Raw genomic sequence first — 55,624 nt, 5'->3', positions numbered from 1 at the left:
AAATACGACGCGTTGAAATCGCCGCGCGCGACTTCCTCGGCTGCCATCCCGGCGACGACGGCGCTGGCCTCCTGCCCGCCGTGCCGCTCCGGGATGCGCAGGCCGGTCAGGCCCATCGACGCCAGGTCCGCGACCAGCTGGGGCCGCAGCTTCGCCGCTTTGTCGTCGGATTGGTAATGCGGCGCAAGGACTTTCGTCGCGAACCGGCGCAATTCGTGCCGGTAGGCGTCTTCGTCGTCGGTGAACGTGAAGTCCATGGTCAGTGCCAGTTCACGTGCGAGACGAAGTCCGGCTTGCGCTTCTCCGCAAACGCTTGCGCGCCTTCCAGGCCCTCCGGCGAAGCGGTGAACAGGTCGAGCGCGGACATGGCCAAATTGGACAGTCCGGCCTGGTGGTCGGTGTCCGCGTTGAAGGACTGCTTGAGAAACCGCAGTGCGGTCGGGCTTAGTGCGGCAGTGTCATCGGCCCACGCCTTGGCGGTCTTGAGCAGCTCGCCGGGCGGGACGACGGCGTTGACCAGGCCCATCCGCTCGGCCTCGGCCGCGTCGTACTGGCGGCAGAAGAACCAGATCTCGCGGGCCTTCTTCTCACCGACGACCCGCGCGAGATACGCCGAGCCGAACCCGGCGTCGAACGAGCCGACTCGCGGACCGGCCTGGCCGAAGCGCGCGGTTTCGCTGGCGATCGTGACGTCGCACAGGACGTGCAGCACGTGCCCGCCGCCGACCGCGACCCCGTTGACCGCGGCGATCACCGGTTTCGGGAGGTCGCGGATGAGCTTGTGCAGGTTGCCGATCTCGAACATCCCGCTCTCGGTCGGCCCGTAGTCGCCGGTCTCCGCGCGCTGCTTGACGTCGCCGCCGGTGCAGAACGCCTTCTCGCCCGCGCCGGTGAGGATCACCGCCTGCACGTGCTTGTCCGCCCACGCCGCGCGGAACGCCTTGATCAGCTCGTCGACCGTCTTCCCGCGGAAGGCGTTGTAGCGCTCCGGCCGGTCGATCGTGATCACCGCGGCCGGGCCGTCGATCTCGTACCGGATGTCCTCGAACTCCATCGTCCGCTCCCATCTGTCGTCTGACCACCGTGACAAAATTTGACTGTAGAGTCAAGAGTTGAACTCAAGGTCAACCGGTAGGCTTTCGGGACAGCGGAGAACCGGGAGGAGCAGGATGGGCGCGGTGAAACCGCCGTCCGAGCGCGTGCGGCGCAAACGGGGCAAGCGGATCCAGGAGATCCTGACGGCGGCGGCCGAGCTGTTCGGCGAGCGCGGCTACGACGCGGTGAGCCTGGAGCACGTCGCCGAACGCCTCGACGTCACGAAGGGCTCGCTGTACTACTACTTCTCCAGCAAGGACGAGCTAGGCACGGCAGCGATCGAAACGCTCGGCGACGAGTGGACGGCCCGGCTGGAGCACCTGCTCGACCGCACCGAAGGCACCCCCGAAGTCCGGCTGCGCGCGCTGATCCACGAGCACGTCACGATCGCGGTCAACGACTATCCGGCGGCGCTGCGGCTGTTCCTGATGCCGCGCGAATGGCCGAGCGCGCAACGTGAACGCATCAAGGAACTCCGCCTGCGCCACGACGCGCTTTTCCGCGCACTGATCGAAGAAGGCTTGGCGAGCGGCGAGTTCACCGTCACCAGCGTCGACACCGTGCTGCAGTGCATGCACGCCGCGATGAGCCAGGCGCCGACGTGGTGCGGTGAACTGCCGTCCGCCGCGCGGGGGAAAGCGGTGGACGAGGTCGCCGACACGTTGATGGCGCTCGTCCACATCGGACAGCTCGGACGGTGATTCAGAGGCGACGCGGGGCTTCGATGCCGAGCAGCGCCAGACCCTGGACCAGCGTGCGCGACGTGAGCGTGGCCAGCTGTACCCGCGAAGCGCGCAGCTCCGGTGTTTCGGCGGTCAGCACCGGGCACTGTTCGTAGAAGCGCGAGAACGTGACCGCGGTTTCGTACAGGTACGTACAGAGCTTGTGCGGCGCGTACGCGGACGTCGCCGCGCTGATCGCTTCGCTGAACCGAAGCAGCGTAAGCGCGAGCGCACGTTCTGCTGGTTCTTCAAGCAGGATTGGCGCGTCTTCGACGGTTTCGCCTGCCTTCGCGAGGATCGACTCGATCCGCGCGTGCGCGTACTGCAGGTAGACGGACGTGTTGCCGTCCTTGGCGAGCATGCGGTCCCAGTCGAACACGTAGTCGCGTTCGCGGTCGCTGGAGAGGTCGGCGTACTTCACCGCGCCGATCCCGACCGCGCGCGCGACTTCCTGCTGCTCTTCCTTGCCGAGTTCACTGCGCTCGGCAACGATTTCCGCGGCTTGCGCCACCGCTTCGTCGAGCAGGCTGGAGAGCTTGATCGTCTCGCCGGCGCGAGTGCGCATCACCTTGCCGTCCGCGCCGAGGATCGAGCCGAACCCGATGTGCTCGGCGTGCACGCCGTCGAGCCATCCGGCCGCGCGGGCCACCGCGAAGATCATCGCGAAATGCTGTGCCTGCGGGGCGCCGACGACGTACAGCAGGTCGGTCGCGCCGCGTTCGGCGGTCCAGTACCGGATCGTGGCGAGGTCGGTGGCCGCGTAGCCGTAGCCGCCGTCGCGCTTGCGGACGATCAGCGGGAGCCGGTCGCCTTCGCGGTTGGCGAAGCCTTCGGGGAACACGCAGACCGCGCCGTCGCTGATCTCGGTGAGCCCGTCGGCTTCGAGTTCGTCGACGACCTCGCCCAGGTACGGGTTGTAGAAGCTTTCGCCGTAGATGTCGTCGTCGGTGAGCGTGATGCCGAGCTGGCGGTAGGCCGCGTTGAAGTGCCGTGTCGACTCGTCGACGAGTTCCTGCCAGAAGGCGAGCGTGTCCGCGTCGCCGCTCTGGAGCTTCACGACGCGCTCGCGGGAGCGGGTCGCGAAGGCCTCGTCGGCGTCGAACTTCCGGCGCGCGGCCTGGTAGAACGCGTTGAGGTCGCTGCGGTCGCCCGACGGTTCGTCCAGGTGGTGCTCGATGAGCATGCCGAACGGAGTGCCCCAGTCGCCCAGGTGGTTGTGCGGCAGCACCTCGTGCCCGACGAAGCGCAGCAGCCTGCTGATCGCGTCGCCGATCACCGTGGAGCGCACGTGCCCGACGTGCATTTCCTTGGCGACGTTGGGACTGCTGTAGTCGAGCGCGACCCGGCGCGGCTGCTCAGTCTCGGCGACCCCGAGCCGGTCGTCTTTCGCTTGCTCGGCCACGCGCTGCTCGAGCCATTCGCGGCGCAGCACGAAGTTCAGGAATCCGGGCCCGGCGATCTCGGGCCGGTCGGCGACGCCGTCCAGCTCCAGGTTCTCGACGATCCCGGCCGCGACCTCGCGCGGCGGTTTGCCGAGCCGTTTGCCGAGGCTCATCGCCAGGTTGCACTGGTAGTCGACACCGTCGCGAGTGGACACCGCGATGAGCGCCGCGGACGGGTCGAGGTCGACGTCGAACGCGCGGCGGAGCGAGGCCACCACGCGTCGGGCCAGTTCCTCACTAACCTCGGGCTTGCGCACGGTGTCCCTCCTTCGCGTAGTCGATCGGTGAAGCCTACCGACCGCGCGCGAGCGGGTTTACCGCAGTTCGCTGCCCTTCGTTTCGGGCATCCGGAGGATCACGAAGAACGCGATCGCCGCCGCGACGGCGACGTACCAGAAGAAGGCAGTGGCAGCGCCCGCCGCGGACAGCGCGCTGAGCACGAGCGGCGCGGTCCCGCCGAACACGGCGACGGTCAGGTTGTACCAAGCGCCGATGCCGAGCCCGCGGAGTTCGGTGGGGAAGAGTTCGCTCATGATCGCCGGTGCCAGCGAGGTCATCGCGGTGTAGAGCGCGAGGCCGACGCAGAACACGATGAGCAGATTCCCGAACCCGGGCCGCACCAGGTAGGAAAGCGGCACGATCACCAGCGCGGTGGCCCCGGACCAGACCAGAAGCTGAGGCCGCCGCCCGCGCCGGTCGGCGAGCGCCCCCATCGGATACTGGAGGACGACGAAGAGGGCGGTCGCGATGGAAAGCGCGAGGAAGGTGTCGACGTCGTTCGCGCCGCGCCCCTTGACCGCGAAGGACGTGAGGGCGCTGAAGAAGGTGTAGTAGCAGAGCGTCGAGAGCATCGAGAACCCGATGAGCTGCCCGACCGCCCGCGGATGCTGGGTGACGGTGGTGAGCAGCGGCCGCTGGACGCGCCGCGCGGTGTCCTTTTTCTCGTGGTACAGCTCGGTTTCTTCGAGACTGCGCCGCAACCACAGCCCGACCAGCCCGAGCACCCCGCCGAGCAGGAACGGAATCCGCCAGCCGAACGAGGCGAGGTGCGCCTTGTCCATCGTGCGGGCGAGCACGAACCCGAGCACCGTCGCGATGAGCACCGCGGACCCGGTGGAGATGTAGAAGAACGAGGAATACCGACCGCGCCGCTCCTTGGGCGCGACCTCGCCGAGGTACGCGGAAGCGTTCGACACTTCCCCGCCGAGCGAAAGCCCCTGCGCGATCCGCGCGAGCAGCAGCAGAATCGGGGCCAGCCACCCGACCTGCGCGAACGTCGGAAGCACGCCGATCGCGACCGACCCGCCCGCCATCAGCGAAATGGTGAGCAGCATGGCGGGCTTGCGCCCGTGCACGTCGGCGAACCGCCCGAGCAGCACGCCGCCGAGCGGCCGGAAGAAGAACGCGAGCGCGTACGTGGCGAACGTGTTGATCAACGCGAGCGTTTCGTTGCCAGGCGGGAAGAACGCGCCGGCGAAGTAGATGCTGAAGGTCGCGTAGATCGTCCAGTCGAACCACTCGAGCGCGTTGCCCGCACTGGCAGCGAACAACTTCCGCACCGGCAACCGATGCCGGGCGACGCCTTCGGTCGTAGGACCGGCCATCGGGCAACCTCCACACGTCCACACGTCCGCACGAGTGGAACGGGACTTTGCCAGAAATGCCCGGAAATCGGTAGATCTCGGCTAAGGATGGCAGTTGGTGCATGTCCCACTGCGGTCTGTGACGCGGGAACGCTGTTGCCGAAGGGGGATCATGCAGCGGCGCAGGCGTCGGCTCGGACGGTTGCCGCGCGGGTCGGCGTGGGCGGACGGGAACGGTTGGCGTGCAGGGAGGTGCGGGTGGCGGCGTGGCCTGCCGCCGCGCGGCGAGGCGGGGCTGGCACGCCGACGATTGCCATGCGGGGAGGTGACGGCGCGAATGGTTGCTGGTGCGGGGCTACCGCAGGAGATGAGGCAGCACGGCGAGCACTCGCCGTGCGGAGACAGCGCGGCGGCGCAAACGCGCCCGCTGCTCCGGCTGAGCCTGGCCGTCGGGCTGCTAGGCGGATGCTTGTCCCTGCCCCGCCCGGGCCACCCAGGCCCTGCCGACCTCAAGCCGATCCCGCCCAGCCACCAAGATCCCACCGCACCTCAAGCAGTGCTCGCCAACGCGAACGGCAACACCCCCTCCGCCCCGGCCCGGCGCAGCAGTCGCGCTCCCAGCGTCATCGTCCAGCCGGTGTCGATCAGGTCGTCCACCAGCAGCACCGGTCCGCTCGTCTGCGCGACACTCGCCGCCACGTCGTCGGGCAGACTCAGCCTCCGCCACAGATCGGCCAGCCGCTGCGCGCTGTTCGCTTGCCGCGGCGGCGGTCCGGCCGACGACAACTCTCCCAGGTAGTCCAGCCGCCCGATCGCCGCCAGCCGCAGCGCGAGGCTGTCCACCAGTTGCGGCCGCGTCGCCGACGGGATCGCCACCACCGCCACCGGACGTTGCGCCCACTGCCACCCCGCGAGCACCTTCACGCACGCGTCGAAAACCGAGTCGGGGACCTCGGCGTCCGTCGCGCCCGGGCCGAGCAACTCGCGCAGCCGGCCGCCCCAGCCCACGTCCGTGAGCCGCCCCAGCACCTGTCCCGGCTCGGCCTGTTCACCGGCGGCGATCCGGCCCGACAGCGGCACGTCGAGCCCCTTCATCCCGCTCGGCCACTGTTTGCGCGGAGCCACCGAGACCCCGGGCCGGTCCAGCCGTTCCCGCGTCGCACCCGCGACTTCCTCGGACACCGCGGTGCTCCAGTGCTCCCCGGTGCAGTTGTCGCACCGGCCGCACGGCACTGCCTCCGGATCGTCGAGCTGCCGCCGCAGATACTCCATCCGGCACCCGGCAGTGCGGATGTACCCGAGCATCGCCTCCTGCTCGGCCACCCGCGCGACGCCGACGCGTTCGTACCGTTCCCGGTCGTACTCCCACGGCTGCCCGGTGCTTTCCCAGCCGCCGCGCACCCGGCGCACCGCACCGTCCACATCGAGCACTTTCAGCACCATCTCCAGCCGCGACCGGGAAAGCTCGACCGACGGTTCCAGCGCGGCTGTCGAAAGTGGACGGTCGGAGTAGGCGAGCGCGTTGAGCACCTGCGTGACGCGCAGCTCGTCCGGGAACGCCAGCGACCCGAAGTACGCCCAGATCGCCTTGTCCTCCCGTCCGGGCAGCAGCACCACCTCGGCCCGCTCGACGCCACGACCGGCGCGGCCGACCTGCTGGTAGTAGGCGATCGGCGACGACGGCGCGCCCAGGTGCACCACGAACCCGAGGTCCGGCTTGTCGAACCCCATCCCGAGCGCCGACGTCGCGACCAGCGCCTTGACCCGGTTCTCCAGCAGGTCGTCCTCCGCGGCCTGGCGGTCGGCCGGATCGGTCTTCCCGGTGTAGGCGGCCACCGGATAACCGCGGTCGGACAGCAGCGCGGCGACGTCGTGCGCGGCGGCGACGGTGAGCGTGTAGATGATGCCCGACCCCGGCAGCTCCGCCAGGTGCTCGGCCAGCCAGGCCAGCCGGGCCTCGTCGCTGGGCAGTTCGGCCACGGCCAGCCGCAGGCTTTCCCGGTCGAGCGGACCGCGCAGGACGAGCGTGTCCGTCTCGCCGCCGATGCCGAGCTGCTCCGCGACGTCCGTGGCCACCCGGTCGTTCGCGGTCGCGGTGGTGGCCAGCACCGGCACGCCGTCGGGCAGGTCGCCCAGCAGCGTGCGCAGCCGCCGGTAGTCCGGCCGGAAGTCGTGGCCCCAGTCGGAAATGCAGTGCGCCTCGTCCACCACCAGCAGGCCGGCGCTGGCGGTCAGCTTCGGCAGCACGCTGTCGCGGAAGTCCGGGTTGTTGAGCCGTTCCGGACTGACCAGCAGCACGTCCACCTCGCCCGCGGCCACCGACGCCTGGACCTGGTCCCACTCCTGCGCGTTCGCCGAGTTGATGGTGGCCGCGTGGATCCCCGCCCGGGCGGCGGCGGAGATCTGGTTGCGCATCAGGGCGAGCAGCGGCGACACGATGACCGTCGGCCCCGCTCCCCGTTCCCGCAGCAGCGCGGTCGCCAGGAAGTACACGGCCGACTTTCCCCAGCCGGTGCGTTGCACGACGAGCGCGCGCCGGTGGTGCGCGACCAGTGCCTCGATGGCGGTCCACTGGTCCTCTCGGAGGGCTGCGTTGTCTCCGGCGAGCGCGCGGAGCAGGGCTTCCGCGCGGGTCCGGAGGTCTGGGGTGGTATCGGTGGTGTCCACGTCCCCGGTCTACCCCATGCCCCCGACAATCCCGGAGCCGACCGACCCGGAACAGACAGTTTCCGGCCGGAAACGCAGGGTTATGTGACTCAAGTCACAACAGTAATCTAGGTCGCAGTCGAGACGGGAAGCCCTCGCGTGCCCGCGCGTATAGGCTCACCGGCTATGTCACCACGCCGGATCGGGGTCATGGGCGGCACCTTCGACCCCGTGCACCACGGCCACCTCGTCGCGGCCAGCGAGGTCCAGTCGCGGTTCGCGCTCGACGAGGTCATCTTCGTGCCGACCGGGCAGCCGTGGCAGAAGTCCGGCCGCCGCGTCACGCGCGCCGAGGACCGCTATCTGATGACGGTGATCGCCACCGCGTCCAACCCGGTCTTCTCGGTGAGCCGGGTCGACATCGACCGCGGCGGCCAGACCTACACCGTCGACACGCTGCGCGACCTGCACGAGGAATACCCGGACGACGAGCTGTTCTTCATCACCGGGGCCGACGCCCTCGAGCAGATCCTGACCTGGCACAAGGCCGACGAGCTGTTCACCTTCGCGCATTTCATCGGCGTCACCCGCCCGGGCTACCGGCTCAACTCGCACCATCTGCCGAGCGGCAAGGTGAGCCTCGTCGAGGTCACCGCGATGTCCATCTCGTCCACCGGATGCCGCGAACGCGTCGAGCGCGGCGAGCCGGTCTGGTACCTCGTGCCCGACGGCGTTGTGCGCTACATCGCCAAGAAGGACCTCTACCGCAAGGACGCCGAGGCCTGACCGGGTACCCTCGTCCGGGCATACCCCGAATCTGAAGGAGCACTGTGGCAGCGACGTCCGAGGCACGGGACCTGGCGGTGGCGGCCGCGCACGCGGCGGCCGACAAGCTGGCCAGCGACGTGGTCGTCCTGGACGTGTCCGAGCAGCTCGTGATCACCGACGCGTTCGTGATCGCGTCCGCGGCCAACGAGCGGCAGGTCGGCGCGATCGTCGACAACGTGGAAGAGAAGCTCCGCATCGAAGGGCACAAGCCGGTCCGGCGCGAAGGCGCGCGCGAGGGCCGCTGGGTCCTGCTCGACTACGTCGACGTCGTCGTCCACGTCCAGCACGCGGACGAGCGCTCGTTCTACGGCCTCGAGCGGCTGTGGAAGGACTGCCCGCGGATCGAGGTCGAAGGGCTGGCGACGGTCCCCGCCGACGACACCGGCGACGCGGACGGTCCGGAGGCGTGAGCCCGCGGCGGCTGCTGCTCTGGCGGCACGGCGAGACGGACTACAACGCCGCCGGCCGCATGCAGGGACACCTCGATTCGGCGCTGACCCCGGTCGGCTGGAACCAGGCGCGGTTCGCCGTGCCCGCGCTCGCGCGATTCGCGCCGGAGCTGGTGATCGCGTCCGATCTGCGCCGCGCCACCGACACCGCGACGGTGCTCACCGAGGCGATCGGCGTGCCGCTGCAGATCGACAAGCGGCTGCGCGAGACGCACCTCGGCGAATGGCAGGGCCTGACCGGGGCCGAGGTCGACGAGGGCTATCCCGGCGACCGCCAGCTCTGGCGCACCGACGCCGCGTGGGCCCCGCCGGGCGGCGAGTCCCGGGTCGAGGTCGCCGAACGCGCCGCCGAGGTGGTCAACGACCTGATGCAGCCGAACTCCGACGTCGGCGAATCGGTCCTGCTCGCCTCGCACGGCGGCCTCATCCTCGCGTTGACGGCGAAGCTGCTCGGCCTTCCGGTCGAGGTCTGGCCTTCGCTCGGCGGGATCATGAACTGCCACTGGGTCGATCTCGGCCACCGCGAGGGGAAGTGGCGGTTGCACGCGTACAACGCGGGCATCACCGGCTGACCCGATGAGCCCGCAGCTGCTCGTCTTCGGCGATTCACTCTGTTTCCACGGCCCCGAGGGCCCTTGCGCGGCCGACGATCCGCGCCTGTGGCCCAACGTCGCCGCGAACGCGCTGTCCGGACAAGCCGATCTCGTCGCCGGCATCGGCTGGACCGCGCGCGACCTGTGGTGGTCTCTCACCGGCGACCCGCGCGTGTGGGCGGACCTGCGTCGCGTCGACGCTGTCGTGCTCGCCGTCGGCCACATGGACACACTGCCGTCGCCTCTGCCGACGTACTTGCGTCAGGGGCTTCGCTACCTTCGCCCCGACGGCGTGCGTCGCGTTGTACGCGGTGCCTATCTCGCTGCGCAGCCACGGTTGTCTGTCGTGATGCGCGGACGCCCTCGCGTGCTTCCGGCGCGGCTGAGCGTGAGCTATCTGGACCAGTCCGTCGAAGCGTTGCGCGCGTTGCGTCCTGAGTTGCCTGTGTTCGGCATGCTGCCTTCGGTGCACCGCGCTGATGCGTACGGGCGTGTACACACGGGACGCGCCGAAGCAGCCGCAGCGCTCGCTTCGTGGGCCGCGCGACGCGAAGTGCCGTTGCTCGACACGCCCGGTGTGGTCGGCGAACATGTCTTGAGCGGCGCGGGAAATCCCGACGGCATGCACTGGGGATGGGCGGGGCACGAAGCCGTCGGCACCGCGATGGCGAAGCTCGTTGCTCCGCACCTCGGCTCTGGCAACGTAGGCTGACGGCGTGTCGGTCGCCGTGGTCACGGACTCCACCGCGCACCTGCCCGAAGGCTTCGCCGAGCGGCACTCGGTGCGGGTGGTGCCCCTGCACGTCCTGGTGGAAGGCGTGTGTTCCCTAGACGGCGTTGAAATGGGTCCCGCCGCGCTCGCGGAAGCTCTGGGGGAGCGCAAGATCGTCACGACTTCCCGGCCCACTCCGGCCGAGTTCGCCGCCGAATTCCGGGCCGCACTGGACGCGGGCGCGGACGCCGTCGTGTCAGTGCACCTGTCGAGCGAGCTGTCCGGCACCTGGGAGGCCGCCGTTCTGGCAGCGGAAGAAGTCGGTTCGGACCGGGTCCGCGTCGTCGATTCCCGCACCACAGCGATGGGTTTGGGCTTCGCCGCCCTGCACGCCGCGGACGCCGCCGCGTCCGGAGCCAGCCCGGCCGAAGTCGAAGCGGCCGCGACGGAAGCGGCCGAGCGCTCGTCGACGCTGTTCGTGGTCGAGACACTGGAACACTTGCGCCGCGGCGGCCGGATCGGCTCGGCCGCGGCGTTGCTCGGCACCGCGCTGGCGGTGAAACCGGTGCTGCACATGGACGACGGCCGGATCCTGCCGCTGGAGAAAGTGCGGACGATGAACCGCGCGATCGGCCGCTTGGTCGAGCTGTCCGTGCAGGCCGCGGGCACCGGGCCGGTCGAGCTGGCGGTGCACCATCTCGCGTCGCCGGAACGAGCTGTCGAACTGGCGAACCGGCTCGAGGAAGTGATTCCGGGCTGTGCCGGGGGATGCGTGGTGTCGGAGATCGGCGCGGTCATCGGCGCGCACACCGGTCCCGGCGTGCTCGGTGTCGTCGTGCAGCGCGCCTAGCCGAGTTCCTGGTTGCCGAATCGCGCGAGCAGGTGCCAGACGCGTTTGAGATCTTGCTCGTCCTGGCCGGTGGCGTTGCCGAGGATGCGCGGGTCGAGGTGTCCGCCCTCAGCGAGTTCATCGCTAAGCGCGGTGAATTTCGGCCCGCGGTAATCGGGTTGCCGGAGCAGTTCGGCGGTGGTGAGCCGAAACCCTTGGTGCCATTCGATCGGGCCTAGTTTTCGGGCTGCCGCCTCGACTTCGGTTCCTCGATAGGACGGATCGAGAACTAGCGCCTCAACATCTCGCGTTAGGTCCACTTCGCCGTGCACCTGCGCCTCGATGTAGTCGTCCAGCAAGTCCTGATCGTCAGCCTCGGCAAGCGCGACCAGAGCCGACAATCGTGTCTCGACGCCGAACGATGTCGGCTCGAAGACGCTGTCGGGATAGGCGAAAGTCGTGCGGGACATCGTGTGCTTTGAGAGCCGCAGATAGGCCGAGCCGAACCGCGGTGAGCCGCCGGTTCTGCGGCCGCGGAAATTCAGCGACCCGTATTTCGGCCGATGCTTTGCCGCGACGTCGTCGTAGACGCCAGCGAACAACCGGCTTTCCCAGCGCCAGCGGTCTCCTCCCGGATGCGCGGTGAGCCCGCCGTTGCTGACGCCGGTCTCGAACTGCGAGCGGTACCGGCCGTCTCGCGCCATGCTCTCGAGAATCGGCACCCCGTTGACCAGCCGGTCGGGGTGGAAATGCAGCGTGACCCGCCACGACGGATCCGCCGGGCTGCCTTCCGCCGACTGGGCTACGTGGGCAACCGCACGTTCCCAGGGTTCGTCGCGAATCATGGCCAGGCCATGGTGATCGTTCGCTCGAAGTCGACGTACCCGGCGCGCCGGAACGCGTTCGCCATCGGGACATTGCCGAGATCGGTCGCCGCCCGGATGCGAGGAACTTGTTGGGCGGCAAGGATTCGGGTGCCCTCGGCGAGAATGTCGTCGATGTAGCCGTTGCCGCGATGCTCCGGCAGGACGGCGAGATACCCGATGAGGGGGTTGTAGTTGTTGCGCGCGGGCGTGACGAACCCGACCGGCGTGCCGTCGGGTCGCGTCGCGACCCGCCACCAATCCCGCGGGCTGCGGTAGTGCGCCAGTTCGTCTTCGTAATGCCGGATCGCCGCCGCACGAGCGGACGTCCGGGTCAGGTCGTCGCGGCTGTGGGCGTCGAGCGTCCCGTCCAGGACGCGGGTCATCAGGTCGATGATCTCGTCCTCGTCGCGGATAGGACGGAAAACCAGCCGGTGGGGCGACGGGACAGGAGTCCCAGGACGCCACTCGAAACGCAGCCTCTCGGCAAGCAGTCGAGCACCGGTTTGTTCGAGCGCCCTCATCCGGCCTTCGGCAGCGCTTCGGGTCGCGGCTTTTCCGCGCCAATCTGAGGGGACCATCCGTTGGTAAGTCGGCGTCCTGGCGTCCGCGGGCAGGATCTCGGCCATCGCGGTTCGCAGCAGCTGCACGCCGACAGCCACGTCTTCGAGGTCGAACACGTCCAGCAGGAACGGGACCAGTTCCTCGGCGCGACCCCACCACGCAGCCCTGGCGACGAGTTCGCCGCCACGAAGCGCGACCCACATCCAGCCCGGCCGACGGCGACCGGCGGCGAGGTCGTCGGCCAGTTCGTGGTCGAGGGCGTAGGTGAGCTGGCAGAAGAGGTCGAGTTCTTCCGGCCCGGTGATCGGACGCAGGGTCAAGTCGGTGTGGTTCACAGCGATGGCGTGCTCCTGTTCGACGGCTGACTACCAGGTCTAGCGGAGGACAACGGCAGGAGCGAACGCTTTTCGATCGCCGGTGCCGCAGGCAAACCAGCCAGTATGACCGCGCACTCCGACACATTCCGGTGCGTCTTCGGCGGTGACGGCTGAGTTGTCCCCAAGGGGCGGGTTGTCCACAGATCGCGCGGAACCCTCTCGCCGTCGCACCCGCCGACACCTAGCGTCGATCGTGTGTTCGAGAATTCCGCCCGGGATCCGGGCACTCCCGTCAACGTCAGGCTCACCTGGCTGGCCGACCAGCTGGCCGCTCTCCCGCCTGTTGCCAGCCCCGTCCGGCCAGCACGTCGCTGGCTGCCCCTGGGACGATCAGCGCGCGGACGGTTGTCGGCAAGCGCAGACAGCCAGCTGTCCGTGGATGCTGAGCCGCCTGGCGTGCGCGCCCGGGACGGGGGACCGAAGCAACGACTGTCTGCCGGTGCCGACAGTTCTCCTTCTCCCGACGACCAGTCGCCGGACGTGCCGAACCGATCTTCGGCGAGCGCCGACGGCTCCCCGCTGGCAGGCGCGGCCGACGGGGCACCCGACTCGATGCCGCACTCGCGAACACCGGGCTGGAAAGCCCGCCTGTCCTCATTTGCTGACAGTTCGCCGCTTGTGGACGGTCAGTCCGCGACTGCTGCGGACGGTTTGCCGTCCGGCTCCATGCCACTCTCGCGGCCACCAGGTCGCAAAGCCCGCCTGTCTGCATTTGCTGACAGTTCGCCGCTTCTGGGCGGTCAGCCCGCGACTGCCGCGGACGGTTTGCCGTCCAGCTCCATGCCACTTTCGCGGCCACTGGGCCGGAAAGCCCGCCTGTCTTCTTTTGCCGACAGCTCAACGCTTCTGGGCGGTCAACCTGCGACTGTTGCGGACGGTCTGCCCTCCAACTCCACGCCACGCTCGCGCCCACTGGGCCGTAAAGCCCGCCTGTCCGCACTCGCCGACAACCCACCCCCTCCGGAAACCGAATTGCCCGGCGGCAAACTGGTCCGCAGCTGGCTGCCGGAACACACCGAACAGCGGTGGACACGCCGTTGGCTCCCCGGAGCAACCGGCCTGCCGGGCTTCCTGGGCCGCCGGGGAATGATCTTCGTCCTGGCCTTGCTGGCCGCCGCCGCAGTCATCGCCGGTGGCCTGGCGATTTTCGGCCGCTCACCCGCAGCCGAGATCGCCCCGCCACTCCCAACAGCCCGCGCGCAAGTGCCGCACGCGTCGAAAGCCAACGAGAACTTAGTAATCAGCGTCGTCGGCCACGTGCGTTCACCAGGACTCGTCACCGTGCCCTCGGGCTCTCGCGTCGCCGATGCCCTGCGCGCAGCTGGCGGTGCCGACCCGGGCGTCGATCTGACCGCATTGAACCTCGCCCGCAAACTCACCGACGGCGAGCAACTGGCAGTCGGCGTTCCCGCCGCCCAGGCGGCACCAGCCGGGTCAGCTGCCGCCGCCAGCAAGATCGACCTGAATTCCGCGACCCCCGAACAACTCGACAGCCTCCCGGGCGTCGGCGAGGTCACCGCCCGGCGCATCACCGACTGGCGCACGCAGCACGGCGGATTCTCGAGCGTCGAACAACTCCGTGACGTCGACGGCATCGGCGAGAGCAAGTTCCAGAAGCTCCGCGAGCAGGTGACCGTCGGATGAAGCTGGAAACCGAGGAGAAGTCGCGCCGAGACCACGATTTCCGCCTCGTTGCCGCCGCCGTCGCCGGATGGGCGGCCACCCTCGCCGGACTGCAACTCGGCTGGTGGGTCGCGACCGCGGTCGGAGTCGTAGCGGTCGTCGGCGCTGTGGTGCTTCTAGCGCGCGGCCGTGCCAAGTACGTAGGTGCCGGGGGAGCGTTACTGCTGGTCGGACTGATTGCCGCAGTGCCGACAGCTCTGCGCATTCGCGACGCGGCATCCGACCCGCTGGCAGTCGCTGCGGTACATGGCGTGACGGCGACGCTGCGAGTCGAGATCAGCGAGCGTCCACGGCCGATCCACCAGACTGGCTACGCCGACCAGCAGGCAGGCACCCGGTCAGTGGCGATTCCCGCGCGCGTCACAACGGCCACAGTGGACGGTCAGCCCGTCGAATCGACCGGCCGGATTCTATTGCTCGCACCGGTCGCAGGATGGAGCGGGCTGCTGCCCGGCCAGGCAGCGACGACGTCCGGACGGCTCATGCCCGCACGCAGCGGCGAGTTGACCGCTGCAGTGCTCTCCGTCCGTGCCGCGCCAGCCGCTGTCGGGCCTGCGCCGTGGTGGCAACGCGCCGCCGCGGTCTTGCGGAACAGCTTGCATTCGCTGTGCGGGATCCTGCCCGAGGAACCGGCGGGGCTGTTGCCTGGACTGGTGCTGGGCGATACGAGTGCGTTGCCGCAACAGGTCGAGGGTGAGTTCAAGGCCTCCGGGCTCACCCACTTGATGGCAGTGAGCGGCGGAAATCTCGTGATCATCGGCGGAGCCGTTCTGTTGCTGTGCCGATTGGTTCGAGCAGGTCCGAGGTTTTCCGCAGCAGCGGCTGGTGCTTGTCTGGCGGGATTCCTCGTCCTGGTGGGGCCTGAACCGAGTGTGGTGCGGGCTGGCGTCATGGGCGGCATCGGCTTGCTCGCGCTGGCCCTCGGACGGCGCGGTTCAGCGTTGCCCGCCTTGGCGTTCGCGGTGTGCGTGCTGGTGGCCTGGGACCCGGCAATGGCGGCGAATTTCGGTTTCGCGCTATCGGTTCTCGCTACGGCAGGGCTCGTGCTGCTCGCGCCGCGCTGGGCAGATTCGTTGGTACGCAGGGGAGTTCCACCTGGCTACGCCGAAGGACTTGCCGTACCGCTGGCCGCGTTCGTGGTCACCGCGCCAGTCATCGCTGGTATGGCGGGCACGGTCAGCCTCGTCTCGGTGGTCACCAATGTGCTCGCGGCACCAGTGGTCGCGCCGGTGACCGTGCTAGGCGTGCTGGCGACAGTGGTCGGGCCATGGTGGCCAGGCGCAGGGCACGTGCTGATTCGATTGGCAGATCCGGAAGCCCGGTGGCTCATCACCGTGGCCCGACACGGTGCGAGGGCACCCGGCGCGGCGCTGTCCTGGCCCGGCGGCTGGCTGGGCGGATTGTGCGCGGCGGTCCTGCTGGTCGTTGTCGTCGTGGCGGCGCGGTTTCGCCGATTCCGGCTGCTGGTGGCAATCGGGCTGGTCGTCGTGCTGCTGACGGTCGTGCCAGGCAAAGTCTTGGCTCCTGGCTGGCCCCCGGACGGCTGGGCGATGACGGAATGCGATGTCGGACAAGGAGATGCGGTAGTGCTCGCGACAGCCGAGCCCGGCCGCGCCGTAGTCGTCGACACCGGGCCGGAGCCGGGACCCGTCGACGAATGCCTGCGGCGGCTGGGCGTTGATCGAGTGCCGCTGCTGGTGCTGAGCCACCTGCACGCGGACCACATCGGCGGACTCGCCTCGGTCTTTGACGGGCGGGCGGTCGGTGCGATCGCGGTGGGACCGGGGCGTGCTCCGGCGTGGGCGTGGCAGTCGGTTTCCGGAGAGGCAAAGCATCGTGGCGTGCCGCTGGTGCAATTGAGCGAGGGACAACGGCTGGAGTGGCCGGGGCTGTCGCTGGATGTGCTCGGCCCGCGTTACGCCACCACTCGATCACCCGCGTTACAGGACGGGACGATGATCAACAACAGCTCAGTCGTCCTGCGCGCGGAAACCTCGGCTGGCCGGGTTTTGCTGACCGGAGACGTCGAACTGGCCGCGCAAGCGGATCTGCTCGCCGAGGGCGTCGACTTGCGGGCCGACGTGTTGAAGGTGCCGCATCACGGTTCGAGGTATTCGCTGCCGCAGTTCCTCGCGGCAGTGCGGCCGCGCACGGCGCTGATCAGTGTCGGCGCGGGCAACGGATACGGACATCCGAGCAAGTCCACAGTGGACGTTCTCGGCACGATGGGAGTGCTGGTCACCCGGACCGATGTCGACGGCGACACCGCCGTTCTGCCTGGAGGAAGCGGACCGGCGGTCGTCCGGCGAGGCGAGCCGCGGGGTCCGCCGCGGTAGGACGGCGGACCCCGGGCGGGTACGTCAGTAGCCGAGCGCCTTGGCGACGGCCGCGGCGGACGGCGGCACGGTGGCCTTCGGGCCGATGTGGTTCTCGACCGCGTCGAGGGTCTTGAGGCCGTCGCCGGTGATGAGGAGGACGGTTTCGGCGTCCGGATCGAGCTTGCCGCTTTCGACGAGCTTCTTCGCGGTCGCCACGGTGACGCCGCCCGCGGTCTCGGTGAAGATGCCTTCGGTGCGCGCGAGCAGCCGGATGCCTTCGACGACCTCTTCGTCGGTGACGTCCTCGATCGCGCCGCCGGTGCGGTTGACGACGTCGAGCACGTACGGGCCGTCGGCCGGGTTGCCGATCGCGAGCGAGCGGGCGATGGTGTCCGGCTTCACCGGCTGGACCACGTCGTGGCCGTTGCGGTACGCGGTGGAGACCGGCGAGCAGCCGGTGGCCTGTGCGCCGAACACCTTGTACGGGCTGGCGTCCACGAGACCGAGCTGGCCCAGCTCGCGGAAACCCTTGTCCACCTTGGTGAGCTGTGAACCGGAGGCGATCGGCACGACGATCTGCTCGGGAATCCGCCAGCCGAGCTGCTCGGCGACCTCGTAGGCGAGCGTCTTCGAGCCCTCGGAGTAGTACGGGCGGACGTTGACGTTCACGAACGCCCACTTCGGGTGCTCGCCGGCCAGTTCGGTGGCGAGCCGGTTCACGTCGTCGTAGTTGCCGTCGACGGCGATCAGGTCGCCGTCGTAGACCGCAGTGGTGAGGATCTTCGCGCGCTCGAGGTTCTTCGGGATCAGCACGACCGATCGCCAGCCGGCGCGGGCCGCCGCGGCGGCGGTCGCGTTGGCCAGGTTGCCGGTCGAGGGACACGCGAGCACCTCGAAGCCGAACTCGCGGGCGGCGGCGAGCGCGACGGCGACCACGCGGTCCTTGAACGAGTGCGTCGGGTTTCCGGTGTCGTCCTTGACCCACAGGCTCTTGAGGCCGAGTTCCTTCGCGAGCCGGTCGGCGCGCACGAGCCGGGTACAGCCGGGCTCGGTGTTCGGAGTCTCCTCGACGGTCGAGGGGACGGGAAGGAGTTTCTTGTAGCGCCAGATGTTGCGCGGGCCGGCCTCGATGTCCTCGCGGCGGACGCGGCCGAAGTCGTAGGCGACCTCGAGCGGCGAGAAGTCTTCGGCGGAAACGAATTCCGGAGCGAGCGGCTGCCGGTGCCCTTCTTCCTTCGACACCAGTTCGACGGCCGGACCGAGGTCGATCGTCTTGTTGGCGGAGGTGGCGCTGAGGGCTGCAGTCATCGCGAGGTTCCTTCCTCATCTGCCCCGCCGAAGCGGGCCGGAATTGGCACCGTGATCGTCAGCTACCCCGCGATCGCGGGATGACAGGCTGCACGCCGGTTGCCGGGGCTTCGTCGGGCCGTTCCCTCTGCCCCTCTGGATGAGCGGTATTCGATTGTCGGAGCGCCGGTGGGCGCGTCCTCGGCTACACCGTACGACATCCCGATCAGCTCGTGCCACGGAGGCGGCTCACATCACCGGGGCGGGCGGCCCGGCGGCCGGGTGAGAAGATGGCCGGGTGACCACCGCACCCGCGCCGCTGCACCTCGTCACGGGCGAGGAAGAACTGCTCATCGAACGGGCTGTGCGCGCGTCCCTCGACGCGGCCAAGGCCGCGGATCCGACGGCCGACCTCACGCGGATGCGGGTGTCCGATCTCACACCGCCGGTACTGGCTGAGCTGGTGAGTCCTTCGTTGTTCGCAGAGGGCCGCGTGATCGTGCTGGAGTCGGCGCAGGACATCTCGCAGGAGTTGTCCGACGCGGTCATGGCGTACGTGAAGGCCCCGGCGGACGGCATCGTCCTCGTGGTCGTGCACAGCGGCGGCGGGCGGAGCAAGGCCGCGAAGGCGCTGCCGGGCGCGTTGAAAAAAGCGGGCGCGGAGATCACCGAATGCCCGAAGCTCACCAAACCGGCCGAGCGCGAGGCGTTCGTCCGCAACGAGGTGCGCCGCACGGGCGGCAAGATCGACGGCGCGGGCCTGATGGCGCTGCTCGACTCGGTGGGCTCGGACCTGCGCGAACTGTCCTCGGCGGCGACGCAGCTGGTCGCCGACACCGGGGGAGTCATCGACGAGCAGGCGGTCCGGCGCTACCACACCGGACGCGCCGACGTGACCGGCTTCGCGGTGGCGGAAAAGGCCGTCGCGGGAGACCGGGCGGCCGCGATGGAGTCGCTGCAGTGGGCGATGCAGCTGGGCGTCCCGCACGTCCTGGTGGCCGACGCGCTCGCCGACGCGGTCCGCACGATCGCTCGCGTGTCCGCAGCCGGTCGAGGCAACCCGAACCAGATGGCGGGCGAACTCGGCATGCCGCCGTGGAAGATCCGCAAGGCTCAGGGGCAGTCCCGCGGCTGGGGCCAGGACGGCCTGGCGACCGCGATGCGGATCGTGGCGCGGCTGAACGCCGAGGTCAAGGGCGCGGCGGCGGACTCGAACTACGCCTTGCAGCGCGCGGTCCTCGAGGTGGTCGCGGCCAAGGGCGACCGCTGACGCAGAGACGGCATCGCCGCAGCGGACTGCTGCGTCGTCACCGTGGGAAAGGCGGCGTTCCGCTGGACGCCATGACGGTTACCCGTCTGCGGGCGCGGGCGGTTGTCGCCATGCCATCAGGGCCGAACCGATATGCGACCCCCGCAGACACGGAAAAGGCCCGGCAGCCGAAGCCGCCGGGCCCTCCGGAAAAGACTGCGCTCAGAGCTGGTTCGCGCGCTTCGCGAGAGCCGACTTCTTGTTCGCGGCCTGGTTGGCGTGGATGACGCCCTTGGTGACGGCCTTGTCGAGCTTGCGAGCGGCGTCGCGCTGCAGTTCGAGGGCCTTGTCCTTGTCACCGGCTTCGGCGGCCTCGCGGAACTTGCGGATCGCGGTCTTCACCGAGGACCGGATCGCCAGGTTGCGCTGGCGCGCCTTCTCGTTCGTGTCGATGCGCTTGACCTGCGACTTGATGTTGGCCATGGAGGCGTTCCTCTTTCACTCGGTGAAGGTCGCTGCCGCGTTCGCGTGGCTCCGGACCGGTCCCGAGGGACGGCCGGGTTTCCTCCTTGACGGAATGCCGCACGGCAACAGTCGAAAATCTTAACAGCCCTGCTCGCGGCTCCGGAGCGGGCCCCGGAGCCGGTAACCGTTCGGCATTCCGCCCGCGGCTCCGTTACGGTGGATTTCGGTAGTGCCTAGGGTTCCGTCGCCTGCCCGTGGTCCCGCAGAGCGGGTCGCGAAGACAACGAGGGCGGGCGGGCCTGGTCCGAGCGGCACCTTCGGCGGGGCACCGAGCCCTGCCGTTCATCTGACGGGACAAAAGCCTGGAGGACCCGGTCTTCGGCATGCGCTGAAAACCTGAAGGGGTCCGGATGAACACCACTGCCCTCGCCATGGTCCTCGTCGCCGCGGTCGTGCACGCCGCGTGGAATCTCGCCGCCAAACGGGTTTCCGGCGGCGGTCCGCGATTCGTCTGGCTGTACTACACGGTTTCCGCGGCGGCGATGCTCCCGGCGATCGCGGTGGCGCTGGCCGTCGAACCGGAACGTCCACAATGGACTTGGCTGCTCGCCGCGCTGGTCACCGCGGTCCTGCACGTCGTGTACGGGATCGTGCTGCAGCGCGGCTACGAGGTCGGCGACCTGTCGATCGTCTACCCGCTGGCCCGCGGCACCGGGCCGCTGGTGTCGGTGCTCGTCGCCGTCCTGGTCCTGGGCGAACGGCCCGGCGTGCTCGGGCTGGTCGGAGCCTTCCTCGTCGTCGCGGGCGTCCTGGTGATCAGCCTCGGCGGCAGCACCGGCGATGCCCACGCCCGTCGTGCCGGAGTGTTCTATGGCGTCGCCACCGGAACGGTCATCGCGGCTTACACGCTCTGGGACGCGCACTCGGTCACCTCGCTCGGCGTGCCTCCGCTCGTCTATTTCGGCGGCGGCGCGATCGGTCAGAGCATCCTGCTCGCGCCGGCCGCCGCCCGCGGCCGGTCCGAGGTCAAGCGGCTGTGGCGTGACCACCGGCGCGAGGTGCTGATCGTCGGATTCGCCTCGCCCGCCGGATACCTGCTGGTCCTGTACGCCCTGCGGATCGCGCCGGTCAGCCTCGTCGCTCCGGCGCGCGAGCTGTCGATCGTCTTCGGCGGGGTCGCCGCCTGGCTGGTGCTCCGCGAGCGCAACGCGGCGCGGCGGCTCGCCGGATCGCTGGTGGTGCTGGCCGGGATCGCTGCGATTGCGGTCGCCTGAGCGGCTCAGGTAGGCAGGAACCATGGACGTACTGAGCAGCCGGGTGCTGATCCACCCCCGCGACCACGAGGTGTCCACCGCGTTCTACCGCGACGCTCTCGGCCTCGCGATCGAGCGCGAGTTCCCTGGTGGCACGCGGTTTTTCGCCGGTGGCGGGTCGATCGAGGTGGTCGGGACGGGCGAAGCCGGGCCCGGGCCGGACGTCAACCTGTTCCTGCAGGTCCGCGATCTCCCGGCGACTCTGGCCGAATTGGCCGGACGCGGGGTCGAACCGGTGCGCGAGGCTCGTCGCGAACCGTGGGGCACCGACGAGGCGTGGATCGCCGACCCGGACGGGCTGCGGATCGTCCTCGTCGAGGTCCCGGAGGACCATCCGCTGCGGCGCGACAAGCGCTAGCTCGGCTTCACGGCCCGGAGCTGGGCGGCGAGCGCGGCGAACCCGGGCGGGTCCCAGGTCCAGGTCTGCAGGTCGGTGAATCCCGTGGCGGCGGCTTCGTCGGCGAGTTCGTGCCGGGTCACCGGAAGCCACTTCTCGTGCGCCGAGAGCAGCAGCCGTCCGCCTGGCCGCAACACCCGGAACAGCTCGGCGAAGCTCGCCGCGCGGTCTTCCCAGAGCTGGACGTTGTTCACGGTCAGCACGACGTCCGCGGTTTCGTCCACACAGCCGGTCTGAGCCGCGCTGCCCGCACGCACCTCGGCGCGGTCGCCACAGCGGTCCGTGCACAGATTGCGCATCTCGGGGGAGGGTTCGACGCCGATCACCTCGCCGGCGAGTCTGCTCGCCGCGTCGAGGCCGACCCCAGGCCCGGGGCCGATGACGAGAACAGTCTCGTCGGGTTCGAGCCGGGCCAGGTCGACGATGCGGTGCTCCGTCGTGGCGTTGCTGACCGCCATCAGCTTGCCGCCGAGCCTGCCCAGCAGGCCGCTGGGATGGCCGAAAGCCCGGTCGAGCGCGGCGTCGAGGACGCCGGGACCAGGCGAGGGGGAGGGTGAAGTGGTCATGCTTCGAGGTCATCACGAGACGCGCGGGACCGCATCGGGGATGACCCCCACCCGCACCCGGAGGTCCATGGGACGATGGGGTACGGACATCCCCCACCATCCCGAGGACAGCCCGAGTGACAGCGCCCAAGACGTTCGCCGACACCACCTTCACGCCGCCGGAGTTGATCCGCAACTTCTGCATCATCGCCCACATCGACCACGGCAAGTCGACGCTGGCGGACCGGATGCTGCAGCTCACCGGCGTCGTCGAGGAGCGGGCCATGCGCGCGCAGTACCTCGACCGCATGGACATCGAGCGGGAACGCGGCATCACGATCAAGGCCCAGAACGTCCGGCTGCCCTGGCAGGTCGACGGCCGGGATCATGTCCTGCACATGATCGACACCCCCGGCCACGTCGACTTCACCTACGAGGTGTCCCGCGCGCTCGAAGCGTGCGAAGGCGCGATCCTGCTGGTGGACGCCGCGCAGGGGATCGAGGCGCAGACCCTGGCCAACCTGTACCTGGCACTGGAGAACAACCTCCAGATCATCCCGGTGCTGAACAAGATCGACCTGCCCTCGGCCGACCCGGACAAGTACGCGGGCGAGATCGCGCACATCATCGGCTGCGAGCCGGACGACGTGCTGCGGGTCTCGGCGAAGACCGGCGTCGGCGTCGGCGCGCTGCTCGACGAGGTCGTGAAGCAGGTCCCGGCTCCGGTCGGCGACTCGGACGCGCCCGCGCGGGCGATGATCTTCGACTCGGTCTACGACACCTACCGCGGCGTGGTGACCTACATCCGGGTGGTCGACGGCAAGATCACGCCGCGCGAGAAGATCAAGATGATGTCCACCGGCGCCACGCACGAACTGCTGGAGGTCGGCATCATCTCGCCGGAGCCGAAGGCCAGCAAGGGCCTCGGCGTCGGCGAGGTCGGCTACCTGATCACCGGCGTGAAGGACGTGCGCCAGTCGAAGGTCGGCGACACCGTGACGGCCGAGCGGAACGGTGCGAAGGAGCCGCTGGCGGGCTACCGCGAGCCGAAGCCGATGGTCTACTCCGGGCTGTATCCGGTGGACGGCTCGGACTACCCGGAGTTGCGCGAGGCGCTGGAGAAGCTGCAGCTCAACGACGCCGCGCTGACCTACGAGCCGGAAACGTCGGTGGCGCTGGGCTTCGGCTTCCGCTGTGGGTTCCTCGGACTGCTCCACCTGGAAATCACCCGGGACCGGCTGGAGCGCGAGTTCGGGCTCGACCTGATTTCGACCGCGCCGAACGTGGTGTACCGCGTGGTGCTGGAGGACCGCAGCGAGGTGATCGTCACGAACCCGTCGGACTGGCCGGGCGGGCTGAAGATCTCCGAGGTGCACGAGCCGGTGTCGAAGGTCAGCATCCTGGCGCCGTCGGAGTTCGTGGGCACGATCATGGAGCTGTGCCAGTCGAAGCGCGGCACCCTGCTGGGGATGGACTACCTGTCCGAGGACCGCGTCGAACTGCGCTACACGATTCCGCTCGCGGAGATCATCTTCGACTTCTTCGACACGCTGAAGTCGCGTACGCGCGGTTACGCGTCGCTCGACTACGAAGAGTCCGGCGAGCAGGTGGCCGACCTGGTGAAGGTCGACATCCTGCTGCAGGGCGAGACGGTGGACGCGTTCTCCGCAATTGTGCACAAGGACGCCGCCTACACGTACGGAAACCGCATGGCGACGCGATTGCGCGAGCTGATTCCGCGGCAGCAGTTCGAGGTGCCGATCCAGGCGGCGATCGGTTCGCGGATCATCGCGCGGGAAACGATTCGTGCCATCCGCAAGGACGTGCTCGCCAAGTGTTACGGCGGCGACATTTCGCGGAAGCGGAAACTGCTGGAGAAGCAGAAGGAAGGCAAGAAGCGGATGAAAACCGTCGGCCGGGTGGAGGTGCCGCAGGAAGCGTTCGTCGCGGCACTGTCCACTGAGGACAACGGGAAGAACAAGAAGTAGGTCCACCTTCGGGTGAACGGCGGCTCCGGGTTCCCCGGAGCCGCCGTTTTTGTCGGTGGCGGCTGGTGTCCTCAATTGCGGACAGGGAGTCTCTGGCGCGAACAGGGAAAGGAGAGCACCATGACGGTCATGACGGACATCGAGTATCCGCCCGGGTCGGGCCCCATGACGGTGCACGACCTCGAGGGGATGCCGCAGGATGGCCGCCGTTACGAACTCATCGACGGAGTGCTGCTCGTGACTCCGGCGCCCGGATACCGCCATCAGAAGATCGGATACCGGCTCTACCACGTGCTGGAGGCGGCTTGCCCGCCGGAGTTCGACGTCCTCGGCGCACCATTCGCCGTGCACGTCGGCGATCGGATGGAGCTGCAACCGGATGTTCTGGTCGGCCGCAGCGAAGACTTCACCGCCAAGGATCTGCCAGTGCCGCCCGTGCTCGCCGTCGAGGTGCTGTCACCGAGTACGTCGATCCACGACTTGAACACCAAAAAGGCGGTCTATGAACGGCTGAGCGTGCCGAGTTACTGGGTGATCGACCCGGCCGCACCCGAACTGACTGTGTTCGAACTCGACGAGGACGGCTGTTACCAGCGGATCGCCAAGGTCGCCGGGGCCGAGGTTTTCGACGCGCGGCGGCCGTTCCCGGTCCGGGTGGTGCCCGAGGTGCTTGTCAGGAGGGGCTGATCGGCTCGGACCGAGCGTCTTGCGCGGGGTTCGGTCAGCCGTTCCCGATGATCTTGCCCACCTCCACGAACACCGCGGCTCGGCGTTCGGCGGCCATCACCCGGTCGTACTCCGCCCAGTCGTCGTGGGTGCCCGTGGCGGCGCGGAAAACGTCGCGCAGCAGGGACGGGAGGTCGTCGGCAGGGAAGGACGGGTCGGGGTCGTCCGGGCCGATCAGGCGGACCGGGCCGGTTGCCGAGAGCCAGCGCCAGCCGCGGCGGAACGTCACGGTCGCGTGGCCGTTGCGGCGCAGGAGCGCGAGCTTGTGCGCGCCGCCGACGGCGACGAAGCCCACGCTCGGCTTTCCGGTCACCGGGTCGTTCAGGATGCCCGCGTTCACCACGGACGCGTGCACGGTGCCGTCGGCGCGGGTCGTGGCCACGGTCGCCAGGCCGTTCTCCTCCACCGACAGCGCGCGGAGCTGTTCCAGGGTTGCCGTCATGCTCTTCTGCAACGCGGCGGCGACCCGGCGCATTTCCGGTCCGGCACTAGGCTCGGGGCATGTTCGATGATCTCGAGTTCCCGGTGATCGTGGCGCCGATGGCGGGCGGGCCGACGACTCCGCAGCTGGTCGGCGCCGTCACGAACGCGGGCGGGTTCGGTTTCCTCGCCGCCGGCTACCTCAGCCCGGAGACGCTGGACGCCCGGATCGCGCACACCGCCGACCTCACCGGCGGCCGGTTCGGCGTCAACCTGTTCGTGCCCGGCGGCCGGTCGGTGGCCGACCTCACCGCGCACCGCGAACGGCTGCTCGCCGAAGCCGTGCGCTACGGCGTCGAACTCGGCGAACCGGTCTGGGACGACGACGAGTACCCGGCGAAACTCGACCTCGTCGTGCGGCACCGGGTTCCGGTGGTGTCGTTCACCTTCGGTGCGCCGACGTCCGCCGAGGTGCAGCGGATCCACGAGGCCGGCGGCAAAGTCGCGGTCACCGTCACGAATCCGGAGGAAGCCGACCTCGCAGCCGCGCGCGGGGCCGACGCGCTGGTCGTGCAGGGCTTCGAGGCCGGGGGACACCGCGGTCTCTTCACCGACGATCCGGGCAGTCCGGCTGGCGGCGAGGAGTACGGCCTGCTCGCGCTGCTCCGTTTGCTCGGCGCGCGCACGAGCCTGCCGTTGGTCGCGGCAGGGGGACTGGTCAACGGAGCCGACGTCGTGGCGGTGCTGGCTGCCGGTGCGTCGGCCGCGCAGCTGGGCACGGCCTTCCTGCTCGCGACGGAAGCTGGCACCGGCGAAACCCAGCGGCGAGCGCTCGCCGAGGCTGGCCGGGCGACGGCGTTCACGCGCGCGTTCAGCGGACGCCCGGCGCGGGGCATGGTGAACCGCGTCCTGAGCGACCTTTCCGCCGACGCGCCCGCCGCGTACCCGCAGCTGCACCACCTGAGCAAACCGGTTCGCGGGGCGGCCGCGAAGGCTGGCGACCCGGAGGCGATGTCGCTGTGGGCTGGGCAGACGTATCCGCTCGCCGGTGACGGTTCCGCGGCCTCGATCGTGGCCCGGCTTCGCACGGAGGCGAAGGCCGCGACGGAACGGCTCGGCCGGTTGCGCTGAGACCTCCGCTGCGGTGAGGTCCAGTCCTGACAAGGCTTTCCGACGGAACCACGACGGCTGGACAGCTCGGCTGGGTGCGGTGCCTCGAGCCGCTGTGCGGTGCGGAGAGAACGGTGTTCCCTGCTGGAAACGCGGCGACCTGACCGGTCGCGGTGAGTCGAGTCGCTGGCGGCGAGCGAGCGGGATCTCTGCTGGCACCAGGACAAGCAGTACGTCCGGCCGGTTGCGCTGAGTTCCCCTGGCACCGCTGCGGATGCGTTCGCGTGCAGCCTTGGCGGAGCAAATCGAAACAACCCTGCGTGAATCCGGTCGCGGGCAGTGTTCGCGAGAGCAGGCCGCACGATCGCGAGGTGAAGACGGTGTGCGTTCGTGGGCTGAGAACGGTGCCCGATCGTGCGCCTGCGCGGAGGCCTCAGAGCCAGCTCACCGTCGGGCGATGACGACACCGCAGCTGCGGTGAGCTGTCCGGGCACCCGAGTGGCGAGACGGGCTCAAGCTAGCCCGTAGAACCCAGCGCAGCGCACAAAAAATGCGGGGGACACCGCAAAAGGCGTCCCCCGCATCAAAAAACCGCAGCATCAGTCCGAAGTGGACTTCACCCCGGGCTCCCCGTCGCCGGAGTCGGAGCCGGAGTCCGGGCCAGAGCCAGCGGACTCGCCCCGTTCCATGGCCGAATGCCGTTTGCTGTAGGAGAAGTAGATCGCCATCCCGATCAAGAACCAGATCGCGAAGCGCAGCCACGTTTCCGGCTTCAGGAACGTGATCAGCCAGATCGAGAAGATCACCCCGATGATCGGCACCACCGGCATGCCCGGCGTCTTGAACGTGCGCGGCAGCTCAGGACGCTTGTAGCGCAGCACGATCACCGCGATGCACACGACCACGAATGCCAGCAGGATGCCGATGTTCGTCAGCTCCGCGGCCTCGCCGATCGGGAGCAGGCCCGCGATCAGCGCCGACGCGCCGCCCAGGATCCACGTGATGCGCGAAGGGACCTTGCGCACCGGGTGGGTCTTCGCGAACCACTTCGGCAGCAGGCCGTCGCGGCTCATCGAGTAGCCCACGCGCGTCGCGCCCATCAAGAAAGTGAACAGCACCGTCAGGATGCCGATGATCGCGCCTACCGCGATGATCGCGCCCAGCCAGCCGAGACCGACCTTCGCGAACGCGCTCGAGAACGCGGCTTCCGGGTTGATGTCGGTGTACTTCACCATGCCGGTCAGGACCAGGCAGGCCAGCACGTACAGCACCATCGAGATCGCCAGCGAGTAGATGATCGCCTTCGGCATGTGCTTCTGCGAGTCCTGCGACTCCTCGGCCGCGGTCGACATCGCGTCGTAGCCGAAGACCGCGAAGAACACCGTTGCCGCGCCGGTGAAAGCGCCGCTGAGGCCGAACGGGAAGAAGTTGCTGTAGTTGCCGCTCTGGATGTGGAAGGCGCCGACCACGATCACCAGCAGCACCAGGCCGACCTTCAGATACACCAGCAGCGTTTCGAAGCGCGCCGCGTTCTTCATGCCCTGGTTGAGAATGAAGGCGATCAGCAGGCAGAGCAGCACTGCGAATAGATTGATCTTGTACGACCCTGATTCGACGCCCGCCGGTTCCGTCCCGGGCGCGCCGGACATCCAGTGCGGCAGCGAGACGTGCAGGAAACCGAGCAGATCGTTGAAGTAGCCCGAGATCCCGATCGCCACCACGGACACGATCGCGGTGTACTCCAGCAGCAGGTCCCAGCCGATGAACCAGCCGACGATCTCGCCGAGCACCGCGTACCCGTAGGTGTAGGCGGAGCCCGCGCGCGGGATGAGGCCGGCGAACTCGGCGTAGGAGAACGCCGCCGCGGCGCTCGCGATGCCCGCGATCAGGAACGAGATCAGCACGGCCGGGCCCGCGGTCTTGTTCGCGACCGCCCCGGCGAGCGAGAAGATGCCCGCGCCGATGATGCCGCCGACGCCGATCGCGGTCAGCTGCCGCAGGCCGAGCGTGCGCTGCAGGCCGGTTTCGCCGGCGTGCTCGATGGTTTCGATCGGCTTCCGCCGGAAGATCCCGGTCCCGGAGCCCAGGTTCGGGCCGCGCGGAGCTGACATCGATGTCTCCTCAGACTGGTGGTTCGCCGGACCCGGGTTCCGGGCCCTGGCAGGGCACCGTACCCGGAGGCGCCGCGCCTGTCACCGACTCCATAGTGTGACGATCTCGGCAGCCTGAGTCACCCGGTCGCGGAGTCGTCCTCGACGTCGTTGACCGTGGGCGCCGGGCGGGCGAGCGAGCGGACCGCGCCCGCGGCGAAGAAGGTTAGCAGTTCCGCGACCTCGGCCGGGTCGTCCAGCTGCGGGCAGTGGCCCCAGTCCTCGCGGACGACGAGCCTGCTGTGCGGCACCAGGGTGTGCAGCTTCCGCCCGGACGCGGCCGTCACCAGCTTGTCCTTGCCGCACGCGACCGCGAGCAGCGGGATCTTGATCTGGTCGAGCCGGTAGGCGTCGGCCAGCTCCGCGACGAGCTGTCGGGCCTCTTCGAGCCGGGACGTGGTGGCCCGGTAGTCGGGGAAGAGCGTGGTGAACCGCCGGACCTGGCCCGCGTCCGCGTGGCGCGAGTCGGCGTAGAGGATCCGCGGCACCAGCTGTTCGGCGACCGCGCGGACCAGAAAACCCGGAACCGGCAACGGAAGCGAGGAGTACAGCCGCAGCGGCAACGGGTTGCGTCCGACCGTGCGCACCAGCCACGAGTCGACGAAACCGGGCGCGGCGATCGACACCGCGCCCGCGGTCGGCAGCCGGTGGTTCTGTGCCGCGCGCAGGCTCATCGTGCCGCCGAGCGAGTTTCCCGCGAGCACCACCGGGCCAAGCACGGCCTGTTCGCGGACCACCGCGGCGGTGAACGCGTCGAGCTGCGGCAGCATCGGACCGGGGCGCAGCGGCTGCGCTTCGCCGAAGCCCGGAAGATCGACCGCGATCGCGGCGATGCCCGCCTCGGCTAGTTCTCCGAGTACCGGACGCCACGTGTCGGCACTGTCGCAATACCCGTGGAGCAACACGAGCCGGGGAGCGCGAGGTTTGTCGGTGCCCTTGCGGCGCGTGCGCTTGGGTGCGGGTGCCTCGGCGACGGGCGGCCCGACCTCGAGCACGCGCGTGCGCATGCCGGCGAACCGCCGGAAGGATTCCCGGATCGGTGCCGGTTCGCTGGGGTGCCGGCCGCCCCGGCCGGCGGGGACTGGCCGCTGCGTCGCGGTCATGTTCTCCAGGTTAACCGCCCAAGGTCGACTTCTGGTGGAACTTTGGGGGTCACTATCTGATTGCGAAGCTGGGGTGTTGACGATTCACTGGAGAACAGGTAAAAGCGCTGACCCGGACTTGTCCGGCGAGGAAAAGTCCAGGTCAGCGCCGTGCAGTCAAGCTCAGCGAGTGAAGACGATCTTGCCCGCGGTCTCCCCGGCGGCCATCGCGGCGAATCCCGCGGGGGCCTCCGCAAGGGGGAGCTGCGTGCCGATCTGCGGCTTGATGCCCTTCAGGTCGAGGTAGGCGAGCAGGTCGGCCAGCTCGTCGCGGGTGCCCATGGTCGAGCCGAGAACGCGCAGCTGCAGGAAGAAAACGCGCTGCAAATCGGCTGACGGGTCGGGACCGCTGGTCGAACCGGACACCACGACCACGCCGCCCGGCTTCAGCGACTTGAGCGTGTGCCCCCACGTGGCCTTGCCGACGGTCTCGAACACCGCGTCCACCCGCTCGGGCAGCCGCGCGCCGGACTCGAACGTCTGGTGTGCGCCGACGCTCTCGGCCAGCGCTCGCTTCTCTTCGGTGCGCCCGGTGACCCACACGCGGAACCCGGCCGCGCGGCCGAGCGCGATCAGCGCGGTCGACACCCCGCCGGACGCGCCCTGGACCAGCATCGTCTGACCGGGCCGCAGCTCCGACTTCACGAACAGCATCCGGTACGCGGTGAGCCACGCGGTGCCCATCGTCGCGCCCTCGGCGAAGCTCAGGCCGGCCGGCTTCGGCACCGCGTTGCGGGCCGGGACCACGACCTGATCGGCGAACGTGCCCTGGTGCTTCTCGGTGAGCAGGGTGCGCTTCGGGTCGAGCGTGTCGTCGCCCTGCCAGCCCGGCGCGTTGATCACCGAGTGCAGCACGACCTCGGTGCCGTCGTCGAGCGTGCCCGCTCCGTCGCAGCCGAGGATCATCGGGAACTGGTCGGGCTTGATGCCGACGCCGCGCAACGTCCACAGGTCGTGCATGTTCAGGCTGGCGGCTTTGACGTGCACCCGGACCCAGCCTTCGGGCACCTCGGGTTCCGGCCGCTCGCCGACGACCAGCGAATCGAGCGGGGACTCGGCGTTGGGTTCCTGCGCGTATACGGCGAACATGGCAGCAACCTACCTCCCCTGCCCGACCCGGCGCAGGCGAGCGCGCGTAGGCTCACATTCGTGTTCGAGGGCCTGGCCAACTGGTGGGACGGGGTGGAACTGTGGCTTGCCCAAGCCTGGTTCCCCGTCCAGTTCGTGCTGGTGATGGCGGTGCTCGTGCCGCTGTGCCTGCTCGCCGCGTGGGCCATCGACAAGCTGGTCGAACGCTTCGGCCGCTGGTTCGGCACGGCCCGTGACGACGACGGTCCCGGCCGCTCCTAAGCTGGCACACCATGGTCAACCGTAGGCGGATCACCGCTGCGCTCGTCGGTCTCCTCGTGCTGGTGCTCGGCGGGTGGCTCGTCAAGGAAACCGCCGGCTCCTCGGATTCGCCGGCGCCCTCGTCCTCGTCGGGTGCTCCCGCCGCCGCTTCCGGGAAGGTGCCGGGAGCCGATTCCAAGCTGCCGGTCAAACCCCTGTCGTCGCTGCCTTCGCAGGCGAAAGACACGTGGAGCCTGATCCAGAAGGGCGGGCCCTACCCGTATCCGCGCAATGACGACGTCGTCTTCCAGAACCGGGAGAAAAAGCTGCCCGCGGAGAAGAACGGCTATTACCACGAGTACACCGTGAAAACGCCCGGGAGCCCGGACCGAGGGGCCCGCCGGCTGATCACGGGGGCGGGGAAAGAGTTGTATTACACAGGGGATCACTACGCGTCGTTCGTCGTTGTGGATCCGGCACGGTGAGCGGCGACGGGACGGCGCGGGCCGCGGCGGACACGGCTTTCGCGCGCGGGGCTTATCCGCATCGGGTAGACGGAGCGCGGACGCTGGACAAACTGTCCACGTTGGACGCGATCGGCGAGGCGCTGTCTTTTCCGGCCTATTTCGGGCGGAATCTGGACGCGCTGTACGACATGCTCACGGATCTGTCGTGGTTGCCGACCGGCGAGCACGTGCTGATCTGGTCCGGTTCGGACGGATTGAAGGCCGCCGAGCCCAAGGCTTATCTGGCGGTGCGCAGCGTGTTGTCGGACGCGCAGCGGGCCATGGGCTCCGGCGACCGGCGGCTGACCTTGGTGCTGGTGGATTCCTGACCGGCAAAGGTCCGTGAGGGGAACCCTGAGGGACTCAGAGTCCGTGAAGGTTCCCCTCACGGACGGCGTCAGTCCTGCGGGACCCAGTTCGGCTTGCGCTTCTGGGCGAAGGCCTGGATGCCCTCCTGGCCTTCTTCGCTGGCGAAGAAGCCCGCGGAGAGGGCGTTCATGTCCGCGAAGCCTTCGGCCGGCGTGGCCGGACGCGGGCGGGCCAGCAGTTCCTTCGTGGCGGCCAGGGCTTTCGGGCCGCCCAGGGTCAGCGACTTGAGGTAGCCCTCGACCTTCTTGTCGAGGTCTTCCGCGGGCACGCAGGCGTTCAGAAGACCGATCTCCACCGCGCGCTTCGCATCGAAGACGTCGCCGGTCAGGAAGAGTTCGTGCGCGGCCCGCGCGTTCAGCCGCGGGAGCACCGTCAGGCTGATGACCGCCGGGATGACGCCGATGCGGACTTCCGAGAAGGCGAACGTCGCTTCCGGGACCGCGACCGCGATGTCGCACGCGGCGACCATGCCGATGCCGCCCGCGCGAGCCGGCCCGGCCAGCCGGGCGACGACCGGCTTCGGGCTCGTCCACAGCTGGTCCAGGATCTGCGGGAACTCGTTCACGCCCTGGTCGGACGAACCGGCGCCGCGGGCTTCCTTCAAGTCCATGCCCGCGCAGAAGACGGGGCCGGTGTGGGTCAGCTGCACCACGCGCACCGCGTCGTCCTCGCGAGCCTTGGTCAGCGACTCGCTCAGTTCCCGCCGCAGCTGCGCCGACAGCGCGTTGCGGTTGTGCGGGGAGTCCAGGGTGATCGTGGCGATGCCGGCCGCCACCTCGTAGTGCACCAGTTCGTCAGCCATGCCTGACACTTTCGCACACCGCCTGCCCGGGAGCGGGCGTGAAGTTCATGCACGAAAACACGTGCATGAAAACTCGTGCACCGCTACCTTGGTGGCATGGCAGAACCTCGTCCCGCTGATCTGAAGGCACTCAAGGCGCTCGCGAACCCGTTGCGGCAGCGGATTCTCGAGGTGCTCGCCGCGTCCGGACCCGCGACGTCGACGACGCTCGCCGAGCGGTTGGGCGTGACCAGCGGCGGGACCAGTTACAACCTGCGGGTGCTGGCGGAGAACGGGTTCGTCGAGGAGCTTCCCGAACGCGCACGCGGGCGGGAACGCTGGTGGCGGGTGACGGATTACGACCTGCGGCTGCCGCCCGCGCAAGAGCGGGAAGATCCGGCCAAGGTGGCGATCGGCGAGCTGCACCGGTTGTGGCTCGCGGGCGACACCGAGCTGTACGACCGGTTCGAGCGCGAGCGGCCGCGGTTGGGGGAGTGGGCGGACGCGATTCCGTACTCGCGCGGCGCGATCAACGTGACGTTGGACGAGCTGGGCGACTTCTTCGAGGCGTACCTCGCCTTGCTGCGCCGGTATCAGCGGCCGGACGATGAAACGCCGGAGGGGGCGCGCCGGGTCGAGACGCGGATGCTCGCGTTCCCGGCTCCGGGCGGGGAGGAGGCCGTCCAGGACTGATCTGGCGGAGGCCCTGGGTGCCGAGCGGCCACTCGGCACCCAGGAATGAGGGAAAACGTCGCACGATCTCCCGAAGCAAGGAGAACACTTCATGCTGCCCTGGGGCAAATCGCGGCTCGCCGCCGCGATCCTCGCGCTGGGCTCGGTCTTGCCGACCGCCCAGCCAGTACAAGCACCACCGTCCGCCGACGTCAGTTTCGCTGGCGCGGGCGGGATCACGTTGCACGGCACGGTATTCCGGCCGGACGGACCAGCGAAGTCCGCGATCGTCCTGCAAGGCGGATCGGACTGGCGGACGCGGGACAACCTCCGCGTGCAAGCCGAGATGTTCACGCGGCTCGGCGTGACAACGCTCGTGTATGACCGGCGTACCAGCGGCTATTCCAAAACCCAGCGCGATTACGGCGTGCTGGCGGACGATCTGGTCTCGGCGGCGCACGCGCTGCGGGCTCAGTCGGGAGTCTCGGAGGTCGGCGTCTGGGGCGTCAGCGAGGGCGCGTGGGTCGCGCCGCTCGCGGCGACGCGGACGGCTGACATCTCGTACGTGATCACGGTCGGCGGTTCCGGACTGGGCGGTGCCCGGCAGACCTCGTGGTATTGGGGGAATGTCCTTCGCCATCAAGGGATTTCCGGTTCGCTGCTGACGACGTTGCCGGTGCAGGGCACGCGGTTCGCGGTCGGAGCGGGACTGTTTCCCGAGGCGGATTACGACCCGGTGCCGGTGTTGCGGCGGCTGAAGCAGCCGATCCTGGCGTTGTGGGGAGACCTCGACATCAACCACGCGCCGGTCGAGAGTTCCCGGATTTTCGCGGAGGCGCTGGCCGGACACCCGAACCACACGATTCGGTTCGTCGCCGGCGGAGGGCCGGATCTGTACGCGACCAACGATGCCGGGTTCGACCGGCTGCCTCGGGCCGTGCCCGGTTATCCGGCGGTCGTCGGGGAATGGCTGGCGGATCGGCAGGGCTTGCACGTCGAGACCGCGGCGTTCACGCAGCGGCCGACAGAAGCGCTCCGGCCGCTCGGCTGGTGGGAATCTGTTGGGGCACAAGGGATTGTTCTCGCCTTGCTGCTCGGCGGGTTCGCGGTCGGCGGCGTGGTGTCGTTAGCGCGTCGCCGGGGGACTAGGTCATCGCGGTGGCTGGCCGGGCTGGGGACGGCGACTGTCGCTGCCTTCGTGGGATTGCTCGGCTGGGCGCAGCTGTCCGGGATGAAGGATCTCGGACCGGTGCTCGCCGGGCGGCCGTTGCCGTGGCTGGCGGTGCAGGCGCTGGCGGTCGCGACGGTGGTGGCGTTGGCGACGACCCTGGCGGGGCTGCGGAAACCGGACCGGCGGCGCGGGGCGATCGCGCCGCTCGTGGCCGGGCTGGTGTTCGTGCCGTGGGCGGTCTACTGGGGGTTGCTGCTGCCGTGAACCGGGCGCGGCCACCCGGGCGCAGCGGGTGGCCGCGGTCCGGATCAGCCGATGGTTGTCGTCGTGAAGACCGGGCTCGGGTTCGGGAAGCACGCCGTCGGCGCGGTCACGTCGCCGATGATGCTGCTGGCCACGGCCTTGAACGTCAGGCCGGGGTCGCTGTAGCTGGTGCCGGACAGTTTGGTCTCGATCGTGCCGGAGTCGCCTGCCTTGAGATGCGCGGTGACGGTCGGCAGTTCGAAGGTCGAGCCGCCGGCGATCGGGCCGGGGAAGCTCAGGGTCGCGACGCCGTCGGCGACGCTGATCGTCGGCGCGGTGTCGCCGAGGCCGGAACCGCCGGCGAGGTCGGCGCTGACGTAGGTCGAGTTCGCCGGGATCGGGAACTTCAGCGCGAAGGTGTTGATGTTCTTGACCTTGTTGCCGCCCACGTCGCTCGGGACGGTGTTGGGCGCCGGGTCGATGACGACGTCGAACGCGCCGCCGGGGGCGACCGTCGCGGGTGCGGTGACGTCGGCGTTCTGGGTCAGCGACACCTGCTGCGGGCCGACCACCGGTGCGTCGGCCTGGCAGTCGAAGTTGATCGCGGTCGCGGCGGACGCCGGGGCCGCGAGGGCGAGCGGAAGAGCGGCGACCGCCGTCAGCGCGGCCAGCCGGTAAAGGTGAGGTGCTTTCATCTGTGTGCTCCTACCTGCGGGTTTCACGGGGGAGAGAGAAAGCTGCGCAGCGATTAGAGAGTTACCGGCAAGTTAAGCAACGCGTCAAGGATTGACCGTTCACAGGCGCGCACCGTGACGGAAAATGTGAATACCGCTCACCTTGTGGCGGTAGGAGTGGTCTGATCGGCCGTCCGGGTCTACCGACGGTGGTCCGACAGGGCGAGCCAGGCCAGTTCGGCCCAGCGTCGCCGGGCGGGTTCCGGAACGTCGGCGCCGGGTGAGGTGGCCAGGAGCAATCCGACGTCGTCGGCGGAGATCCCCGGACGCAGGGCGCGGTCGTGCTGCGCGGTGGCGATGAGGGATTCGATCGCCTTGGCGGCGTGTTCGCGCATCGCTCGCAGCGGCTCGGGCGAGAGGTTCGAGAGTGCGGCGCGGAGGAGGCGCGCTTCGCCGAGATCGACGACGACTCGGCGGATCAGGTCGAGAAGTTCGTCGACTGCAGTGGTTTCGCCAGCGACGACCCGGGCTGTGGCGCTGTCGAGCATCTCGGCGATCACGGTGCCGAGGTCTTCGGCGATCTCGCGCACCAGGTCCTGTTTGGTCGGGAAATGCCGGTAGAGGGTGCCGACGGCGACCCCGGCTTCGGCGGCGATCTCGTCCATTCCGGCCTCGGGTCCGCGGGCGATCAGCAGGGTTCGCGCGGACGTCAGGATCGCCGCCCGGTTTCGTGCCGCGTCTGCCCGCACTGCCCGCTCCTTGCCGATAAAGGTGAACTAGTGGTTCACTATACAACATGAACGAGTGGTTCAGGTTAGAGAGCGATCAGCACGGCCGCGTCGCGGTGGTCACCGGCGCGAATACCGGGATCGGCTTCGAGACAGCCCGTGCGTTGGCTGAGCGCGGGGCGCGAGTCGTACTGGCCTGCCGGGACCTGCGGAAAGCGCACGCCGCGGCGAGCCGGATCGGTCTCGACGTGGAGGCAGTCCGGCTGGATTTGGCGTCCCTGGATTCCGTGCGGGAGGCGGCCGACGAGCTGCGCGACCGGCACGACCGGATCGACCTGCTGATCAACAACGCTGGCGTGACTAATGCGCCCGGCCGGACCGCGGACGGGTTCGAGATGCAGTTCGGCGTGAACCACCTCGGACATTTCGCGTGGACGGCGTTGCTGATCGACCGGCTGCTGGACGTGCCGGGATCGAGGGTCGTGACGGTCAGCAGCATCGCGCACCGGTTCGGCCGGATCGACCCCGACGACCTGCGCGCGGCCAGCGGATATCCGGCGTCGAAACTGGCCAATCTGCTGTTCGCCTACGAACTCGCGAAACGCTTGCGCGGCACCGAAACCGCCTCGCTTGCCGCTCATCCCGGAGGGGCGACCACAGAGATCTTCCGGCACTCGTCGTCAGCGTTCCGGAACGCGAACCTGGCGATCGCCCGGCTGTTCGGGCGGACGCCCGCGATGGGCGCGCTGCCGACTCTGCGCGCGGCGACCGATCCCAGCGCGGGCAATGGCGAGTATTACGGCCCGGGCGGGGTTTTCGAGATCCGCGGCTATCCGGAGCCGGTCAAGTCCAGCGCCCGCTCGCACGACGAAAGCCTGCGAAACCGGTTGTGGGAGGCATCTTTGCAGGCGACCGGGGTGGGCTGCCCGGTGTGAAGGTCAGGCGGCGGTCCGCAGCAGTCCGGAGATCGCGGCGGCGTATCGGCCGATCACGACGTCCGCCACCCGCGGATCGTCCGCCAGCGGCTCGGCGAGGAACGCGCTGGGGTCGGCCTCGCGGGCCAGCAAGGCGATCCGGTCCGGCAGCAGCCCGGGGGCCAGGAACCACGACGCCACCACGAGATGCCGCACGCCACGATCGCGCAGGTGAGCGGCAGCGGCCGGGATGTCCGGCTGGGTGGCGCTGGCGAACGCCTCGCTCACCGGAAGCCCGAGCTGCTTTTCCCAGCGTGCGGCCAGTCCGGCGACGACCGCGTTCGCCTCGGGATTGGAGGAGCCGACCGCGCTCAGCAGCACGCCGGTCCCGCTGCGGCGGCGGGCTCCGGCGAGCCGGTCGAGGGCGACGGCTTCGAGCGCCGGGTCGGCGCCGAGCACGTCCGACACCTGGATCCGGAACCCGGGGCACTCCGCGGTCACCTCGTCGACCAGCGCGGGCAGGTCGATCCGCGCGTGAAAAGCACTGCCCAGCAACAACGGCACCACGACCGCGGAGCGATGCCCCTGTGCGTAAAGCCCGCGCAGCACATCCGTGACGCGCGGCTCCGACAGGTCGAGGAACGACTCGTGCACGTCCAGCCCCGGCGCCTGCGCACGGACGACGTCGACCAGCGCCCGCACCGTCGCGGCGGAGCGGGGATCGCGACTGCCGTGCGCGACGGCGACCAGGGGCGGCGTCACGAGAACCGCTCGCCGACGAGACCGGCGGCGAGGGTGTCGCCGTCCTTCGGGTCGATCACCAGGAACGCGCCGGTGCGCGGGCTCACGCCGTAATCGTCCACCGGCAGCGGCTCGGCCAGCTGCAGGCTGACGCTGCCGATGTCGTTGAGCTCCAAGCTTTCCGGAGAGTCCACACTGGACAGGGTCTGCTCGTCGAACCGGGCGTGCAGCTCGGTGGTGAGCCCCTGCACGGTCCGGGCGCCGTGCTTGATCAGCACCCGCGCGCCGGTTTTGAGAGGCTTCGAGGAAAGCCAGCACAGCGTGCCGGTGATCTCGTCGGTGACCTCCGGTGACGCGTCGGCGGCCGCGATGAGGTCGCCGCGGCTGATGTCGATGTCGTCGGCGAGCAGCAGGGTCACCGAGGTTCCGGCACCTGCTTCTTCGAGCGGCCCGTCCGCGGTGTCGATCCGCTCGATTCGGCTGCGGATCCCTTGCGGCAGAACGACAATCTCGTCACCCTGACGCACTGTTCCGGCGGCGATCTGACCGGCGTAGCCGCGATAATCCGGATACTCCGGGGTGCGCGGGCGGATCACGTACTGCACCGGGAATCGCAGCGCGGAATCGTGCGGATCCGGTGCCACCGGGACGTTTTCGAGGTGCTCCAGCAGCGACGGGCCGTCGTACCACGGGGTTTTCTCGGACCGAGTCGCGACGTTGTCGCCGACCAGCGCGGAAACCGGGATCGAGACGACGGACGCCGCGTCGTAGCCAAGGGATTCCGCATGCGCGGTGAACTCCTTGGCGATGACGCCGAAGGTGTTCTCGTCGTAGTCGACGAGGTCGATCTTGTTCACCGCCAGCACCAGTTGCGGCACTCCGAGCAGCGCGAGCACGGCCGCGTGCCGCCGGGTCTGCTCGACCACGCCGTTGCGCGCGTCGACCAGCAGCACGGCGAGCTGCGCGGTGGACGCGCCGGTGACCGTGTTTCGGGTGTACTGCACGTGCCCCGGGGTGTCGGCGAGCACGAACGACCGCTTCGGCGTGGCGAAGTACCGGTACGCGACGTCGATCGTGATGCCCTGCTCGCGCTCCGAGCGCAGGCCGTCGACGAGCAGCGACAGGTCCGGAGTGGACAGTCCTTTGTCGACGGACGCGCGGGTGACCGCGTCGAGCTGGTCGGCGAGGACGGACTTGGTGTCGTACAGCAGCCGCCCGACCAGCGTGGACTTCCCGTCGTCCACGCTGCCCGCGGTGGCCAGCCTCAGCAGGCTCGACATCAGAAGTAGCCCTCCCGTTTGCGGTCTTCCATGGCCGCCTCGGACATCCGGTCGTCGGCGCGGGTGGCACCGCGTTCGGTGAGCCGCGAAGCCTGAACCTCGGCGATCACTTCGTCCACAGTGGACGCCGTGGACTCGATCGCTCCGGTGCACGAACCGTCGCCGACGGTCCGGTAGCGCACGCTCAGCTCGCGCACGTCCTCGCCGGGACGCGGCCCGCCCCACGGGCCTTCGCTGAGCCACATGCCGTCGCGCTGGTAGACCGCGCGCTGGTGGGCGTAGTAAATCGAGGGCAGCTCGACCTTTTCGCGGGCGATGTAGTTCCACACGTCGGCTTCGGTCCAGTTGGACAGCGGGAACACGCGGACCTGCTCGCCCGGACGGTGCCGTCCGTTGTAGAGGTTCCACAGCTCCGGCCGCTGCCGGCGCGGCTCCCACTGGCCGAAAGCGTTGCGCAGGCTGAAGATCCGCTCCTTCGCGCGCGCCCGCTCCTCGTCGCGGCGACCGCCGCCGAAGACCGCGTCGAACTTGTTCTCCGAGATCGTCTCCAGCAGCGGCGTCGTCTGCAGCGGGTTGCGCAGGCCGTCGGCGCGTTCCTCGAGCCTGCCGTCGTCGATCCAGTCCTGGACCTTCGCGACGACCAGCCGCAGCCCGTGCTTCTCGACGACGCGGTCGCGGAATTCGAGGACCTCGTCGAAGTTGTGCCCGGTGTCCACGTGCAGCAGCGGGAACGGCACCGGCGCGGGCCAGAAGGCCTTGATCGCCAGGTGCAGCATCAGCGTCGAGTCCTTGCCGCCGGAGAACAGGATCACCGGCCGGTCGAACTCGCCCGCTACCTCGCGGAAGATGTGGATGGCCTCGGACTCCAAGGCGGCGAGGTTGTCGACAGCCGCGTCGGCAGCCGGTTCCGCCGTCGTCATCAGTCCTCCTGTGTTAGCCATCAGCCATGCAATCCGCACTCGGTCTTGGACTGGCCCGCCCACCGGCCGCTGCGCGGATCCTGCCCCGCCTCGACCTTCGCGGTGCACGGCGCGCAGCCGATCGAGAGATAGCCGATCGACACCAGCGGGTTCTCCAGGATCCCGTTCTCGTGCAGGTAGCCGTTGAACTCGTCGTCGGTCCACGCCGCGATCGGGTTGATCTTCACCAGGCCGTTGCGGTCGTCCCAGGTGACGATCGGCGTGTTCGCGCGGGTCGGCGCGTCCACCCGGCGCACGCCGGTGACCCACGCCGAGTACTTGCCGAGCGTCTGCCGCAGCGGCACCACCTTGCGCAGGAAGCAGCACTGGCCGGGGTCGCGTTCGTGCAGCTTCGGCCCGTACTCCGCGTCCTGTTCGGCGACGCTCTGCTCGGCCTGGGCGTTGACGATCCGCACGTCCGGGTACACCGTCTGCACCGCGTCGCGCACCCCGAGGGTTTCGGCGAAGTGGTAGCCGGTCTCCAGGAACAGCACGTCCACCGCGGGCTTGACCTTCGTGGCGAGGTCGATCAGCACGGCGTCCTGCATGTTCGACGCCACGATGAAGTCGTCGCCGAAGGTCTCGGCCGTCCAGCGCAGCGCCTCCTCGGCGGTCGCCTCGGCCAGCTCCTTCTCGGCGCGTTCGGCCAGCGCCCGGTAGTCCGCCACCGCGGTCACTGCAGCACTCCTTCGTCCGCCCGCAACGCCCACTGCGGGAACCGTTCGCCAGGTTCGCGGCCCGCGACGTACGCGCGCACCACGCGTTCCACGTAATCGACCAGTTCGCCGGCGGTGACCTTGTGGCCGCGCAGCTTCCGGCCGAACCCGGCGTCGAGGCCGAGCCCGCCGCCGAGGTGCACCTGGAAGCCCTCGACCTGATTGCCGTCGGCGTCGGTGACGATCTGGCCCTTGAGCCCGATGTCCGCGGTCTGCACGCGGGCGCAGGAGTTGGGGCAGCCGTTGAGGTGCACCGTGACCGGCGTTTCCAGCTGTGCGTTGAGGTCGGCGAGCGACTTCTCCAGGTCCGCGACCAATTGCTGCGCGCGCACCTTCGTCTCGACGATCGCGAGCTTGCAGAACTCCAGCCCGGTGCACGCCATCACGCTGCGCCGCCACGGCGACGGCTTGGTCTGCAGGCCCAGTTCGGCCAGTTCCGTCTCCAGCGCGGAGACCTTGTCCCCGGGCACGTCGAGCACGACCAGCTTCTGGTGCGGGGTCAGCCGCACCCGCCGCGAGCCGGCGCGCTCGGCCGCGTCGGCGACCGCGACCAGCGTGCTGCCGGACACCCGCCCGGCGATCGGCGCGGCCCCGACGTAGTAGTTGCCGTCCTTCTGCGGGTGCACGCCGACGTGGTCGACGGGGGTCGCGGGATTCTCCGGCGGCGGGCCGTCGAGCAGCTTCCGCTTGAGGTACTCGGTTTCGAGGACCTCGCGGAACTTTTCCGCGCCCCAGTCCTTGACCAGGAACTTCAGCCGGGCCCGCGAGCGCAGCCGCCGGTAGCCGTAGTCGCGGAAGATCGAGACGACGCCCGCCCAGACCTCGGGCACCTCGTCCAGCGGGACCCACGCGCCGAGCCGCTGCGCGAGCATCGGGTTCGTGGAGAGCCCGCCGCCGACCCACAGGTCGAGGCCGGGTCCGTGCTCGGGGTGGTCCACGCCGACGAAGGCGATGTCGTTGATCTCGTGCACGATGTCCGGCAGCCCGGAGATCGCGGTCTTGAACTTGCGCGGCAGGTTCGCGAACCGCGGGTCGCCGATGTAGCGGTCGAGGATCTCGTCGACGGCGGGACTGGCGTCGAGCACCTCGTTCTCGGCGATGCCGGCGACCGGGGAGCCGAGCACGACGCGCGGGCAGTCGCCGCAGGCCTCGGTGGTGCTCAGGCCGACGTTCTCCAGCCGGGACCAGATCGAGGGCACGTCCTCGATCTGGATCCAGTGGTACTGGACGTTCTGCCGGTCGCTGATGTCGGCGGTGTCGCGTGCGTGCTCCCGCGAGATCTCGCCGACCACCCGCAGCTGCTCGGTGGTGAGCGCGCCGCCGTCGATGCGGACGCGCATCATGAAGTAGCGGTCGTCCAGCTCTTCGGGCTCCAGCAGCGCGGTGCGGCCGCCGTCGATGCCGGGCTTGCGCTGGGTGTAGAGGCCGAACCAGCGGAACCGGCCGCGCAGGTCGCCGGGGTCGATGGAGTCGAAACCGCGGTGCGCGTAGATGTTCTCGATCCGGGAGCGGACGTTGAGCGGGCTGTCGTCCTTCTTCGAGCGCTCGTTCGGGTTCAGCGGCTCCCGGTAGCCGAGCGCCCACTGACCCTCGCCGCGCTTCTGGCGAGTCCGAGGCGCGGCGCCCTTCGCGGGCGTTTCACGCGGGGGTGCGGACATGGAGATCCTCCGGGCGGGGTTGTCGAGGCGGCTCCGGCGGCCCGCCGCGGCGTCGGCGCGGGGCGGGAGCGGGGCCGGTCGTCCAGGTGGTGGGCTGGGCAGGCTTCGGCGGGAGTCAGCGAACAGGCCGGCAGAGCGCGCTCGCGACCCGGAGAAGGTCGACGTGGCGGCGCGCCACGAGAAGGACACCGGCTGGACTCACCGGCTCAGATTGCCACGCGGGCCGAACGTCGTCCAAGGGCGTCCGGATCGTGGGAGAAGGCTCACGCGGGGGGTGCGAAACCGTCGCGGATGTGCATTGGCCGGTCGATCTGCCAGGACTTTCCCGGCTTTCGGACGCATCGTGGGACGGTGCCGGGCGCTTGTCAACCGGGCGCGCGACGGACGGCGCATCGTTCGGCGGCCGAACTTTCCCCCGGGTGGCGCAGGCCAATCTCCGGAACTTGAGCTGTCGCTTTTACGTCCGTGAAGGACCCCTTGAGGGAATCTAGGTCCGTGAAGGGGCCCCTCACGGACAGCCGAGGGCAATGCCAGGGGCGCCATCGACGCGCGTCTCCGCAGTCGTGACAGGGCCGAGGCAGCTGCCGATGGACCGAAACGCCGGTTTGCGGTCCGTGAGGGGAACCCTAGGGAATCAGAGTCCCTCAGGGTTCCCCTCACGGACGACCAGCTCGCTTCCGCCAGCTCTTCGACCTGGATAGCCGCGCCTGCGGCAGGCATTGGGCGCGGGGGCGCGCGGGAGTCCGCGCGCGGCGGGGGAGAATGGACGTCGTGCCTGTTCCCGACACTCACCGCCCTCCCGCCGGACTGCCCGAAACCGCCCTCGCCGGTCTCGGCACCCGTCCGTTCGGCGTGTACGTCCACGTGCCGTTTTGCGCGACCCGCTGCGGCTACTGCGACTTCAACACCTACACCGCGGGCGAACTCGGTTCCGCCGCCTCGCCGCGGTCGTGGCTGGACGCGCTGCGGCGCGAGCTGGAGCTGGGCGCGGAGATCCTCGGCAACGCGCCCCAGGCGGAGACGGTGTTCGTCGGCGGCGGAACGCCGTCCATGCTGGGTGCGGACGGGCTGGCCGAGGTGCTCGACGGCGTCCGGTCCGTGTTCGGGCTCGCGCCGGGCGCGGAGGTGACGACCGAATCGAACCCGGAGTCCACTTCGCCCGAGTTCTTCGCGGGCATCCGTGACGCGGGTTACACCCGGGTGTCGCTGGGCATGCAGTCCGCGGCCCGGCACGTGCTGAAGGTGCTGGACCGCGTCCACACTCCTGGCCGTCCGGTCGACGCCGCGCGGGAAGCCCGGGCCGCCGGGTTCGAGCACGTCAACCTCGACCTTATTTACGGCACGCCGGGGGAGCGCGTCGAAGACCTGCGCGCCTCGCTCGACGCTGTTCTCTCTGCGGGCGTCGACCACGTGTCCGCGTACGCGCTCATCGTGGAGGACGGCACCGCGCTGGCCCGCCGGGTCCGGCGCGGCGAACTGCCCGCGCCGGACGACGACACGCTGGCCAGCTACTACGAAATGATCGACTCTGTCCTCGCTGGCGCGGGTTTGACCTGGTACGAGGTATCGAACTGGGCGACGGACGAGGCCGCGCGGTGCCGCCACAACCTCGGCTACTGGCAGGGCGGCGACTGGTGGGGCGCCGGGCCGGGCGCGCACAGCCACGTCGGCGGCGTGCGGTGGTGGAACGTCAAGCATCCGGCCAAGTACTCCAGCTTGCTCGCGGAGGGGCAGAGCCCGGAGGCGGACCGCGAGGTGCTGACCGAACAGGACCAGCACCTGGAGCGGATCATGCTGGAGCTGCGGATCTCCGACGGCATGGCGTTGTCGGCGCTCGACGAGTCCGGGATCAAGGAAGCGCGGGCGGCCGCCGAGGAGGGGCTGCTCGAAGTGTCCGATTTGGACAGTCGAGGCCGCGCGGTGCTGACTGACCGCGGCCGGTTGCTCGCGGATGCCGTGGTCCGGCGGCTGGCCGGCTGAATTTTCGCCCGCCGGGCATAAATCCGTTCGATCGTTTGTTGGGCTAAGCATACGAGCGAGGGAGACGCGTATGCCGCAGGCGGTCAGATACGGCGAACACGGCGGGATCGAAGTGCTGCAGCTGGCCGAAGTGCCTCGGCCGGCGCCCGAATCCGGGCAGGTGCTCGTGCAGGTCCGGGCCGCGGGCATCAATCCGGGGGAAACGAAGATCCGCGTCGGTGCGCTGGCGGAACGCTGGCCGTCCACCTTCCCGTCCGGGCAGGGCAGCGACCTGGCCGGCGTCGTGGTCGAGCTGGGCGCGGACGTCGAAGAAATCCATGTGGGCGACGAGGTCGTCGGCTTCGTGCACACCCGCTCCAGCCATGCCGAGTACGTGCTCGTCCCGGCGGAGCATCTCGTTCCGAAGCCGAGCGGGCTGTCGTGGGAGGTCGCGGGCAGTCTGTTCGTCGCTGGAACCACCGCGTACGCCGCGGTCGGTGCGGTGTGCCCGCGCGAGGGCGAGACCGTCGTCGTGTCCGGGGCTGCTGGCGGAGTCGGCTCGCTGGCCGTGCAGCTGGCGAAGCTCACCGGCGCGACCGTGATCGGCATCGCGAGCGAAGCGAACCACGAGTGGTTGCGGGAGCACGACGTCGTCCCGATCGCGTACGGCGAGGGGCTCGAAGAGCGGCTCCGCGAGCTGACCGGCGGCGAGGTGCACGCGTTCATCGACACTTACGGCGACGGTTACGTCGAACTCGCCTTGCGGCTTGGCGTCTACCCCGGCCGGATCGACACGGTGGTCGACTTCGACGCCGCGGAAAAGTACCGGGTGAAGACCGAGGGCAACATCGCCGGGGCGAGCGCCGAGGTGATGCGTGACCTCGTTGCCTTGGCGGACAAGGGATTGCTCGACGTCGAGGTCGCCGCGACGTACCCGCTGGCCGAGGTTCAGGCCGCCTACCGCGAGCTGGAACAGGGCCACACGCGCGGCAAGATCGTGCTCACTTTCTGACCATCGCCGCCAGCCCGGCCACGAACGCCTCCAGGGCGAATTCGAGCCGGGCCTGGCTGGTGTCCGCGTTGAAGAATTCCCCGGCCTGCAACAGGTTCGGGAAGGCGCTCGCGGGCAGCGACTGCATGTAGTCCGCCATCTGCCGCTCGCGGTCGCTCATTTTCTCCGGGTCGTAATCGCCGAACGTCCAGCCGCTGGCTTCGTAGGCGAAAGCCTTGGTGTACGTGCTCAACGCGTCGCCGGCGAACATCGCCTGCCGCAGATCCAGACCGCCCGCGCGCAGCAGCTGAAGCATGACTTCGCCCTGCCGCAACGAGTTCGGCGTCACCGGGATCGGCGTCTGCCACGCGACTTTCGCGATGCCCGGATACGCCACCATTGCCCGGATCTGTTGCCGCACTTGCTCTTTGACCTGTTCGGTCCACCGCTGCGGATCCGGTTCGGGACACGGTACTTCGCTCAGCGCCGCGTCGAGCAACAGCTCGTCCAGTTCCTCTTTGTTGGCCACGTACGCGTAAAGCGACGCGGGCCCGGTCTCCAGCTGCTGCGCGACCCGGCGCATCGAGACGGCGTCGATGCCCTCGGCGGCGAGGATTTCGAGCGCGGTTTTCACGATCAGTTCCTGCGACAGCATCTGCTTCGCGGCGCGCCGGCGCGGGCTCGGCGTCCGGCGCCAGGGCGGGGGCGGGGCGGTCATTCCCGAAGCCTAGACGAACCCGGCGCTTGACGCGAACGGTGTTCGTGAGTACAACTTGACTCGTACGCGAACGACGTTCGTTAAGGAGAAAAGCATGTCGCAGCGCGAAGAAGTCCTGGGTGTTCTCACCCGTCTCGCCGACGCCTGGAACAGCGGCGACGCCGACGCCTACGGGAATCTGTTCACCGAAGACGCCGATTACGTGACTTTCTTCGGACTCCGGTCCGTCGGCCGCCAGGCGATCGTGGACTCGCACCGGGAGCTGTTCCAGGGACCGCTGAAAGGCTCCAAACTCACCGGCTTCGGCGAGCCGCGGGTGCGGTTCCTGCGGGACGATGTCGCGGTGGTCGTGACCGGCGGCGGCTCGTCGCTGACCGGAGGTGACGACCCGGCGGCGGAAGGGCGCGAAAGTTCGCTGACCTATGTGATGGTGCGGGGCGACGAGGGCTGGCAGATCACCGCGTTCCAGAACACGCGGGTCTCGAAGCCGTGGGAAGCATGAGGACGATCGTCGAGGTCTCCGGAGTCGTTCCGGCCGCGCCGGCGGAGGTGTTCGCGCGGCTGGAAAGGCAGTTGACGGCTTCGGATTACTCGATGAAGCTGGAAGTCGACCGCGAGCACCGGTTTCTCGCCGCGCAGGGCGGTTGGTGGTATCGCGGAGAATATGAGGTCGCCGACGATCCGGCCGGCTCTCGCGTCACGCACCGCGTCCGGAACGCCGCGACCGGGCAATGGTGGGGAGTATTGCTGGCGAATCGGTTTTTCGTCGGGTTCCGGGACCGGGTCGGGTCGGGTTTTCGGGCAATGCTCGCGGAACTGGGGGACGGCGGCACTGGGCGGAACGGGGGAAGGCGCGTACCGTGGGAGCCGCGAGTTAGGTAAACCTTACTGAAACAGGGGTGTTCGATGGCCGAAGGTCCGGCGCGCAAGGGGAGGCCCGCGGTGCGGCTGGAGGTGCTGCGCAAGGAGCACCTCACCCCGCACATGATCCGGATCGTGGCCGGCGGCGAAGGGCTTCGCGATTTCCGCCCGAACGAGTTCACCGACGCGTACGTGAAGGTGATCTTCAAAGTGGACGGGGTGGAGTATCCGGAGCCGTTCGACCTGAACCGGATCCGCGAGGAACTGCCGCGGGAGCACGCGCCGCGGTTGCGCACGTACACCGTCCGCTCGTACGACGAGGCGGCGGGAGAACTGGTGCTCGACTTCGTCGTGCACGGCGACGAGGGGCTTGCCGGGCCGTGGGCGCAGCGTGCCCAGCCTGGTGACGAGCTGCTGCTGGCCGGTCCGGGCGGGGCGTACGCGCCGCGCGCCGACGCTGGCTGGCACCTGCTGGTGGGCGACGAATCGGCGTTGCCCGCCATCGCCGCCGCGCTGGAGGCGCTGCCGTCGGGGGCGTTGGCGCACGTGTTCCTCCTCGTGGCGGACAAGTCCGAGCACCAGCCGCTCGTGACCAAGGCCGACGCACAGGTCACGTGGCTGCACCGCTCGGCGTCCGACGATCTGGTCGCGGCGGTGAAGGCGCTGCCTTGGCCGGACGAGGACGTGCACGCGTTCGTCCACGGCGAGGCCGGCTTCGTACGGGAGTTGCGGCGGTACCTGTTCGACGAGCGCGGCGTCGCGCGGGACGCGGTGTCGCTGTCCGGATACTGGCGCGAGGGCAAGACCGACGAGGCCTGGCGCGAGGAAAAGGCAGCGGAGCGGAAAGCGGCTGCTTCGGCGTAAGGTCGCCGCCATGGCGACCGAGGTGAAGGTGGAGGCCGATCCGGCCGACGCGGGTTTCGACGGGGCACGGCTGCGGCGGATCGACCGGCATTTCGCCCGGTATGTCGAGGACGGCTTGCTGCCGGGATTCCTCGCGGTGGTGAGCAGGCACGGCCGGATCGTGCACGTCGCGTCGCACGGCGCACGCGACGTCGAGGCCGGCGCCCCGGTCGAGACCGACACGATCTGGCGGATCTTCTCGATGACGAAGCCGATCACCTCGGTGGCGGCGATGACGTTCGTCGAGGAAGGCATGATCGACCTCACCGACCCGATCTCGCGGTGGCTGCCGGAATTCGCCGAGCCGCGGGTGTACGCGAAAGGTTCGGCGCTGGCTCCGGTCACCGAGCCGGCGACCGAACCGATTCGCTTGTGGCACCTGCTTTCCCACACCGCGGGCCTGACGTACGGCTTCCACCACACGCACCCGGTCGACGCGATCTACCGGGCCGGCGGGTACGAATGGGGGACGCCGCCGGGGCTGGACCTGGCGGAGTGCACCAAGGCGTGGGCGCGGTTCCCGCTCGTGTTCCAGCCGGGTGCGGAGTGGAACTACTCGGTGGCCAGCGACGTCCTCGGCCGGTTGGTCGAGGTACTGGCGGGGAAACCGCTCGACGAGGTGTTCGCGGAGCGGATCTTCGGCCCGTTGGGCATGACTGATACTGGCTTCTGGACTTCGGACACCGACCGGTTGGCGGCGTTGTACCTGCCTGCGCCGCGGACGAAACAGCTGGTGCGCAACGACACCTTCGGCGCGGCAGGCATGTCACGCCCGGCTTGCCTTTCAGGCGGCGGCGGTTTGGTGTCGACGGCGGCTGATTATCACCGGTTTACGCAGATGTTGTTGCGCCGCGGGGAACTTGACGGTGTGCGGGTGCTGAGTCCGCGGACAGTGGACCTGATGACGGCCAATCATTTGCCGGGTCATGTGGATCTGGAGGCGTACGGCCGTCCGCTGTTCGCGGAGATGCCTTTTGACGGGTATGGGTTCGGGCTGGGGTTCTCGGTTCTGATCGACTCGGTTAAGGCGAAAACCCTTGCTACGCCTGGTGAGTACGCGTGGGGCGGGGCTGCTTCGACGGCGTTTTGGGTGGATCCGGACGAGGATTTGACGGTGGCGTTTTATACGCAGCTGCTGCCGTCGTCGACCCATCCAATCCGGCAGCAGCTGCGACAGTTGGTGTATCAGGCGATGCTGGACTGATCACGCGGTCAGCTTGGGAATCACCTGCGACCCATACGCCGCCATCGTCTCCTCCCTCTCGTCGTGCATCAGGTACAGCGCGAACTGGTCCACCCCCAGCTCCGCCAATTCCTCCAGTCTCGCGATGTGTGCCGACGCCGGGCCGAGCAGGCAGAACCGGTCGACGATCTCGTCTGGGACGAACGCGGTCGACGGGTTTCCGGCGCGGCCGTGGTGGGAGTAGTCGTAGCCTTCGCGCTCGCGGATGTAATCGGTCAGCTCGTGCGGCACCGGGCCGGACGAGCCGTATCGCGACACTAGGTCCGCGACGTGGTTGCCCACCATTCCGCCGAACCAGCGGAGCTGTTCCCGTTGGTGCGCCAGGTCTTCGCCGATGTACGCGGGAGCCGCGACGCAGATCGTGATTCCTCCTGGATCGCGGCCGGCGGCGCGGGCGGCGTTCCGGACCGCGCCGATGGTCCAGCGGGCGATCGCCGGGTCGGCGCATTGCAGGATGAAACCGTCCGCGTGTTCGCCGACGGTTTGCAGCGCCTTCGGGCCGTATCCGGCCATCCACATTTCCAGCCGACCGCCGCGGATCCACGGGATGCGGACCGCGGTGTCGTTCATCGTGACCTCGCGGCCTTCGGCGAGATCCTTGACCACGTGCATGCATTCGCGCACGGTGGCCAAAGTGGACGGTGGGCGGCCGACGACCCGGTGCGCGGAGTCGCCGCGGCCGATGCCGCAGACCGTGCGGTTGCCGAACATGTCGTTGAGCGTCGCGAAGGTCGACGCCATCACCGACCAGTCCCGCGTGCCCGGACTGGTCACCATCGGCCCCACGACCAGCGCCGACGTCGCTTCCAGGATCCGCGCGTAGATCACGAACGGTTCCTGCCACAGCACGCACGAGTCGAACGTCCAGCCGTACCGGAACCCGGCGTCCTCGGCGGCCTTCATCATCCGCACGACCTCCGCCGCGGGCGGATCGGTCTGCAGCACGATCCCGAAATCCATCCGGCCTTCTTCCCTCCGCCGCCCTCAACGGAGCGGCTTCGCCACGCTGTGTTTCCTCGAACTCAATTCAAGTACTGATTGAGTTCACGAGACAAAAACTTCCCATGTCCGGCGCTGCCTTGGAATCCGTCCGGCGAAACCACGACCCGGCCGCGCGACAGTACAGTGTGGACCTTCCCGGTGAGCGAAAAGCCTTCGTACGCCGAGTAGTCCACGTTCATGTGGTGCGTCGCCGCGGACAGGGTCTGCGTTGCCGAAGGGTCGTACACCACGATGTCCGCGTCCGAACCAGCCGCGATCACGCCCTTGCGCGGGTACAGGCCGAACATTCGCGCGGGCGTCGCCGAGCACGTCTCGACCCAGCGGCCCAGCGAGATCTCGCCCGCCACGACGCCTTGGTGCAGCAGGTCCATCCGGTGCTCGACGCCCGGAATCCCGTTCGGGATCGCCCGGAAATCGCCGCGTCCCAGCTCTTTTTGGTCTTTAAAGCAGAACGGGCAATGGTCGGTCGAAACCACGGACAGGTCGTTCGTACGCAGCCCGCGCCACAGGTCCGCCTGGTGCGATTTCTCGCGCAACGGCGGAGAGGCCACGAACTTGGCACCCTCGAAATCGGGTTTAGCCAGGTCCTCAATGGACAGATAGAGGTACTGCGGGCAGGTCTCGGCGAAGACGTTCTGTCCGTTGTCCCGTGCTTCGGCGACCGCAGCGAGCGCCTGTGCGGCCGACAAATGCACGATGTACAGCGGTGATCCGGTCACTTGCGCGAGCCGGATCGCCCGTGAGGTCGCTTCGCCCTCCAGCTCCGGCGGCCGGGTGAGGCCGTGCTGCACCGGGTCGGTGTGTCCGGCGGCGACCGCCTCCGCGGCCAATTCGTCGATCGCGATGCCGTTTTCCGCGTGCATCATGATCGTCGCGCCGATTTCGCGCGCCTGCTGCATGGCGCGCAGGATTTCCCCGTCGGTGGAGTAGAAAACGCCGGGATAGGCCATGAACATCTTGAAGCTGCCGACTCCGGCGTCGACGCACGCCCGCATTTCCTTCAAACTGGAGTCGTTGACGTCCGACACGATCATGTGGAAGCCGTAGTCGATCGCGCAGTTGCCGTCCGCTTTGGAATGCCATTTGTCCAGAGTGGACAGCAGCGACGTTCCCTTGGCCTGGACGGCGAAGTCGATGATCGTCGTCGTCCCGCCCCACGCGGCGGCGATGGTGCCGGTCTCGAAGGAATCGACTGAGTGCGTGCCGCCGAACGGCATCTCCATGTGCGTGTGCGCGTCGATTCCGCCGGGAAGCACGTACTTGCCGGTCGCGTCAACGGTTTCATCACCGGTCAGCGTGCCGGGTGCGCCGACTGCCGCGATGGTTTCGCCGTCCACCAGCACGTCGGCGGTGATCGCGCCGGACGGCGAAACTACTTGCCCGCCTTGGATCAGGATAGTCATCAGGCCTCCGCGAGCGGGCCGTAGCTGTCCGGGCGGCGGTCGCGGTAGAACTGCCACAGGTCGCGGACCTCGGCGAGCCTGCCCATGTCGAGATCGCGGACCACGATCTCCTCTTCGGTGTCCGACGCCGCCTCGCCGACGAGCTGGCCGCGTGGGTCCGCGAAGTACGATTGGCCGTAGAAGTCGTTGTCGCCCAGCGGTTCCACGCCGACCCGGTTGATCGTGCCCACGTAGTACTCGTTCGCCACCGCGGCTGCGGGCTGCTCCAGCCGCCACAGGTATTCCGACAGCCCGCGGCTTGTCGCCGACGGGTTGAACACGATCTGCGCCCCGGCCAGCCCGAGTGCGCGCCAGCCTTCGGGGAAGTGCCGTTCGTAGCAGATGTACACGCCGATCCGGCCGACCGCGGTGTCGAGGACCGGATAACCGAGGTTGCCCGGCTTGAAGTAGAACTTCTCCCAGAATCCCTTCACCTGCGGAATGTGGTTCTTGCGGTGCATCCCGAGGTATTTCCCGTCGGCGTCGATCACCGCGGCGGTGTTGTAGTAGACGCCCGGTTGTTCCTGCTCGTACATCGGCACCACGAGCACCACGCCGTGCCGCTCGGCGACCTCCTGCATGAGCTTCGTGGTGGGGCCGTCCGGGATCGCTTCGGTGTAGGAGTAGAAATCAGCGTCCTGCACTTGGCAGAAATACGGGCCGTAGAACAGTTCCTGCAGGCACACCACCTGCGCGCCTTGCGAAGCCGCCTTGCCGATGGCATCGACCGCGTTCGCGATCATCGACTCCTTGTCACCCGTCCACCGCTGCTGGATCAAGCCGGCTCGGACCGTGTCAGACACTGGTTTCCTCCTCGTTCCGGTGCGCGTTCAAAGGAAGGCTGAACAGGAGGTAGGCGGCGAAAGCGCCGACAAAGCCCACTGCCCAGTTGTAGTCGTACAAAGGTTTCAGGAACGGGATCAGCCCGTCGGCCGGGAACGGTCCGCCGTAGGCGCCGCCGACCGCGAGCACCGCGCCGATCAGCGTCGCGACGAGCGCGCGCCAATGCCAGCCCGCGGTGAACCAGTACTGCCCGCTCGGCAGGTACAGGTCGGCCAGCTTCAGCCGGGTCCGCTTCACCACCCAGTATCCGGCGACGAGCACCCCGGCGACCGCGCCGAGCAGCCCTCCGTAGAAACCGAGCCAGGCGAAAATGTAGATGTCCGGGTCGGAGTAGAGCCGCCACGGCTGGATCAGGATGCCGATCACGCCGGTGATCAGCCCGCCGAGGGCGAAGGTGATCCGCTTCGGGAAGGCGTTGGAGAAGTCGTAGGACGGGCTGACGACGTTCGCCGCCAGGTTGGCCGAAATCGTCGCCAGCACCAGCGCGATCAGCGCGACGACCACCACGACCGGGCTGGAGAACTTGTCCGCCAGCTGCGCCGGGTCCCAGATGTCCTGCCCGTAGAGCACGTGCCCGCCGGACGTGGTGAGGATGGCGACGACCGCGATGAACGTCATCGTCGTCGGCAGCCCGAGGATCTGGCCGCGCATCTGCTTGCGCTGGCTGCCGCCGAAACGCGTGAAGTCCGGCATGTTCAGCGACAGCGTCGACCAGAACGCGATCATCGCCATCAGCGACGGCGCGAACACCTTCCAGAACCCCGGCCCCCAGCCGAGTTTCCCGCCGTCGTGCAGGATCGGGCCGAGTCCGCCCGCCTTCACCAGCACGTAGCCGAGCAGGATCAGGAAGCCGACCGACACCAGCGGCGCGGTCCAGTTCTCGAACTTGCGGACCGCTTCCATGCCGCGCCAGATGATCAGCATCTGCACGAGCCAGAACACCGCGAACGACAGCCACATCGTCCAGTGCTGCCCGGCGATCACCGCCGAATCGCGCCAGCCGGATCCGGCGAGCCGCCCGACGATCACGTAGATCGCCTCGCCGCCCACCCAGGTCTGGATGCCGAACCAGCCGCACGCGATGAACGCGCGCAGCAGCGCGGCGAGATTCGCGCCGCGCAGGCCGTAGAACGCGCGGGCGAACACCGGGAACGGGATGCCGTATTTGGTGCCGGCGTGGCTGTTGAGCAGCATCGGCGCGAGCACGATCAGGTTCCCGATGGTGATCGTGATCAGCGCTTGCAGCCAGTTCATGCCGAGCGCGATGAGCGACGCGGCCAGCGCGTAAGACGGGATATTATGAGCCATTCCCATCCAAAGCGCGAAATAGTTGTAGGTCGTCCAGGTCCGCTTCTCGACCGGGACCGGGGCCAGTTCGTCGTTGAAGAACCGGCTGCCTCGCAGCGCCCGCACATCGCCGAGGTCCACCCGGCTGTGCTCACGTGTCGTCGGCTCCATTGCGGAATCCTGCGCGCCGGGCGGGGGCCGGGGGCAGAGACAGACTGTTCACTGTTCGGCCGCCCTTGGCGCAGTCTGTCGATTGCGCCGAACCGCGCCGGGGTGCATGACCTGCGTCACACCGGGTTCGTCATCCCGGGGCAAAACGGCGGAAACATCTCCACCGGATCTCCACATCTCACCCGGATGGCCTCCACGGCGGTTGCCTAAAGTCGGCGGCATGGACAACGGGGGAAGACGGGTGCTGGTCGTCGAAGACGACCTCACCATCGCCGCGTCGATCGATGCCCGGCTGAGCGCCGAGGGATTCTCCGTGACAGTCGCGCACGACGGGCCCGCGGCGGTCGATGCGGAGGCAGCGACCAGTCCGGACCTGGTGGTTCTCGACGTGATGCTGCCCGGGTTCGACGGCCTCGAGGTGTGCCGCCGGATCCAGGCGCGGCGGCCGGTGCCGGTGCTGATGCTCACCGCCCGTGCCGACGAGACCGACCTGCTGGTGGGCCTCGGCGTCGGCGCGGACGACTACCTCACGAAGCCGTTCTCGATGCGCGTGCTGTCCGCGCGGATCCAGGCGTTGCTGCGGCGCGTGGAGCGGTCTTCGGCCGCGGCGGAGGAGCGGATCGTGCTGGGAGACCTGGAGATCGACATCGCTGAACGCCGGGTTCGCCGAGGGGGCGAACCCGCCCAGCTGACGCCGATCGAATTCGATCTCCTGGTGCATTTCGCGCGCCGGCCGCGCGCGGTGCAGCCGCGGGAACGGCTGCTGAACGAGGTGTGGGACTGGGATGTGCACGCGACCGGAGCCGGCACCCGGGCGGTGGACAGCCACATCAAGGCGCTGCGGCGGAAACTGGGGGCGGATTTGATCCGGACGGTGCACGGCGTCGGCTACGCGTTGGAGGTTCCCGCGTGAGAGTGCTGGTGGCGAAAGCCGTCGATCTGCTGCCGCGGCCGCTCGACCCGATCCGGTCGGTGAAGCTGAAGCTGGCGATCCTGATGGTGGCGTCCGGCGGGATCGCGTTCGGGTTCTTCCGGTACCAGATCGGCTGGCTGCCGCCGCAGACGACGGTGATGGCGATTGTGATCGCGCTGGTGACGTCGCAGATCCTGGCGCACGGCATGACCCGTCCGCTGCGCGAAATGACCGCCGCCGCGGGCGAAATGGCGAAGGGCGACTACACCCGCCGCATCCGGGCCACCGCGCGCGACGAGGTCGGCTCGCTGGCGGCGGCGTTCAACCGGATGGCGGCCGATCTGTCCACTGCGGACCAGCAGCGCCGGGAACTGATCGCGAACGTCTCGCACGAACTGCGGACGCCGATCACCGCGTTGAACGCCGTGCTGGAGAACCTGGTCGACGGCGTCGCCTCGCCGAATCCCGCGACGTTGCGCACCGCGCTGAACCAGACCGAACGCCTGGGCAGGCTGGTCGCCGAACTGCTGGACCTGTCGCAGATCGACGCCGGAACCCTGCCGCTGGACCGCTCGCCGGTCGACCTGGCGGACCTGCTGGACGAGGTCGCCGCCGAAGCGGAGGCGATGGCCGCGGCGGCGGGCCGGGGAGTCCGGTTCACGGTTTCGGTGACGCCGCCGGGCGCGACGGTGCTCGCCGACCGGGAACGGCTGTACCAGGTGGTGGTGAACCTGCTGGAGAACGCCGCCCGGCACGGTCCGGCCGGGGGAGAAGTGGCGGTGCTGGCGCGCGTCGAGGCCGGACAGGCGCGGATCGAGGTGCACGACCAAGGGCCGGGGATCGCGGAACCCGACCGGGACCGGGTGTTCGAACGGTTCACCCGGGGAGAGCGCGCCGGGGGCGGCGGGACCGGGCTGGGGCTGGCGATCGTGCGGTGGGTGGTGGAACTGCACGGCGGGACGGTCGCGGTGGTCGACGCGGAACCGGGCCGGGCGGCTGCCGGGGGAGGCGGCGGGCCGGGGTGCCGGATCCGGGTGACCTTGCCTGCTTGAAC

General features: G+C 69.0%; 56 protein-coding genes and 1 riboswitch (1 of these 57 cut by a window edge). Of the genes, 28 read left to right on the top strand and 28 right to left on the bottom strand.

Annotated features, from left to right (window positions below):
- Positions 1-257, bottom strand: the start of a protein-coding gene (locus D0D37_RS11290; RefSeq protein WP_116200465.1) for an acyl-CoA dehydrogenase family protein. 889 nt of this gene lie to the left of the window's left edge; only the first 257 of its 1,146 coding nucleotides appear in the window; it begins with the start codon at positions 255-257; the stop codon falls past the left edge of the window.
- 2 nt (positions 258-259) lie between these two features.
- A complete protein-coding gene (locus D0D37_RS11285; protein ID WP_116200464.1) occupies positions 260-1,054 on the bottom strand; it encodes an enoyl-CoA hydratase-related protein in 795 nt (264 codons plus the stop codon).
- A 115-nt stretch (positions 1,055-1,169) separates the two neighbouring features.
- Between D0D37_RS11285 and D0D37_RS11280 the strand changes: the two genes are divergently transcribed.
- A complete protein-coding gene (locus D0D37_RS11280; RefSeq protein ID WP_116200463.1) occupies positions 1,170-1,796 on the top strand; it encodes a TetR/AcrR family transcriptional regulator in 627 nt (208 codons plus the stop codon).
- Between the two features lies 1 nt (position 1,797).
- Here the strand turns inward: D0D37_RS11280 and argS are convergent, their stop codons facing one another.
- From argS to D0D37_RS11265, 3 genes are all read right to left on the bottom strand, one after another.
- Entirely contained in the window at positions 1,798-3,516 is a 1,719-nt protein-coding gene (gene argS, locus D0D37_RS11275) for an arginine--tRNA ligase (RefSeq protein ID WP_116200462.1), read from the bottom strand.
- Positions 3,517-3,573: 57 nt separating this feature from the next.
- Complete coding sequence (locus tag D0D37_RS11270; RefSeq protein ID WP_116200461.1) at positions 3,574-4,863, bottom strand: MFS transporter; 1,290 nt, start codon at positions 4,861-4,863, stop codon at positions 3,574-3,576.
- A 528-nt stretch (positions 4,864-5,391) separates the two neighbouring features.
- Positions 5,392-7,509: a RecQ family ATP-dependent DNA helicase gene (locus tag D0D37_RS11265; protein WP_116200460.1), complete on the bottom strand. Its 2,118-nt coding sequence runs from the start codon at positions 7,507-7,509 to the stop codon at positions 5,392-5,394.
- Positions 7,510-7,674: 165 nt separating this feature from the next.
- Between D0D37_RS11265 and nadD the strand changes: the two genes are divergently transcribed.
- Genes nadD through D0D37_RS11240 form a run of 5 tightly spaced genes read left to right on the top strand, consistent with a single transcriptional unit; the run spans position 7,675 to position 10,920 of the window.
- Positions 7,675-8,274, top strand: coding sequence for a nicotinate-nucleotide adenylyltransferase (nadD, locus tag D0D37_RS11260; RefSeq protein ID WP_116200459.1), 600 nt, complete (start codon positions 7,675-7,677; stop codon positions 8,272-8,274).
- A 44-nt stretch (positions 8,275-8,318) separates the two neighbouring features.
- Positions 8,319-8,726, top strand: coding sequence for a ribosome silencing factor (gene rsfS, locus D0D37_RS11255; protein ID WP_037362547.1), 408 nt, complete (start codon positions 8,319-8,321; stop codon positions 8,724-8,726).
- Positions 8,723-9,337: a histidine phosphatase family protein gene (locus D0D37_RS11250; protein ID WP_116200458.1), complete on the top strand. Its 615-nt coding sequence runs from the start codon at positions 8,723-8,725 to the stop codon at positions 9,335-9,337. The genes rsfS and D0D37_RS11250 overlap by 4 nt, the downstream gene beginning before the upstream one ends.
- A 4-nt stretch (positions 9,338-9,341) precedes the next feature.
- Positions 9,342-10,070 carry a diglucosylglycerate octanoyltransferase gene (octT, locus tag D0D37_RS11245; RefSeq protein WP_116200457.1) on the top strand — a complete coding sequence of 243 codons (729 nt, stop codon included), beginning with the start codon at positions 9,342-9,344 and terminating at the stop codon, positions 10,068-10,070.
- Between the two features lie 4 nt (positions 10,071-10,074).
- Positions 10,075-10,920: a DegV family protein gene (locus D0D37_RS11240; protein ID WP_116200456.1), complete on the top strand. Its 846-nt coding sequence runs from the start codon at positions 10,075-10,077 to the stop codon at positions 10,918-10,920.
- Here the strand turns inward: D0D37_RS11240 and D0D37_RS11235 are convergent.
- The gene (locus D0D37_RS11235) at positions 10,917-11,744 is read right to left on the bottom strand and encodes a DUF3626 domain-containing protein (RefSeq protein ID WP_116200455.1); all 828 of its coding nucleotides are present in this window, start codon (positions 11,742-11,744) and stop codon (positions 10,917-10,919) included. The two genes, D0D37_RS11240 and D0D37_RS11235, sit on opposite strands and share 4 nt — an antisense overlap.
- Positions 11,741-12,661, bottom strand: a complete 921-nt coding sequence (locus D0D37_RS11230) for a GNAT family N-acetyltransferase (protein ID WP_208719898.1) — start codon at positions 12,659-12,661, stop codon at positions 11,741-11,743. The genes D0D37_RS11235 and D0D37_RS11230 overlap by 4 nt, the downstream gene beginning before the upstream one ends.
- A 660-nt stretch (positions 12,662-13,321) precedes the next feature.
- On the opposite strand from D0D37_RS11230, the gene D0D37_RS48770 reads away from it, so the two are divergent.
- Positions 13,322-14,347: a ComEA family DNA-binding protein gene (locus D0D37_RS48770; protein ID WP_425266920.1), complete on the top strand. Its 1,026-nt coding sequence runs from the start codon at positions 13,322-13,324 to the stop codon at positions 14,345-14,347.
- On the top strand, positions 14,344-16,722 hold the full coding sequence (locus tag D0D37_RS11215; RefSeq protein WP_116200454.1) for a ComEC/Rec2 family competence protein: 2,379 nt from the start codon (positions 14,344-14,346) through the stop codon (positions 16,720-16,722). Before D0D37_RS48770 ends, D0D37_RS11215 begins: the two co-directional genes overlap by 4 nt.
- A gap of 24 nt (positions 16,723-16,746) precedes the next feature.
- On the opposite strand, the gene thrC is transcribed toward D0D37_RS11215, so the two are convergent.
- Complete coding sequence (gene thrC, locus D0D37_RS11210) at positions 16,747-18,012, bottom strand: threonine synthase (protein ID WP_116200453.1); 1,266 nt, start codon at positions 18,010-18,012, stop codon at positions 16,747-16,749.
- 12 nt (positions 18,013-18,024) lie between these two features.
- Positions 18,025-18,158, bottom strand: a riboswitch (SAM riboswitch).
- 131 nt (positions 18,159-18,289) lie between these two features.
- Between thrC and holA the strand changes: the two genes are divergently transcribed.
- On the top strand, positions 18,290-19,261 hold the full coding sequence (holA, locus tag D0D37_RS11205) for a DNA polymerase III subunit delta (RefSeq protein ID WP_116200452.1): 972 nt from the start codon (positions 18,290-18,292) through the stop codon (positions 19,259-19,261).
- Between the two features lie 201 nt (positions 19,262-19,462).
- Here holA and rpsT read toward each other — a convergent pair whose 3' ends face one another.
- The gene (rpsT, locus tag D0D37_RS11200) at positions 19,463-19,723 is read right to left on the bottom strand and encodes a 30S ribosomal protein S20 (RefSeq protein ID WP_116200451.1); all 261 of its coding nucleotides are present in this window, start codon (positions 19,721-19,723) and stop codon (positions 19,463-19,465) included.
- A gap of 392 nt (positions 19,724-20,115) precedes the next feature.
- Between rpsT and D0D37_RS11195 the strand changes: the two genes are divergently transcribed.
- Positions 20,116-20,979: a DMT family transporter gene (locus D0D37_RS11195; RefSeq protein WP_116200450.1), complete on the top strand. Its 864-nt coding sequence runs from the start codon at positions 20,116-20,118 to the stop codon at positions 20,977-20,979.
- 22 nt (positions 20,980-21,001) lie between these two features.
- A complete protein-coding gene (locus D0D37_RS11190; protein WP_116200449.1) occupies positions 21,002-21,376 on the top strand; it encodes a VOC family protein in 375 nt (124 codons plus the stop codon).
- On the opposite strand, the gene D0D37_RS11185 is transcribed toward D0D37_RS11190, so the two are convergent.
- The gene (locus tag D0D37_RS11185; RefSeq protein ID WP_116200448.1) at positions 21,373-21,981 is read right to left on the bottom strand and encodes a class I SAM-dependent methyltransferase; all 609 of its coding nucleotides are present in this window, start codon (positions 21,979-21,981) and stop codon (positions 21,373-21,375) included. The genes D0D37_RS11190 and D0D37_RS11185 overlap by 4 nt on opposite strands.
- A 116-nt stretch (positions 21,982-22,097) precedes the next feature.
- Here D0D37_RS11185 and lepA point away from each other — a divergent pair, with 116 nt between their 5' ends.
- A complete protein-coding gene (gene lepA, locus D0D37_RS11180) occupies positions 22,098-23,948 on the top strand; it encodes a translation elongation factor 4 (RefSeq protein ID WP_116200447.1) in 1,851 nt (616 codons plus the stop codon).
- A gap of 120 nt (positions 23,949-24,068) precedes the next feature.
- On the top strand, positions 24,069-24,635 hold the full coding sequence (locus D0D37_RS11175) for a Uma2 family endonuclease (protein WP_116200446.1): 567 nt from the start codon (positions 24,069-24,071) through the stop codon (positions 24,633-24,635).
- A gap of 34 nt (positions 24,636-24,669) precedes the next feature.
- Here the strand turns inward: D0D37_RS11175 and D0D37_RS11170 are convergent, their stop codons facing one another.
- Complete coding sequence (locus D0D37_RS11170) at positions 24,670-25,116, bottom strand: pyridoxamine 5'-phosphate oxidase family protein (RefSeq protein ID WP_116200490.1); 447 nt, start codon at positions 25,114-25,116, stop codon at positions 24,670-24,672.
- 59 nt (positions 25,117-25,175) lie between these two features.
- On the opposite strand from D0D37_RS11170, the gene D0D37_RS11165 reads away from it, so the two are divergent.
- Positions 25,176-26,225: an NAD(P)H-dependent flavin oxidoreductase gene (locus tag D0D37_RS11165; RefSeq protein ID WP_116200445.1), complete on the top strand. Its 1,050-nt coding sequence runs from the start codon at positions 25,176-25,178 to the stop codon at positions 26,223-26,225.
- 578 nt (positions 26,226-26,803) lie between these two features.
- Here the strand turns inward: D0D37_RS11165 and D0D37_RS11160 are convergent.
- From D0D37_RS11160 to D0D37_RS11150, 3 genes are all read right to left on the bottom strand, one after another.
- The gene (locus D0D37_RS11160; RefSeq protein ID WP_116200444.1) at positions 26,804-28,315 is read right to left on the bottom strand and encodes an amino acid permease; all 1,512 of its coding nucleotides are present in this window, start codon (positions 28,313-28,315) and stop codon (positions 26,804-26,806) included.
- A gap of 119 nt (positions 28,316-28,434) precedes the next feature.
- Positions 28,435-29,457 carry an alpha/beta fold hydrolase gene (locus D0D37_RS11155; protein ID WP_116200443.1) on the bottom strand — a complete coding sequence of 341 codons (1,023 nt, stop codon included), beginning with the start codon at positions 29,455-29,457 and terminating at the stop codon, positions 28,435-28,437.
- 162 nt (positions 29,458-29,619) lie between these two features.
- Positions 29,620-30,585 carry a zinc-binding dehydrogenase gene (locus D0D37_RS11150; protein ID WP_116200442.1) on the bottom strand — a complete coding sequence of 322 codons (966 nt, stop codon included), beginning with the start codon at positions 30,583-30,585 and terminating at the stop codon, positions 29,620-29,622.
- A gap of 60 nt (positions 30,586-30,645) precedes the next feature.
- On the opposite strand from D0D37_RS11150, the gene D0D37_RS11145 reads away from it, so the two are divergent.
- From D0D37_RS11145 to D0D37_RS11135, 3 genes are read left to right on the top strand one after another with little or no spacing between them, the layout of a single operon-like run.
- A complete protein-coding gene (locus tag D0D37_RS11145) occupies positions 30,646-30,846 on the top strand; it encodes a hypothetical protein (protein WP_037813693.1) in 201 nt (66 codons plus the stop codon).
- A gap of 11 nt (positions 30,847-30,857) precedes the next feature.
- Complete coding sequence (locus D0D37_RS11140; protein WP_116200441.1) at positions 30,858-31,310, top strand: guanyl-specific ribonuclease; 453 nt, start codon at positions 30,858-30,860, stop codon at positions 31,308-31,310.
- Positions 31,307-31,660, top strand: a complete 354-nt coding sequence (locus tag D0D37_RS11135; RefSeq protein WP_116200440.1) for a barstar family protein — start codon at positions 31,307-31,309, stop codon at positions 31,658-31,660. Before D0D37_RS11140 ends, D0D37_RS11135 begins: the two co-directional genes overlap by 4 nt.
- Positions 31,661-31,728: 68 nt before the next feature.
- Here the strand turns inward: D0D37_RS11135 and D0D37_RS11130 are convergent, their stop codons facing one another.
- Entirely contained in the window at positions 31,729-32,502 is a 774-nt protein-coding gene (locus tag D0D37_RS11130; RefSeq protein WP_116200439.1) for an enoyl-CoA hydratase-related protein, read from the bottom strand.
- 96 nt (positions 32,503-32,598) lie between these two features.
- On the opposite strand from D0D37_RS11130, the gene D0D37_RS11125 reads away from it, so the two are divergent.
- Both D0D37_RS11125 and D0D37_RS11120 read left to right on the top strand, forming a co-directional pair.
- Positions 32,599-33,174, top strand: a complete 576-nt coding sequence (locus D0D37_RS11125) for an ArsR/SmtB family transcription factor (protein WP_116200438.1) — start codon at positions 32,599-32,601, stop codon at positions 33,172-33,174.
- 91 nt (positions 33,175-33,265) lie between these two features.
- Positions 33,266-34,588 (top strand): alpha/beta hydrolase family protein, encoded by a 1,323-nt coding sequence (locus tag D0D37_RS11120; protein WP_116200437.1) that lies wholly within the window; start codon positions 33,266-33,268, stop codon positions 34,586-34,588.
- Positions 34,589-34,632: 44 nt separating this feature from the next.
- Here D0D37_RS11120 and D0D37_RS11115 read toward each other — a convergent pair whose 3' ends face one another.
- Together D0D37_RS11115 and D0D37_RS11110 are read right to left on the bottom strand one after the other, a co-directional pair.
- Positions 34,633-35,262 carry a cyclase gene (locus D0D37_RS11115; RefSeq protein ID WP_116200436.1) on the bottom strand — a complete coding sequence of 210 codons (630 nt, stop codon included), beginning with the start codon at positions 35,260-35,262 and terminating at the stop codon, positions 34,633-34,635.
- Between the two features lie 179 nt (positions 35,263-35,441).
- The gene (locus D0D37_RS11110; RefSeq protein ID WP_162834157.1) at positions 35,442-35,990 is read right to left on the bottom strand and encodes a TetR/AcrR family transcriptional regulator; all 549 of its coding nucleotides are present in this window, start codon (positions 35,988-35,990) and stop codon (positions 35,442-35,444) included.
- Positions 35,991-36,037: 47 nt separating this feature from the next.
- Between D0D37_RS11110 and D0D37_RS11105 the strand changes: the two genes are divergently transcribed.
- Complete coding sequence (locus tag D0D37_RS11105; protein ID WP_116200434.1) at positions 36,038-36,904, top strand: oxidoreductase; 867 nt, start codon at positions 36,038-36,040, stop codon at positions 36,902-36,904.
- Between the two features lie 3 nt (positions 36,905-36,907).
- Here D0D37_RS11105 and D0D37_RS11100 read toward each other — a convergent pair whose 3' ends face one another.
- The 6 genes from D0D37_RS11100 to D0D37_RS48765 form a co-directional block, all read right to left on the bottom strand.
- Positions 36,908-37,645 carry a sirohydrochlorin chelatase gene (locus D0D37_RS11100; protein ID WP_116200433.1) on the bottom strand — a complete coding sequence of 246 codons (738 nt, stop codon included), beginning with the start codon at positions 37,643-37,645 and terminating at the stop codon, positions 36,908-36,910.
- Positions 37,642-38,904 (bottom strand): sulfate adenylyltransferase subunit 1, encoded by a 1,263-nt coding sequence (locus D0D37_RS11095; RefSeq protein WP_116200432.1) that lies wholly within the window; start codon positions 38,902-38,904, stop codon positions 37,642-37,644. Before D0D37_RS11095 ends, D0D37_RS11100 begins: the two co-directional genes overlap by 4 nt.
- Positions 38,904-39,824 (bottom strand): sulfate adenylyltransferase subunit CysD, encoded by a 921-nt coding sequence (gene cysD, locus D0D37_RS11090; RefSeq protein WP_116200431.1) that lies wholly within the window; start codon positions 39,822-39,824, stop codon positions 38,904-38,906. The genes D0D37_RS11095 and cysD overlap by 1 nt, the downstream gene beginning before the upstream one ends.
- 20 nt (positions 39,825-39,844) lie before the next feature.
- Entirely contained in the window at positions 39,845-40,540 is a 696-nt protein-coding gene (locus D0D37_RS11085; protein ID WP_116200430.1) for a phosphoadenylyl-sulfate reductase, read from the bottom strand.
- Entirely contained in the window at positions 40,537-42,237 is a 1,701-nt protein-coding gene (locus D0D37_RS11080; RefSeq protein ID WP_116200429.1) for a nitrite/sulfite reductase, read from the bottom strand. Before D0D37_RS11080 ends, D0D37_RS11085 begins: the two co-directional genes overlap by 4 nt.
- A gap of 115 nt (positions 42,238-42,352) precedes the next feature.
- A complete protein-coding gene (locus D0D37_RS48765; protein ID WP_350540000.1) occupies positions 42,353-42,439 on the bottom strand; it encodes a putative leader peptide in 87 nt (28 codons plus the stop codon).
- A gap of 560 nt (positions 42,440-42,999) precedes the next feature.
- On the opposite strand from D0D37_RS48765, the gene hemW reads away from it, so the two are divergent.
- Positions 43,000-44,217 carry a radical SAM family heme chaperone HemW gene (hemW, locus tag D0D37_RS11075; protein ID WP_116200428.1) on the top strand — a complete coding sequence of 406 codons (1,218 nt, stop codon included), beginning with the start codon at positions 43,000-43,002 and terminating at the stop codon, positions 44,215-44,217.
- A 70-nt stretch (positions 44,218-44,287) separates the two neighbouring features.
- Positions 44,288-45,208, top strand: coding sequence for an NADP-dependent oxidoreductase (locus D0D37_RS11070; protein ID WP_116200427.1), 921 nt, complete (start codon positions 44,288-44,290; stop codon positions 45,206-45,208).
- Here the strand turns inward: D0D37_RS11070 and D0D37_RS11065 are convergent.
- On the bottom strand, positions 45,198-45,905 hold the full coding sequence (locus D0D37_RS11065) for a TetR/AcrR family transcriptional regulator (protein WP_116200426.1): 708 nt from the start codon (positions 45,903-45,905) through the stop codon (positions 45,198-45,200). The genes D0D37_RS11070 and D0D37_RS11065 overlap by 11 nt on opposite strands.
- Before the next feature lie 94 nt (positions 45,906-45,999).
- On the opposite strand from D0D37_RS11065, the gene D0D37_RS11060 reads away from it, so the two are divergent.
- From D0D37_RS11060 to D0D37_RS11045, 4 genes are read left to right on the top strand one after another with little or no spacing between them, the layout of a single operon-like run.
- A complete protein-coding gene (locus D0D37_RS11060) occupies positions 46,000-46,407 on the top strand; it encodes an SgcJ/EcaC family oxidoreductase (protein WP_116200425.1) in 408 nt (135 codons plus the stop codon).
- Positions 46,404-46,787, top strand: a complete 384-nt coding sequence (locus D0D37_RS11055) for a hypothetical protein (protein ID WP_116200424.1) — start codon at positions 46,404-46,406, stop codon at positions 46,785-46,787. Before D0D37_RS11060 ends, D0D37_RS11055 begins: the two co-directional genes overlap by 4 nt.
- Positions 46,788-46,811: 24 nt before the next feature.
- Positions 46,812-47,630 (top strand): siderophore-interacting protein, encoded by an 819-nt coding sequence (locus D0D37_RS11050; RefSeq protein WP_116200423.1) that lies wholly within the window; start codon positions 46,812-46,814, stop codon positions 47,628-47,630.
- 10 nt (positions 47,631-47,640) lie between these two features.
- The gene (locus tag D0D37_RS11045; protein ID WP_116200422.1) at positions 47,641-48,873 is read left to right on the top strand and encodes a serine hydrolase domain-containing protein; all 1,233 of its coding nucleotides are present in this window, start codon (positions 47,641-47,643) and stop codon (positions 48,871-48,873) included.
- Here D0D37_RS11045 and D0D37_RS11040 read toward each other — a convergent pair whose 3' ends face one another.
- The 4 genes from D0D37_RS11040 to D0D37_RS11025 form a co-directional block, all read right to left on the bottom strand.
- Positions 48,874-49,872, bottom strand: a complete 999-nt coding sequence (locus tag D0D37_RS11040) for a TIGR03842 family LLM class F420-dependent oxidoreductase (RefSeq protein WP_116200421.1) — start codon at positions 49,870-49,872, stop codon at positions 48,874-48,876.
- Between the two features lie 62 nt (positions 49,873-49,934).
- Positions 49,935-51,317: a dihydropyrimidinase gene (gene hydA, locus D0D37_RS11035; RefSeq protein ID WP_116200420.1), complete on the bottom strand. Its 1,383-nt coding sequence runs from the start codon at positions 51,315-51,317 to the stop codon at positions 49,935-49,937.
- Positions 51,317-52,159, bottom strand: coding sequence for a nitrilase-related carbon-nitrogen hydrolase (locus D0D37_RS11030; RefSeq protein WP_116200419.1), 843 nt, complete (start codon positions 52,157-52,159; stop codon positions 51,317-51,319). The genes hydA and D0D37_RS11030 overlap by 1 nt, the downstream gene beginning before the upstream one ends.
- Positions 52,152-53,657: an NCS1 family nucleobase:cation symporter-1 gene (locus D0D37_RS11025; RefSeq protein ID WP_116200418.1), complete on the bottom strand. Its 1,506-nt coding sequence runs from the start codon at positions 53,655-53,657 to the stop codon at positions 52,152-52,154. The genes D0D37_RS11030 and D0D37_RS11025 overlap by 8 nt, the downstream gene beginning before the upstream one ends.
- A gap of 241 nt (positions 53,658-53,898) precedes the next feature.
- On the opposite strand from D0D37_RS11025, the gene D0D37_RS11020 reads away from it, so the two are divergent.
- Positions 53,899-54,570 carry a response regulator gene (locus D0D37_RS11020; protein WP_162834158.1) on the top strand — a complete coding sequence of 224 codons (672 nt, stop codon included), beginning with the start codon at positions 53,899-53,901 and terminating at the stop codon, positions 54,568-54,570.
- Complete coding sequence (locus D0D37_RS11015) at positions 54,567-55,622, top strand: HAMP domain-containing sensor histidine kinase (RefSeq protein ID WP_116200416.1); 1,056 nt, start codon at positions 54,567-54,569, stop codon at positions 55,620-55,622. The genes D0D37_RS11020 and D0D37_RS11015 overlap by 4 nt, the downstream gene beginning before the upstream one ends.
- The last annotated feature ends 2 nt before the right edge of the window (positions 55,623-55,624 follow it).

The sequence above is a fragment of the Amycolatopsis circi genome, from assembly GCF_003385235.1.
GTDB classification, from domain to species: domain Bacteria; phylum Actinomycetota; class Actinomycetes; order Mycobacteriales; family Pseudonocardiaceae; genus Amycolatopsis; species Amycolatopsis circi.
This window is presented reverse-complemented; position numbering and strand designations above follow the sequence as displayed.

Coding starts and splice junctions, on each gene's coding strand:
- D0D37_RS11025 (WP_116200418.1), bottom strand. CDS start 53,657: ATGGAGCCGACGACACGTGAGCACAGCCGGGTGGACCTCGGCGATGTG.
- D0D37_RS11125 (WP_116200438.1), top strand. CDS start 32,599: ATGGCAGAACCTCGTCCCGCTGATCTGAAGGCACTCAAGGCGCTCGCG.
- D0D37_RS11170 (WP_116200490.1), bottom strand. CDS start 25,116: ATGACGGCAACCCTGGAACAGCTCCGCGCGCTGTCGGTGGAGGAGAAC.
- D0D37_RS11270 (WP_116200461.1), bottom strand. CDS start 4,863: ATGGCCGGTCCTACGACCGAAGGCGTCGCCCGGCATCGGTTGCCGGTG.
- D0D37_RS11165 (WP_116200445.1), top strand. CDS start 25,176: ATGTTCGATGATCTCGAGTTCCCGGTGATCGTGGCGCCGATGGCGGGC.
- D0D37_RS11150 (WP_116200442.1), bottom strand. CDS start 30,585: ATGTTCGCCGTATACGCGCAGGAACCCAACGCCGAGTCCCCGCTCGAT.
- D0D37_RS11185 (WP_116200448.1), bottom strand. CDS start 21,981: ATGACCACTTCACCCTCCCCCTCGCCTGGTCCCGGCGTCCTCGACGCC.
- D0D37_RS11280 (WP_116200463.1), top strand. CDS start 1,170: ATGGGCGCGGTGAAACCGCCGTCCGAGCGCGTGCGGCGCAAACGGGGC.
- D0D37_RS11140 (WP_116200441.1), top strand. CDS start 30,858: ATGGTCAACCGTAGGCGGATCACCGCTGCGCTCGTCGGTCTCCTCGTG.
- D0D37_RS11215 (WP_116200454.1), top strand. CDS start 14,344: ATGAAGCTGGAAACCGAGGAGAAGTCGCGCCGAGACCACGATTTCCGC.
- D0D37_RS11120 (WP_116200437.1), top strand. CDS start 33,266: ATGCTGCCCTGGGGCAAATCGCGGCTCGCCGCCGCGATCCTCGCGCTG.
- D0D37_RS11045 (WP_116200422.1), top strand. CDS start 47,641: ATGGCGACCGAGGTGAAGGTGGAGGCCGATCCGGCCGACGCGGGTTTC.
- D0D37_RS11060 (WP_116200425.1), top strand. CDS start 46,000: ATGTCGCAGCGCGAAGAAGTCCTGGGTGTTCTCACCCGTCTCGCCGAC.
- hemW (WP_116200428.1), top strand. CDS start 43,000: ATGGACGTCGTGCCTGTTCCCGACACTCACCGCCCTCCCGCCGGACTG.
- D0D37_RS11235 (WP_116200455.1), bottom strand. CDS start 11,744: ATGATTCGCGACGAACCCTGGGAACGTGCGGTTGCCCACGTAGCCCAG.
- D0D37_RS11285 (WP_116200464.1), bottom strand. CDS start 1,054: ATGGAGTTCGAGGACATCCGGTACGAGATCGACGGCCCGGCCGCGGTG.
- D0D37_RS11040 (WP_116200421.1), bottom strand. CDS start 49,872: ATGGATTTCGGGATCGTGCTGCAGACCGATCCGCCCGCGGCGGAGGTC.
- D0D37_RS11195 (WP_116200450.1), top strand. CDS start 20,116: ATGAACACCACTGCCCTCGCCATGGTCCTCGTCGCCGCGGTCGTGCAC.
- D0D37_RS11155 (WP_116200443.1), bottom strand. CDS start 29,457: ATGACCGCGACGCAGCGGCCAGTCCCCGCCGGCCGGGGCGGCCGGCAC.
- hydA (WP_116200420.1), bottom strand. CDS start 51,317: ATGACTATCCTGATCCAAGGCGGGCAAGTAGTTTCGCCGTCCGGCGCG.
- D0D37_RS11055 (WP_116200424.1), top strand. CDS start 46,404: ATGAGGACGATCGTCGAGGTCTCCGGAGTCGTTCCGGCCGCGCCGGCG.
- thrC (WP_116200453.1), bottom strand. CDS start 18,012: ATGACTGCAGCCCTCAGCGCCACCTCCGCCAACAAGACGATCGACCTC.
- octT (WP_116200457.1), top strand. CDS start 9,342: ATGAGCCCGCAGCTGCTCGTCTTCGGCGATTCACTCTGTTTCCACGGC.
- D0D37_RS11070 (WP_116200427.1), top strand. CDS start 44,288: ATGCCGCAGGCGGTCAGATACGGCGAACACGGCGGGATCGAAGTGCTG.
- D0D37_RS11175 (WP_116200446.1), top strand. CDS start 24,069: ATGACGGTCATGACGGACATCGAGTATCCGCCCGGGTCGGGCCCCATG.
- D0D37_RS11160 (WP_116200444.1), bottom strand. CDS start 28,315: ATGTCAGCTCCGCGCGGCCCGAACCTGGGCTCCGGGACCGGGATCTTC.
- rpsT (WP_116200451.1), bottom strand. CDS start 19,723: ATGGCCAACATCAAGTCGCAGGTCAAGCGCATCGACACGAACGAGAAG.
- D0D37_RS11080 (WP_116200429.1), bottom strand. CDS start 42,237: ATGTCCGCACCCCCGCGTGAAACGCCCGCGAAGGGCGCCGCGCCTCGG.
- D0D37_RS11065 (WP_116200426.1), bottom strand. CDS start 45,905: ATGACCGCCCCGCCCCCGCCCTGGCGCCGGACGCCGAGCCCGCGCCGG.
- D0D37_RS11190 (WP_116200449.1), top strand. CDS start 21,002: ATGGACGTACTGAGCAGCCGGGTGCTGATCCACCCCCGCGACCACGAG.
- cysD (WP_116200431.1), bottom strand. CDS start 39,824: ATGACGACGGCGGAACCGGCTGCCGACGCGGCTGTCGACAACCTCGCC.
- D0D37_RS11130 (WP_116200439.1), bottom strand. CDS start 32,502: ATGGCTGACGAACTGGTGCACTACGAGGTGGCGGCCGGCATCGCCACG.
- D0D37_RS11050 (WP_116200423.1), top strand. CDS start 46,812: ATGGCCGAAGGTCCGGCGCGCAAGGGGAGGCCCGCGGTGCGGCTGGAG.
- D0D37_RS11095 (WP_116200432.1), bottom strand. CDS start 38,904: ATGTCGAGCCTGCTGAGGCTGGCCACCGCGGGCAGCGTGGACGACGGG.
- nadD (WP_116200459.1), top strand. CDS start 7,675: ATGTCACCACGCCGGATCGGGGTCATGGGCGGCACCTTCGACCCCGTG.
- D0D37_RS11115 (WP_116200436.1), bottom strand. CDS start 35,262: ATGAAAGCACCTCACCTTTACCGGCTGGCCGCGCTGACGGCGGTCGCC.
- D0D37_RS11105 (WP_116200434.1), top strand. CDS start 36,038: ATGAACGAGTGGTTCAGGTTAGAGAGCGATCAGCACGGCCGCGTCGCG.